55 protein-coding genes and 2 tRNA genes (1 of these 57 running past the window's edge) are annotated in these 57,671 nt (G+C 33.7%); 36 read left to right on the top strand and 21 right to left on the bottom strand.

The window, feature by feature from the left end; translation table 11 throughout:
• The 14 genes from N4A45_07535 to N4A45_07470 all read left to right on the top strand — a co-directional run.
• On the top strand, positions 1–145 hold the end of the coding sequence (locus N4A45_07535; protein ID MCT4665068.1) for a Cj0069 family protein. The gene continues 929 nt to the left of window position 1, outside the view; 145 of the gene's 1,074 nt are visible here — the last part of the coding sequence; its start codon lies beyond the left edge, outside the window; it ends in the stop codon at positions 143–145.
• A gap of 317 nt (positions 146–462) precedes the next feature.
• Entirely contained in the window at positions 463–672 is a 210-nt protein-coding gene (locus tag N4A45_07530) for a ferrous iron transport protein A (GenBank protein ID MCT4665067.1), read from the top strand.
• Positions 672–2,765 (top strand): ferrous iron transport protein B, encoded by a 2,094-nt coding sequence (gene feoB, locus N4A45_07525; protein ID MCT4665066.1) that lies wholly within the window; start codon positions 672–674, stop codon positions 2,763–2,765. The genes N4A45_07530 and feoB overlap by 1 nt, the downstream gene beginning before the upstream one ends.
• A gap of 306 nt (positions 2,766–3,071) precedes the next feature.
• A complete protein-coding gene (locus N4A45_07520; protein ID MCT4665065.1) occupies positions 3,072–4,088 on the top strand; it encodes a hypothetical protein in 1,017 nt (338 codons plus the stop codon).
• Between the two features lie 402 nt (positions 4,089–4,490).
• Positions 4,491–4,790, top strand: a complete 300-nt coding sequence (locus tag N4A45_07515; protein ID MCT4665064.1) for a hypothetical protein — start codon at positions 4,491–4,493, stop codon at positions 4,788–4,790.
• Between the two features lie 431 nt (positions 4,791–5,221).
• Positions 5,222–7,486 (top strand): hypothetical protein, encoded by a 2,265-nt coding sequence (locus N4A45_07510; GenBank protein ID MCT4665063.1) that lies wholly within the window; start codon positions 5,222–5,224, stop codon positions 7,484–7,486.
• 164 nt (positions 7,487–7,650) lie between these two features.
• The gene (locus N4A45_07505) at positions 7,651–8,874 is read left to right on the top strand and encodes a metallophosphoesterase (protein ID MCT4665062.1); all 1,224 of its coding nucleotides are present in this window, start codon (positions 7,651–7,653) and stop codon (positions 8,872–8,874) included.
• A 112-nt stretch (positions 8,875–8,986) separates the two neighbouring features.
• A complete protein-coding gene (locus N4A45_07500) occupies positions 8,987–9,832 on the top strand; it encodes a transketolase (protein MCT4665061.1) in 846 nt (281 codons plus the stop codon).
• 23 nt (positions 9,833–9,855) lie between these two features.
• Complete coding sequence (locus N4A45_07495) at positions 9,856–10,809, top strand: transketolase family protein (GenBank protein ID MCT4665060.1); 954 nt, start codon at positions 9,856–9,858, stop codon at positions 10,807–10,809.
• Positions 10,810–10,887: 78 nt separating this feature from the next.
• A complete protein-coding gene (locus N4A45_07490; GenBank protein ID MCT4665059.1) occupies positions 10,888–11,304 on the top strand; it encodes a nucleoside-diphosphate kinase in 417 nt (138 codons plus the stop codon).
• Positions 11,305–11,570: 266 nt separating this feature from the next.
• Positions 11,571–12,968: a redoxin domain-containing protein gene (locus N4A45_07485; GenBank protein MCT4665058.1), complete on the top strand. Its 1,398-nt coding sequence runs from the start codon at positions 11,571–11,573 to the stop codon at positions 12,966–12,968.
• A gap of 92 nt (positions 12,969–13,060) precedes the next feature.
• Positions 13,061–13,219, top strand: coding sequence for a 50S ribosomal protein L34 (gene rpmH / locus N4A45_07480; protein ID MCT4665057.1), 159 nt, complete (start codon positions 13,061–13,063; stop codon positions 13,217–13,219).
• 118 nt (positions 13,220–13,337) lie between these two features.
• Entirely contained in the window at positions 13,338–16,190 is a 2,853-nt protein-coding gene (carB, locus tag N4A45_07475) for a carbamoyl-phosphate synthase large subunit (protein ID MCT4665056.1), read from the top strand.
• Between the two features lie 226 nt (positions 16,191–16,416).
• On the top strand, positions 16,417–18,738 hold the full coding sequence (locus tag N4A45_07470) for a hypothetical protein (GenBank protein MCT4665055.1): 2,322 nt from the start codon (positions 16,417–16,419) through the stop codon (positions 18,736–18,738).
• 81 nt (positions 18,739–18,819) lie between these two features.
• Here the strand turns inward: N4A45_07470 and dnaN are convergent, their stop codons facing one another.
• The 8 genes from dnaN to N4A45_07430 form a co-directional block, all read right to left on the bottom strand.
• Positions 18,820–19,935, bottom strand: coding sequence for a DNA polymerase III subunit beta (dnaN, locus tag N4A45_07465; protein ID MCT4665054.1), 1,116 nt, complete (start codon positions 19,933–19,935; stop codon positions 18,820–18,822).
• A 97-nt stretch (positions 19,936–20,032) separates the two neighbouring features.
• Positions 20,033–22,006, bottom strand: a complete 1,974-nt coding sequence (locus N4A45_07460) for a M1 family metallopeptidase (protein MCT4665053.1) — start codon at positions 22,004–22,006, stop codon at positions 20,033–20,035.
• A gap of 11 nt (positions 22,007–22,017) precedes the next feature.
• Positions 22,018–22,971: a signal recognition particle-docking protein FtsY gene (gene ftsY, locus N4A45_07455; protein MCT4665052.1), complete on the bottom strand. Its 954-nt coding sequence runs from the start codon at positions 22,969–22,971 to the stop codon at positions 22,018–22,020.
• Between the two features lie 182 nt (positions 22,972–23,153).
• Complete coding sequence (locus tag N4A45_07450) at positions 23,154–23,306, bottom strand: DUF4295 domain-containing protein (protein ID MCT4665051.1); 153 nt, start codon at positions 23,304–23,306, stop codon at positions 23,154–23,156.
• Between the two features lie 9 nt (positions 23,307–23,315).
• Entirely contained in the window at positions 23,316–23,498 is a 183-nt protein-coding gene (rpmG, locus tag N4A45_07445) for a 50S ribosomal protein L33 (GenBank protein ID MCT4665050.1), read from the bottom strand.
• 77 nt (positions 23,499–23,575) lie between these two features.
• The gene (locus tag N4A45_07440; GenBank protein ID MCT4665049.1) at positions 23,576–24,229 is read right to left on the bottom strand and encodes a ribonuclease H family protein; all 654 of its coding nucleotides are present in this window, start codon (positions 24,227–24,229) and stop codon (positions 23,576–23,578) included.
• Positions 24,213–25,307 (bottom strand): AI-2E family transporter, encoded by a 1,095-nt coding sequence (locus N4A45_07435; GenBank protein ID MCT4665048.1) that lies wholly within the window; start codon positions 25,305–25,307, stop codon positions 24,213–24,215. Before N4A45_07435 ends, N4A45_07440 begins: the two co-directional genes overlap by 17 nt.
• 17 nt (positions 25,308–25,324) lie before the next feature.
• Positions 25,325–26,164, bottom strand: a complete 840-nt coding sequence (locus N4A45_07430; GenBank protein MCT4665047.1) for an MBL fold metallo-hydrolase — start codon at positions 26,162–26,164, stop codon at positions 25,325–25,327.
• 109 nt (positions 26,165–26,273) lie between these two features.
• Between N4A45_07430 and N4A45_07425 the strand changes: the two genes are divergently transcribed.
• The 3 genes from N4A45_07425 (at position 26,274) to N4A45_07415 (ending at position 30,842) form a co-directional block, all read left to right on the top strand.
• Positions 26,274–28,517 (top strand): gliding motility-associated C-terminal domain-containing protein, encoded by a 2,244-nt coding sequence (locus tag N4A45_07425; GenBank protein ID MCT4665046.1) that lies wholly within the window; start codon positions 26,274–26,276, stop codon positions 28,515–28,517.
• A 224-nt stretch (positions 28,518–28,741) separates the two neighbouring features.
• Entirely contained in the window at positions 28,742–30,274 is a 1,533-nt protein-coding gene (gene guaA, locus N4A45_07420; protein ID MCT4665045.1) for a glutamine-hydrolyzing GMP synthase, read from the top strand.
• Positions 30,275–30,503: 229 nt separating this feature from the next.
• Positions 30,504–30,842, top strand: coding sequence for a DUF2853 family protein (locus N4A45_07415; protein MCT4665044.1), 339 nt, complete (start codon positions 30,504–30,506; stop codon positions 30,840–30,842).
• A gap of 79 nt (positions 30,843–30,921) precedes the next feature.
• On the opposite strand, the gene nusB is transcribed toward N4A45_07415, so the two are convergent.
• Both nusB and N4A45_07405 read right to left on the bottom strand, forming a co-directional pair.
• Positions 30,922–31,869: a transcription antitermination factor NusB gene (gene nusB / locus N4A45_07410; GenBank protein MCT4665043.1), complete on the bottom strand. Its 948-nt coding sequence runs from the start codon at positions 31,867–31,869 to the stop codon at positions 30,922–30,924.
• Between the two features lie 82 nt (positions 31,870–31,951).
• A complete protein-coding gene (locus N4A45_07405; protein ID MCT4665042.1) occupies positions 31,952–33,016 on the bottom strand; it encodes a leucine dehydrogenase in 1,065 nt (354 codons plus the stop codon).
• Between the two features lie 116 nt (positions 33,017–33,132).
• Between N4A45_07405 and N4A45_07400 the strand changes: the two genes are divergently transcribed.
• Positions 33,133–34,887: an ABC transporter ATP-binding protein/permease gene (locus N4A45_07400; GenBank protein MCT4665041.1), complete on the top strand. Its 1,755-nt coding sequence runs from the start codon at positions 33,133–33,135 to the stop codon at positions 34,885–34,887.
• 37 nt (positions 34,888–34,924) lie between these two features.
• Here the strand turns inward: N4A45_07400 and N4A45_07395 are convergent, their stop codons facing one another.
• Genes N4A45_07395 through N4A45_07385 form a run of 3 tightly spaced genes read right to left on the bottom strand, consistent with a single transcriptional unit; the run spans position 34,925 to position 37,176 of the window.
• A complete protein-coding gene (locus N4A45_07395) occupies positions 34,925–36,328 on the bottom strand; it encodes an alpha/beta fold hydrolase (GenBank protein MCT4665040.1) in 1,404 nt (467 codons plus the stop codon).
• 3 nt (positions 36,329–36,331) lie between these two features.
• The gene (locus N4A45_07390) at positions 36,332–36,907 is read right to left on the bottom strand and encodes a hypothetical protein (GenBank protein ID MCT4665039.1); all 576 of its coding nucleotides are present in this window, start codon (positions 36,905–36,907) and stop codon (positions 36,332–36,334) included.
• Positions 36,904–37,176 carry a DUF2089 domain-containing protein gene (locus tag N4A45_07385; protein ID MCT4665038.1) on the bottom strand — a complete coding sequence of 91 codons (273 nt, stop codon included), beginning with the start codon at positions 37,174–37,176 and terminating at the stop codon, positions 36,904–36,906. Before N4A45_07385 ends, N4A45_07390 begins: the two co-directional genes overlap by 4 nt.
• 309 nt (positions 37,177–37,485) lie before the next feature.
• Between N4A45_07385 and N4A45_07380 the strand changes: the two genes are divergently transcribed.
• The 7 genes from N4A45_07380 to N4A45_07350 all read left to right on the top strand — a co-directional run bounded on the left by N4A45_07380 (position 37,486) and on the right by N4A45_07350 (position 43,366).
• The gene (locus N4A45_07380; GenBank protein MCT4665037.1) at positions 37,486–38,178 is read left to right on the top strand and encodes a zinc metallopeptidase; all 693 of its coding nucleotides are present in this window, start codon (positions 37,486–37,488) and stop codon (positions 38,176–38,178) included.
• Between the two features lie 101 nt (positions 38,179–38,279).
• Entirely contained in the window at positions 38,280–38,798 is a 519-nt protein-coding gene (locus N4A45_07375) for a DUF1573 domain-containing protein (protein MCT4665036.1), read from the top strand.
• 272 nt (positions 38,799–39,070) lie between these two features.
• A complete protein-coding gene (locus N4A45_07370; GenBank protein ID MCT4665035.1) occupies positions 39,071–39,985 on the top strand; it encodes a ribonuclease Z in 915 nt (304 codons plus the stop codon).
• On the top strand, positions 39,985–40,833 hold the full coding sequence (locus N4A45_07365) for a hypothetical protein (protein MCT4665034.1): 849 nt from the start codon (positions 39,985–39,987) through the stop codon (positions 40,831–40,833). The genes N4A45_07370 and N4A45_07365 overlap by 1 nt, the downstream gene beginning before the upstream one ends.
• Before the next feature lies 1 nt (position 40,834).
• Entirely contained in the window at positions 40,835–41,875 is a 1,041-nt protein-coding gene (locus tag N4A45_07360) for a glutaminyl-peptide cyclotransferase (GenBank protein ID MCT4665033.1), read from the top strand.
• Positions 41,876–41,944: 69 nt separating this feature from the next.
• Positions 41,945–42,520, top strand: coding sequence for a YdeI/OmpD-associated family protein (locus N4A45_07355; GenBank protein MCT4665032.1), 576 nt, complete (start codon positions 41,945–41,947; stop codon positions 42,518–42,520).
• 255 nt (positions 42,521–42,775) lie between these two features.
• Entirely contained in the window at positions 42,776–43,366 is a 591-nt protein-coding gene (locus N4A45_07350) for a hypothetical protein (protein ID MCT4665031.1), read from the top strand.
• 245 nt (positions 43,367–43,611) lie between these two features.
• Here the strand turns inward: N4A45_07350 and N4A45_07345 are convergent, their stop codons facing one another.
• Both N4A45_07345 and N4A45_07340 read right to left on the bottom strand, forming a co-directional pair.
• Complete coding sequence (locus N4A45_07345) at positions 43,612–45,072, bottom strand: trypsin-like peptidase domain-containing protein (GenBank protein MCT4665030.1); 1,461 nt, start codon at positions 45,070–45,072, stop codon at positions 43,612–43,614.
• A 101-nt stretch (positions 45,073–45,173) separates the two neighbouring features.
• Complete coding sequence (locus N4A45_07340; GenBank protein MCT4665029.1) at positions 45,174–45,740, bottom strand: helix-turn-helix domain-containing protein; 567 nt, start codon at positions 45,738–45,740, stop codon at positions 45,174–45,176.
• 248 nt (positions 45,741–45,988) lie between these two features.
• On the opposite strand from N4A45_07340, the gene N4A45_07335 reads away from it, so the two are divergent.
• The 7 genes from N4A45_07335 to coaE all read left to right on the top strand — a co-directional run bounded on the left by N4A45_07335 (position 45,989) and on the right by coaE (position 52,194).
• Entirely contained in the window at positions 45,989–46,387 is a 399-nt protein-coding gene (locus N4A45_07335; GenBank protein ID MCT4665028.1) for a group III truncated hemoglobin, read from the top strand.
• 116 nt (positions 46,388–46,503) lie between these two features.
• Positions 46,504–48,939 carry an endopeptidase La gene (lon, locus tag N4A45_07330; protein MCT4665027.1) on the top strand — a complete coding sequence of 812 codons (2,436 nt, stop codon included), beginning with the start codon at positions 46,504–46,506 and terminating at the stop codon, positions 48,937–48,939.
• Between the two features lie 107 nt (positions 48,940–49,046).
• On the top strand, positions 49,047–49,550 hold the full coding sequence (locus N4A45_07325; GenBank protein MCT4665026.1) for a DUF1573 domain-containing protein: 504 nt from the start codon (positions 49,047–49,049) through the stop codon (positions 49,548–49,550).
• Between the two features lie 161 nt (positions 49,551–49,711).
• A complete protein-coding gene (locus tag N4A45_07320; GenBank protein MCT4665025.1) occupies positions 49,712–50,215 on the top strand; it encodes a DUF1573 domain-containing protein in 504 nt (167 codons plus the stop codon).
• A gap of 78 nt (positions 50,216–50,293) precedes the next feature.
• Entirely contained in the window at positions 50,294–50,572 is a 279-nt protein-coding gene (gene yajC / locus N4A45_07315) for a preprotein translocase subunit YajC (GenBank protein ID MCT4665024.1), read from the top strand.
• 49 nt (positions 50,573–50,621) lie between these two features.
• The gene (locus N4A45_07310) at positions 50,622–51,614 is read left to right on the top strand and encodes a hypothetical protein (GenBank protein ID MCT4665023.1); all 993 of its coding nucleotides are present in this window, start codon (positions 50,622–50,624) and stop codon (positions 51,612–51,614) included.
• Complete coding sequence (gene coaE, locus N4A45_07305) at positions 51,604–52,194, top strand: dephospho-CoA kinase (GenBank protein ID MCT4665022.1); 591 nt, start codon at positions 51,604–51,606, stop codon at positions 52,192–52,194. The genes N4A45_07310 and coaE overlap by 11 nt, the downstream gene beginning before the upstream one ends.
• On the opposite strand, the gene N4A45_07300 is transcribed toward coaE, so the two are convergent.
• Both N4A45_07300 and N4A45_07295 read right to left on the bottom strand, forming a co-directional pair.
• Positions 52,154–52,897, bottom strand: coding sequence for a biotin--[acetyl-CoA-carboxylase] ligase (locus tag N4A45_07300; protein ID MCT4665021.1), 744 nt, complete (start codon positions 52,895–52,897; stop codon positions 52,154–52,156). The two genes, coaE and N4A45_07300, sit on opposite strands and share 41 nt — an antisense overlap.
• Positions 52,898–53,593: a nitroreductase family protein gene (locus N4A45_07295; GenBank protein MCT4665020.1), complete on the bottom strand. Its 696-nt coding sequence runs from the start codon at positions 53,591–53,593 to the stop codon at positions 52,898–52,900.
• 242 nt (positions 53,594–53,835) lie between these two features.
• Here N4A45_07295 and rplS point away from each other — a divergent pair, with 242 nt between their 5' ends.
• The 4 genes from rplS (at position 53,836) to N4A45_07275 (ending at position 56,406) form a co-directional block, all read left to right on the top strand.
• On the top strand, positions 53,836–54,180 hold the full coding sequence (gene rplS / locus N4A45_07290) for a 50S ribosomal protein L19 (GenBank protein ID MCT4665019.1): 345 nt from the start codon (positions 53,836–53,838) through the stop codon (positions 54,178–54,180).
• Positions 54,181–54,281: 101 nt separating this feature from the next.
• The gene (locus tag N4A45_07285; GenBank protein ID MCT4665018.1) at positions 54,282–54,749 is read left to right on the top strand and encodes an META domain-containing protein; all 468 of its coding nucleotides are present in this window, start codon (positions 54,282–54,284) and stop codon (positions 54,747–54,749) included.
• 185 nt (positions 54,750–54,934) lie between these two features.
• A complete protein-coding gene (locus tag N4A45_07280; protein MCT4665017.1) occupies positions 54,935–56,179 on the top strand; it encodes a U32 family peptidase in 1,245 nt (414 codons plus the stop codon).
• Positions 56,176–56,406 carry a ferredoxin gene (locus N4A45_07275; GenBank protein MCT4665016.1) on the top strand — a complete coding sequence of 77 codons (231 nt, stop codon included), beginning with the start codon at positions 56,176–56,178 and terminating at the stop codon, positions 56,404–56,406. Before N4A45_07280 ends, N4A45_07275 begins: the two co-directional genes overlap by 4 nt.
• On the opposite strand, the gene N4A45_07270 is transcribed toward N4A45_07275, so the two are convergent.
• The 4 genes from N4A45_07270 to N4A45_07255 form a co-directional block, all read right to left on the bottom strand.
• The gene (locus tag N4A45_07270) at positions 56,401–57,090 is read right to left on the bottom strand and encodes an ABC transporter ATP-binding protein (GenBank protein ID MCT4665015.1); all 690 of its coding nucleotides are present in this window, start codon (positions 57,088–57,090) and stop codon (positions 56,401–56,403) included. The genes N4A45_07275 and N4A45_07270 overlap by 6 nt on opposite strands.
• A gap of 123 nt (positions 57,091–57,213) precedes the next feature.
• Positions 57,214–57,465, bottom strand: a complete 252-nt coding sequence (rpsT, locus tag N4A45_07265) for a 30S ribosomal protein S20 (GenBank protein MCT4665014.1) — start codon at positions 57,463–57,465, stop codon at positions 57,214–57,216.
• A 19-nt stretch (positions 57,466–57,484) separates the two neighbouring features.
• Positions 57,485–57,556 (bottom strand) — tRNA-Glu (locus tag N4A45_07260).
• A gap of 38 nt (positions 57,557–57,594) precedes the next feature.
• Positions 57,595–57,666: transfer RNA gene (locus N4A45_07255), tRNA-Glu, on the bottom strand.
• Positions 57,667–57,671: the final 5 nt, after the last annotated feature.

The following is a 57,671-nucleotide window of genomic DNA, read 5'->3' as shown; positions in this document are numbered from 1 at the left end:
CATTTATGTCTTAGGAGAAATAAATGCATCTTGTGTTGGTTTTACCACCCACTTAGAGCTCAGTGAGAACATTGCTGATGAAATTATTAATTTAATGGATGCAGAAGCTTCAGTAAATACTAGATGGTCAGCTTATAGGAAATAATACCTTTTAAGGAATTACTCACCGTATAATGCCGATACCTTATGAAAACTTGATTATAAATGAAGTAAATATTGAACAAGTAATTAGTATTATGGAGTAAGTATCGGTATCATATATAAAAGGCTTGAGAGGTTTTTACTTCTCAAGCCTTTTTTTTATTGCTTTCAGTTTATACTGATAAATAGAGTGATGAAAGATACTGTAGGGAGATTTCTTCAGCCTAATATCAAGACCTCGAATAGTGACTATTAACATAAATTTAATTTAGACTGGTTAAAGATAGAAAAAGTGAGTAAATTTGCTCAAATTTTTCATCGATGAAAGCATCTGAATTAGATACCAATCAAATCGGGATTATTCATTCCTTTGATGACTTAGAATTAGCCTCAAAATTACTTTCCATGGGAATAACAATTGGGAAAGAAATCCAAATTCTAAGAAGAAACCATAGCAATGCCTATATAAAGGTACAATCTGAATGCTTTGCATTGCGAATTAGCGAACTTGATGAAATTTTGATAAAATAATGAATAGTTATCTAAGCTCAAACCCTACTATTGCTTTAGTAGGAAACCCAAATAGTGGTAAAACTTCTATTTTCAATGCACTTACAGGACTGAACCAACAAGTCGGAAATTTCCCTGGAGTAACCGTTGAAAAAATATCAGGACATTTTTCTCTAGGAAATAAAAAAATTAGACTGATTGATTTACCTGGTAGTTATTCTATTCATCCCACTTCCTTTGATGAAAGAGAAGTAGCCAAAACACTTTGTCAACCCAATGCTGAGATTTATCCTGATGCGATAATTTATGTGGCAGATATCAATAATCTAGAAAGACAGTTGTTGCTTTTTTCTCAAATTATTGATTTAAAAATCCCCACGCTTCTTTGCCTCAATATGATTGACTTAGCTGAGGATACTTTTGCAAAAAACATCAAGAAAAAGGTTGAAGACCACTTTGGTACTACTGTAATACTTTGTTCAACAAGAAATTCAAATGGGCTCACAGAACTAAGAGAAGCATTAAAGAATGAAAAATTCTCTACCGGCTATTCTCATTATGAATTAAACAAAGAACTCGAAAAGGAAATTCTTTCGATTTCTAAAAATTTCCAAAACTTATCAACCTATCAAATTAAACTCCTTCTTCACCACGATTGGATACCAAATGCCATTCCTGAAGAATTAGATCAAATAAAACAAAAAACAGCTTTTTCGGACATCTTAGAACAAGTGGAAGAAACAAAAGCCAGAATTCAAGGATTTCAAAATCTCATCCCTACTAAAAACAATACAAACCAAAGCTCTAAAAGTGAAAATATAGACCGAATCCTTACTCACAAATGGTTTGGACCTCTTATTTTCTTTTTGATTATGGGCTTTGTTTTTCAATCAATTTTTGCGTGGGCAGCTTACCCAATGGACTGGATTGATGGACTTATGGGAAGTTTTGGAAATTGGGCCAGTGAAGCCATTTCTACACCTTGGTTATCAACATTAGTTGCCGATGGTATTATTGCTGGTATTGGCTCTGTAGTTATTTTTATCCCGCAAATTTTTATTCTTTTCGTCCTACTTTCCATTTTAGAAGAAATAGGATATATGTCTCGAGCAGTATATTTATTTGATAGTTGGATGCAAAAATTTGGACTTAATGGTAGAAGTATTATTGCACTTATTTCGGGTTCTGCATGTGCAATTCCTGCCATCATGTCGGCTCGTACCATCAAAAACCCTAAAGAAAGACTGATTACCATTTTTGTAACCCCTTTTATGAGTTGCTCAGCCAGAATCCCTGTGTACGTTCTACTCATCGGAATGATTGTAGAACCTGTATATTATTTTGGATTTATTAATCTGCAAGGTCTGGCATTTTTTGGATTATATCTTCTTGGAATTGTTGCTGCCCTTCTTGTTTCGATCATTTTAAAATGGATTTTAAAAGAAAGTTCTAAAAGTTATCTGGTTCTTGAACTGCCTTCCTACAAAAATCCAAACTGGACGAATGTTTTATTGAGTGCCAAAGAAAAAGTCATGTCTTTTGTGATAGATGCTGGTAAAATTATTATGATTCTGAGTGTTGTGATCTGGTTTTTATCTAGCTATGGACCTCAAGAAAAAATGGATATAGCACAGCAAGAAGCACAACAAGAAGCAATGGAGAAGAACCTAAATGAACAAGATACGGATAATCTAATCGCTTCAAAAAAACTTGAAGTGTCCTATGCTGGAATTGTCGGAAAGACGATAGAACCTGCTATAAAACCCCTCGGTTTTGATTGGAAAATAGGGATTGCACTGGTTACTTCTTTTGCCGCTCGAGAGGTATTTGTTTCTACCATGGCAACCATTAACAGTATCGGTGAAGATGCCGAAGAAAACACTTTAAAAACAAAACTACTCAATAGCAAAAACAGCATTGGAAAACCTATTTTCACCCCTGCTACCACCTGGGCACTACTTGTTTTTTATGTTTTGGCCATGCAGTGTATAGGAACTTTAGCAGTTGTAAAAAGAGAAACACAAAGCTGGAAGTGGCCCCTTCTACAAGTAGCTGTCATGACTGGAATGGCGTATTTTTTAGCTTGGGCAACCTTTGTGATATTGAATAAATAGTTTTTTGTAAAACTTTAAAATTGCGTTAAAATACCCCTCTGAAGAATTAAAAAACGACACGTAATAACGCAATCTTTTTAGCTTTATTTTGATGTTATAACTATAAAAAAATATCGTTTTTTTTTACCTGAGTAAAACATTACAAATACCTGAAATAGAGATTTGTATTTATAAAAAAACATTCATTTAAACTTAGGAAAAATTAGTAAAAAAAATCAAACTCTTTAATGCATAACAAGGTATATCTTTTATCTATATATTTGACCGGATTTTTAGGAATTTTAAAACTAAATAAACTGAAAAAATATGAACAGACTTTTTACCTTTTTCCTAATTTATTTATTCACTTATAGCTTAATAGCACAAGTAGGTATTGGGACTACTTCACCAAAAGGAATTCTTGACATCAACTCGACTACTCAAGGAATACTAACACCAAGAATGACCGTGGCACAAGCAAATGCAATTGCTGATAAAGATGTTGGAGAACTCGTTTTTGTAACCAATACAGACGCTACTTTTACAGATATTGGTTTCTATTTTTGGGACGGGAGTGTGTGGCAACCGTTGGGAGGTTCTTCTGAAAACTTATTCAATACAGATGGTACTCTTACAGGAAATAGAACTGTAAGCCAAGGAAATAATAATCTTATTTTTGATGGAACAGACAACAGTTTAGTTGTTCATGGTCAGAATAGTAATGTAGGTATTGGAACCTCTTCCCCAAATGCTGCTGCTGCTTTGGATATTTCATCATCAAATAAAGGTATTTTAATTCCTAGGGTTTCTTTAAACGGAAATAATGATATAACAACCATTTCGAATCCTCAAATAGGTTTAATGGTTTATAATACGAACAACGTCACAACAGAAGCGACTCAGCTTCCGCAAGGATTTGTTTATTATGATGGTGCTATTTGGAGACAAATTCAACATCCTCAAGAAGGAAAATCTCCAACTAAATCAACAGACTTTGTTGGGCGAGACTTTTTCGTTACTTCGGGTAATACGAAAGGTTTGGCAATAGGAAACTCTAATGCAGCGAATGCCATTACTTATAATAATGCCTACTTCACTTTAAACTCAAATATCATTTGTGACCGAGTCGATTTTAGAGATTTATCAGTTATAGATATCTCTGGCTTAAACAATCCGAGGTTGCTTTTATTTGAAAATAGTTTAAACACACAAGAGTACAAGGGTAAGGTGATTACTGTTATGAATAGAACAAATTTTTCGATTCCTGTCGTTGTGTTCAAGCTTCATATGAAGGCTCTACTGGAGCACCAAGCCTTTTTTCTATTAGACCCCATGGAGTTATGAAAGTGGTTAACCTTGGAACTGGTGGTTGGAAGGAATTAACGAATTCAATTCTACCTTTACAGACCATGACCTTATCATCATGGACACGTTGTAGGTGGTTCTGATAATTTAGTCGTAAATGGTAGTACGCTTGGGTATATCATTCGTGTTCCATTTAATAATGCAACTCCTAACTCATCTTGGCCACAAATTAATGCAACTCCTACCACCACTTGTGGTGCTCCTTGCGCAGGAATAGGTTTACATTTCCCTTCTGGTACAAGTGCAGGTTCTGGGAGTATAAGAGGGTTTGCTGCTGGAATTCCTCAAAATGCAGGTAATGCGACATTTAATGTACAAGTAGCAAACTCAAATACAATAACTGTAACATTAACAATTCACCCAGAAGGAAATGCTGCTGGAATGAGTGCCTCCCCTTCCAATATAAGTGTGACAAGAGATGTAAATGGTGCTGTTAATTCTTCTTTTGAATGGCCTCACACTCCTGCAAGCAGTACAGGGCATATTCCTCAAGCAAAAACATTTAACTCTACTGGTGTTACTGGCTTAACCATGCGTCTAGATGAGTTTGGGCTTTATAATAGTGCCTTTAGAACTAATTTGACATTTACAATCTATGGTACAGCGAGTGGTTCAGGTACTGCTACATTTAATGTTGTATTAGGAGCTACTTCAAGAACGATCAATGTAAATGTAATTTAGTCGTAGAACCTATATTTTAAACTCCTAAATTTAGGATATCGATTTTTTTTAGGTGAAAATTTATTCAAAGGGTAGCTATGATCAATTTATAGTTACCTTTTTTTTGATTCGTGATAATATTATGTAATATCTATTCAAGAATGAATATTCTATATCGTGTCAATTTTTGGTAATTGAATCAATAAAGTATAAAAAAGTAAGCAACAACCATAAAAATCCCTCATATGATTTATCATTTACTTTGTTGAGGTTCTCTCTAAAAACACATTACCTCAAGTCTTTTTCTATAGATGAAACAACGAAATAATAAGGTAAACAAACTAAAAGTATAGATAAAAGTGTATTTTTTTAAAAAATAAATTGTTATAATACAGTTTATTTTTATATTTGTGGTGATTATTAAATCTTTATCATTACAAAAAACTTTAAATATGATACAATTATTAAAACTTGCCTTAATAGCTTTAGTTTCTTTACCTCTAAATGCTCAGGTTGGTATCGGAACAACAGCGCCTCAAGGCTCGTCCATTCTTCAACTAAGTGCTACAAACAGAGGGTTTATGCCACCAAAAGTAGCTTTAACTGGTCTCAACGACAACACAACAGTAAATAACGCTGGGGTTCCTCTGACAGCAACAGATGAAGGACTTATGGTATATAATACGGCAAATACTGGAGTAGATGAAAACAGAATCGTAAAAGGATACTATGTTTGGAATGGTTTAAAATGGATACAACAATCTAATGCTGTACCAGAAAGTTCATCACCAACAAGTCCAATGTTTAACCTTGGAACCAATCAAAAAAATGTACCTTCAGGTATTGATTCCCTTTTCATTGGAGATGCTGATTTAAGCGCTGGAAACGGCGGTGTTCCATTAGGTGCAGCATGTGTCGACATGAGAGAGACCAGTCTTTTAGCTTCATTTAATGGAAATTACGCACCCATTATTAGATTTAAGCCACCGGTTCATTCAATAGCAACTGTCTCTAATATTGGTAAAATTATAATTATTAGGAATGATGCTTCAGCAGAAATTACAATACGTGGAACCATAGCAAAAGGAAACCTTTCTGGATCGGAAGCAGACTATGTATTACCTGGTAGCTCTAGTGCCATATTCGCTTTAATAAATCTTGGAACCAATAGACCAAGTTGGTATCTTATATCAGAAAGTGGTGAAGCAGCCAAATCCGAAAGTATCTATACTGGTGATGGAACAACTCCTGCTGATGTTGATATAACTGTTACCGATAATATAGACATCGATACTGGAACGCTTTTTATTAACGGAAGCATGAATCAAGTAGGTATTGGAACATCTTCTCCCCATGTGTCTTCTTTATTAGACCTAAACACAACAGACAAAGCGTTTCTATTACCAAGACTAACGAAAACTCAAATGTTTGATATCCCTTCACCTACAGGAGGCCAATTAATTTATTGTATTAACTGCTGTATTGATGGAGGTTCTATTTTCCTATACAATGGGCATGAATGGAGAGCAACCCTAAACGCATGTCCAGAAGATAGAGATCTAGATGGCCTTGATGATGCAAAAGAAGTCGATAACAACGCAAATGGAATTCTTGATGCCAACGAAGATAAATCTTTTCAGTTGACAGATGATTTCGGTAGTGATGCAACAGCAAATAGAACGGGTACTCTAGGACCAAGTGGTACTTGTAAAAGAAAACAGTTAACAGCTCCTAACTATGGTGATAATTCTTTTGCAAATACTGCTGTAGGTCTAGCTGATGGAGAGTATGGTGTTGAAGTAAGTATGAGTTGTGCTAGTAATGCTATTTGGGAAGCCTCTCCAGCGGGTGTACCGAATGTCGATCACACTCCTCTTGATAATAATGGTTACATGTTAGTTGTAAATGCAACTGGAGGTACCACCGATGCTTTTTATGGTAGATCGCTTACAGGACTTCCCAAAAATACCAATCTCCAGATAACGCTTTATATTGCCAACATCATCGATAACGCATCATATGCAAAACCTAATGTGAGAATTAAGCTAATTAATAAAAATGTTGTACCAGAACAAACAATATCAGAACAGGTTATTGGAGTAATAAACAGTACAGATTGGTTAAAATATTCTGTTGTTGTAAACACAGGTCCATATGATGCCTTAGATCTTGAAGTTTTAGATAACTCCGCTGTAGCCATAGCGGGTAATGATTTAGCCATAGACGATATTGGTATTCAGGTTACTAATGGAGATACTGATGGAGATATGATTGCAGATAACCTTGATTTGGATAGTGACAATGACGGAGTCCCAAACATCCTTGAAATACAGCCTGGTAATGCGATTATCCCTTCAGGAAAAGACGAATTTGGTCCAGGCTCTTCATTTCCTAATGGACTTGACGATTCATTTGAACCCAATGGTCTAAGTCTTGACAATGCACCTGATACAGATAATATAGGGCTTGCTGACTTCTTAACAACTGATTCTGATGGAGATGGTACATCTGATACTGATGAATACAGCATAACACTTACAGGACAGGATAAAGATGGCGATGGATTAGATGATGCAATTGATATCATTGACGGTTTTGGATACCCAGCGGGGGTATTTACACCTACTTCTATTACGGCAGGAGATACCAATATAAGAACTTATACATACATTAATCCAGACGCTAACGGTAATGGTGTTCTAGATTATAGAGAATAACAATAGTGTAATTACTTAACCTACCTAAAAGAGACTGTCCGAAAGACAGTCTCTTTTGTTTTTAAACCAAATTATACATCTAAAAACAATCACCTTTACCAATATTAACCGAAAATCAAATTCAAAAATAGATCTCACAAGAAAAGCTTTGGTAATTTTGACAAATGCTTAGAACACTACTTATTATAATTGCAACAACAAGTTTGTTATTAGTTGTTGAATGGTACGCCTTTCAATCTATCAAAACGATGGTGTCTGAAAGATGGATACGAAAAGTTTGGATTTATTTTCATACACTCTCCTATATTGGGATTTTAATGGGCTTTTTGAGTCATAATAGACAAGACGGACAAACTTGGTTTTCTCAATTTGTAATGGGCTTTTTTGTTATTTTACTTCTGCCCAAATTATTTATTATCCTCCCCTTATTAATTGAAGATCTTTTTCGTTTTCTCAAATTCTTAGTAAACAAATTCTCATCAGAATCGAACCTTTCCTATCCTTCACGTAGGAAATTTATTTCCCAATTAGGACTTGGTTTAGCTAGTATTCCTTTTGCAGGATTAATTTATGGTGTGGTCAAAGGAAAGTTTAATTATAAAGTAATTCGTTATGAACTCTCTTTTGAAAATTTACCCAAAGATTTTGATGGTTTTCAAATTACTCATATATCTGACATCCATTCAGGAAGTTTTAATAATAAGGAAAAAATCAATTATGGAATTGACCTAATTAATCAACAGAAATCAGATCTTATATTGTTTACTGGGGATATAGTAAATAATAAAGCCTCAGAAATGAATCCTTGGATCGATTCTTTTTCTAAATTAAATGCGAATCATGGAAAATATTCGGTTTTAGGAAACCATGATTATGGCGACTATATTCCATGGGATTCTCAAGAAGAAAAAGCAAAAAATTTCAAAGAGATTCAAGAAATACATTCCAAAATTGGATTTCAACTTCTCATGGACGAAAATACTCCGCTTTCCATCAATGACAGCATTCTGCATTTAGTGGGTGTAGAAAATTGGGGAAAAGGATTTCACCAAAAAGGTGATTTGGAAAAAGCCAGTGCTGGGCTTTCTACCAAGGATTTTAAAATTCTACTCAGTCATGATCCTTCTCACTGGGAACATCAAGTGAAAGACCATCCTTTAAATTATCATCTTACCCTAAGTGGTCATACACATGGTTTCCAGATGGGAATAGAAATACCTGGGTGGATCAAATGGAGTCCTGTTAAGTATGTATATAAATATTGGGCAGGAATGTATAAGAATCATCATCAGTATCTTAATGTTAACAGAGGTTTTGGTTATCATGCCTTTCCTGGAAGAATAGGTATCTGGCCAGAAATATCCGTAATTACACTCAAAAAAGCATAAATTTAAAACATAGCTTTGAGCAACTTTGGCTGGCAATAAAAACTATTTTGACAATAAGCATATTATATCGCATTCGAAAAAAGTATATTTGCAAAAACTAATACCTCAATCCATGGCAACTATTTCAGAGCTAGAAAAAATTGCAAGTCAGGTACGAAGAGATATCGTACGAATGGTGCATCAAAATCAATCGGGACACCCTGGAGGGTCTCTAGGTTGTACAGACTATTTAGTCGCTTTGTACTTTTCAGAAATGAAGCACAATCCACAATTTAACATGAACGGAATAGGAGAAGATTTATTTTTCCTTTCTAACGGACATATTTCTCCTGTTTTCTATAGTGTATTGTCAAGATCTGGTTATTTCCCAACAGAAGAAATGAGCACCTTTAGAAGTATTGATTCAAGACTTCAAGGACATCCAACTACACACGAAGGACTTCCTGGTGTTCGTGTAGCATCTGGCTCATTAGGACAAGGGATGTCTGTGGCCGCAGGTGCTGCATTAACCAAAAAACTTAATGGAGACAACCAACTGGTGTTTTCTCTTCATGGTGATGGTGAAATTCAAGAAGGACAAATATGGGAAGCTGTTCTTTATACTGCTGCAAATAAAGTAGATAATCTTATTTGTGCGATTGATGTAAATGGTCAACAAATAGATGGAAGTACCGACGATGTATTAAGCTTAGGTTCTTTGGAAGCCAAGTTTAAAGCCTTTGATTGGGAAGTAATTATTGTTTCCAAAGGAAATGATATGAATTCGGTTGTTAATGGAATTCAAGAAGCAAAACAAAAAACTGGAAACGGAAAACCTATTGTTATTCTACTACATACAGAAATGGGTGCTGGAATAGATTTTATGGAAGGAACCCACAAATGGCACGGTATCGCTCCTAATGATGAGCAACTTGCAAACGCCCTTTCTCAGTGTGAAGAAACTCTTGGAGATTATTAAGTCACCCAAAAAAAGAAACGAAGATGAAAAAATATATCGCCGAAGATAAAAAAGATACACGTTCTGGTTTTGGAGCAGGATTAGAAGAATTAGGAAAAGAGAATGACCAAGTAGTTGCTTTATGTGCAGATCTTACAGGTTCTCTTAAAATGAATGCCTTTGCAAATAACCACCCAGAGCGTTTTTTCCAAACAGGAATTGCCGAAGCTAATATGATAGGTATGGCAGCAGGAATGACTATTGGAGGAAAAATACCATTTACAGGTACATTTGCCAGCTTTGCTACAGGTAGAGTCTATGATCAAATTAGACAATCGGTAGCCTATTCTGATAAGAATGTAAAAATCTGTGCATCTCACGCAGGTTTAACCCTTGGGGAAGATGGAGCAACTCACCAAATTCTTGAAGACATTGGGCTCATGAAAATGCTTCCAGGAATGGTGGTAATCAACCCTTGTGATTATAATCAAACAAAAGCTGCAACAAAAGCTATTGCCGATTATCACGGACCAGTATATTTGCGTTTTGGAAGACCAAAAGTAGCCAATTTTACACCAGAAAATCAAAACTTTGAGATAGGAAAAGCTTTAGAATTAGAGCATGGAACCGATGTGACCATTTTTGCAACTGGACATCTTGTTTGGGAAGCACTACAGGCTTGGGAAACCTTAAAAGAAAAAGGAATTTCTGCAGAAATCATTAATATTCACACTATAAAACCTTTAGATAGGAAGGCCATTCTAGACTCGGTAGCGAAAACAGGATGTGTTGTTTCTGCTGAAGAACACCAAAGAAATGGTGGATTAGGAGATTCTATTGCTCAAGTATTGATGGAAGAAAAACCTGTTCCTATGGAATACGTAGCGGTAAATGATTCCTTTGGAGAATCGGGAACTCCAGCTCAACTAATGGATAAATACGGATTAAATGCCGACGCCATTGTAAAAGCTGCAGAAAAAGTAATCTCAAGAAAATAATATTAGCTTAAACTACCAAAATATTTTTTTTTGTAGTTTTGCCCTCGAAAATTTGTAAAAAACAAACATACAAAGACTATGTCAAACAAGACTTTAACAATGATTAAACCGGATGCTGTTTCTAAAGGGCATATCGGAGCTATCTTAAACGATATTACTGTTGCAGGATTCAAAATTACTGCAATGAGAATGTACCAAATGTCTCGTCAAGATGCAGAGCGTTTTTACGCAGTACACAGCGAAAGACCTTTCTTTAACGATTTAGTGGAGTTTATGACTTCAGGACCTATCGTAGCAGCAGTTTTGGAAAAAGAAAATGCAGTAGCTGATTTCCGTACCCTTATTGGGGCTACAAATCCAAAAGAAGCGGCAGAAGGAACTATCCGTGCAAAATATGCAGAATCTATTGATGCAAATGCCGTTCATGGTTCTGATTCTGATGAAAATGCAGAAATCGAAGCTTCATTCCATTTTGCTTCAAAAGATCGTTTCTAGAAATAGAAAATGATTTTATAACATCAAAAACTGGCCAAAAAAATTGGTCAGTTTTTTTTTGTTCGAAAATTTAAAGACACCTTTAAACATTCTCGTATTTTTTCAGATATTTGCGTGAAGTCAAAACAAAAGTATTCATTTAGAATAAAAGCACATTTCGATTTTTGACTATTGAATAAACTGTCAGAAAACTATTGCTTTATTGAGTTTTGATAAATAAAAGAAGTGGCACAAAATTTGTGCTTATCTTCCTTTGATAAATAGGTATGAATAGGTTTTTAGTTTTATTTCTTTTAGTTGCACAATTATCTTGGAGTCAAGAATTTGTAGGCGAGTTAAAAAAATTTCAAGGGCAAGAATTAGCCTTTAGACATTCAGCATCTTATGGAAATTTCCCAAACTATCAATGGACTGACCAAAATGGACAAAGCATTGATCTGTATCAAGAACTCAATAAAAACAAAACCATCATATTAAGTTTTTTTTCTGTGTGGAACTCCTCCTGTGTAGATAAAATATTTGTTTTAAATCACCTTCACGAAACTTATGGAGCACTTGATAAGGCAAAAATAATCAGTGTCGAATCAAACACTTTACAGAGTTTATCAAATATGGGACTTAATAATGGTGAAGAAATCCCTGTAAACTGGGGAATCAAACACTCTTTTGTTAACCTAGATGGTCTTGATGCTTTCCTTAGTAATAATGTAACGTCCACACCTTCATATATTGTAATCTCTCCAGATAAATCTTACACAATCATAAGTGGAATCCAGTCCTTTACTTTTACATTAACGGAGCTCAATAAAGCTTTTTTATCTTCTCAAAACCTTCCTGTTTTACACGATTTAGACATCCTACAATTTGTCTATTATAGATGCGGTGATGAATACACATTCGTAGGGTATATCCAAAATACGGGTACAAATTCCATTAATGACTTCACCATAGACATTAATGATGCAAAAGGGGTTTCATTGTACAATCATAGTAGTACAACACCAATAAATCCTAATGATCTCATAGAGTTTACCATTACCTTACCAATTAGTCAATTTGATTCCCTCCCACATTTGTTAGAATTGAGTACAACAGCTCCTTATGAAAATATATTAAACAACAACCGCAGCCTTAATAAAATTGATTATATCGTAAACAAAAAAATTACGATCGAAATTCAAACAGATAAATACCCCGAAGAAACAGCTTGGGCATTATTTGATCAAACGGATGAAAAGTTTTTAGCAATCCACGGAATAGACACCAGTAAAAATAAAATAACTGGAATAGGACAAGGAAATCACTTAAATCAATTCACACTCGACATTAATCATTGCTATAACTTTTTAATACTTGATAAAAACAAAGACGGCATTTGCTGTACTAATGGAAATGGGTACGTAAAAATAACAGAAACAGAAACGGGAACAGTTATCCGTAGATTCGGAATATTTGATGAAGCTTACAGAGTTAATTTCCAAGCATCCGACGGATATTTATCTCACGAAGAAATTGAACTAAACAAAGCAAAAACAGTATTATATACGAATTACAAAAACTTATTAGGACAAGATATTTCCTACCCCACAAAGAATAGTTTCTATTTTGAGATAAAAACTTATGAAGATAATTCTCAATCAATCTCAAAAAAATGGATGAAATAATTCGTTCAAATAAAAAAATATACTTATATTTGCCCCTCGAAATAAGGATTAGAAAAGAGGCGTCAAAAACGCTTTGTCAAAAATAAGAAACGATGAAAAGAACTTATCAACCATCTAGACGTAAAAGAAGAAATAAGCACGGTTTCATGGACAGAATGTCATCTGCCAATGGACGTAAAGTATTGGCTAAAAGAAGAGCAAAAGGTAGAAAGAAACTAACTGTTTCGTCTGAGCCAAGACATAAAAAATAAACATACTTTAAAGTATTTAAAGGTCTTATCGTTTTTTCGATTAAGACCTTTTTTTTAACTATACCTAAGTGTATTAAGAATTTATTATCTTTAGACTTTACAAACAACTCATCTAAAAATGCCAAAAGACAATTCCATCAAATCAGTTCTTATTATTGGAAGTGGACCTATCGTAATCGGACAAGCCTGTGAATTTGACTATTCAGGATCACAAGCTTCTCGTTCATTAAGAGAAGAAGGTATTGAAGTGACACTAATAAACTCCAATCCTGCAACTATAATGACAGACCCCGTGACAGCAGACAATGTGTATCTAAAACCATTGACTATTGAATCACTTGAGGAAATTTTGACAGAAAATCCACAAATCGATGCCGTTCTTCCAACCATGGGAGGGCAAACTGCCTTAAACCTGTGTATAGACGCAGATAAGGACGGACTTTGGGAAAACCACAATGTAAAAATCATTGGAGTTGATATCGATGCCATCAATATTACGGAAGATAGAGAACAATTCCGCCAATTGATGAATCAAATAGAAATTCCTGTTGCACCCGCAAAAATTGCTCGTTCATTTTTGGGTGGTAAAAAGATTGCACAAGAACTTGGATTTCCGTTGGTAATAAGACCTTCATTTACACTAGGAGGTTCAGGAGCCTCATTTGTTTACGAAAAAGAAGAGTTTGAGCAATCTCTTAAGAATGGACTTCACGCCTCTCCTATCCACGAAGTTTTAATAGATAAAGCGCTATTTGGATGGAAAGAATATGAATTAGAACTTCTTAGAGATAAAAATGATAATGTAATCATTATCTGTTCTATTGAAAACATGGATGCTATGGGAATCCATACAGGAGATTCTATTACTGTAGCACCCGCCATGACTCTTTCTGATACTACTTTTCAGAAACTAAGAGATATGGCTATTAAAATGATGCGCTCAATCGGAGATTTTGCTGGAGGATGTAATGTTCAGTTTGCAGTAAGCCCTGATAATAATGAAGACATTGTAGCTATTGAAATCAACCCTCGTGTATCAAGATCATCAGCATTAGCTTCTAAAGCAACAGGATATCCTATTGCTAAAATTGCAGCAAAACTTGCCCTTGGTTATACCCTTGATGAGTTGGATAATCAAATAACAAAAACTACTTCTGCATTCTTTGAGCCTACTTTGGATTATGTAATTGTAAAAATTCCAAGATGGAATTTCGATAAATTTAAAGGATCTGATAGAACACTAGGACTTCAAATGAAATCTGTAGGTGAAGTAATGGGAATAGGACGTAGTTTCCAAGAAGCACTCCAAAAAGCCTGTCAGTCACTAGAAGTAAAAAGAAATGGTCTTGGAGCCGATGGAAAATATTGGACAAACCAAGATGACGTTATTGATGCACTAAAAGTAGCAAGCTGGGATCGAGTATTCCGTATTTACGATGCTTTTAGATTAGGAATTCCGTTAAAAAGAATTCAAGAATATACCAAAATCGATAAATGGTTCTTGAGAGAAATTGAGAAAACAATCGCTTTTGAGTACGAACTTGAAAAACACAGCATAGAAACCCTAAGTCCAGAAATGCTTCTTGAAGCAAAAATGATAGGACTAGCCGATAGACAAATCGCCAATTTAGTTGGATGTCTTGAGTCTAAAGTTTATAATAAGCGTCAAGAATATGATATTCAGCGTGTATTTAAACTTGTTGACACTTGTGCAGCCGAGTTTGAAGCATCTACACCATATTACTATTCTACTTTTGAGCCAAAATCATCATTAAAAACTAATGAACTTGTTGCTCACAATGAAAGTAAAGTATCCGACAAGAAAAAAATTATTGTTTTAGGTTCAGGACCAAACCGAATTGGACAAGGTATTGAATTTGATTACTGTTGTGTACATGGAGTATTGGCCGCCAAGGAGTGTGGGTATGAAACGATCATGATCAACTGTAATCCAGAGACTGTTTCAACAGACTTTGATACGGCTGATAAACTTTATTTCGAACCTGTTTTCTGGGAACATATCTACGATATCATTCAGCATGAAAAACCAGAAGGAGTTATTGTACAACTCGGAGGTCAAACAGCCCTAAAACTAGCCGAAAAGCTCGATAAATATGGAATCAAAATTATCGGAACTTCATTTGATGCTTTAGACTTAGCAGAAGACCGTGGTAGATTTTCTAATTTATTAGATGAAAACAAAATTCCTTTCCCACAATATGGGGTAATAGAAACAGCTGAAGAAGCTATTGAATTGTCAAAAAAACTTGACTTCCCTATCCTAGTAAGACCTTCTTACGTTTTGGGTGGACAAGGAATGAAAATAGTGATCAACGAAGAAGAACTTGAAAGACATGTGATCGATTTACTTAAATCTATCCCAGGAAACCGAGTATTGCTAGATCATTATCTTGAAGGAGCTATTGAGGCAGAAGCCGATGCTATTTGTGATGGTGAAAATGTACACATTATCGGAATAATGGAACATGTGGAGCCTTGTGGAATTCACTCAGGAGATTCTAACGCCGTACTTCCTCCTTTTAATTTAGGACCATTAGTAATGGAACAAATTGAAAGCCATACCAAGAAGATTGCCTTGGCACTAAAAACGGTAGGATTAATCAATATCCAATTTGCTATCAAAGATGATCAGGTTTATATCATTGAGGCAAATCCAAGAGCTTCTCGTACCGTACCATTTATCGCAAAAGCTTACCAAGAACCTTATGTAAACTACGCTACTAAAGTTATGCTAGGTGAGAAAAAAGTAACTGATTTTGACTTTAATCCTACACAAGAAGGATACGCGATAAAAGTACCTGTTTTCTCTTTCGAGAAATTCCCGAATGTAAACAAGGAATTAGGTCCTGAAATGAAATCGACTGGAGAAAAAATCTATTTTATAGATAGTTTAAAAGATCCTTTCTTTAAGAAAATTCACTCGGAAAGAAGAATGTTCTTGAGTAGATAAGAAAAAGAAAATATCTTTATTCAATACAAACACCCAACAAAAAGCGTTTCTGTTGGGTGTTCTTTTTATGAGCTTTTAGATAGAAAAAAAATAATTAAGCCTAATCTTGATTTCAAATAGAAAGGGATAAAATTAAACCGAGAATTCAGCATCAGTAATAAATTTGACAAAAAATCGGTATAATATTCTATATTTACCATCACTATCTATTATTTTGAAGTAATCAATGAGATTTTTTAAAAATAAACTTCCAAATGTAATCCTTATCGGATTAGGGCTTCTATTTATCCATATTCTTTATGGAAAAATATTATGGAACCCAAATGAATACATTTTCAGTCATGAAGGAGATGGAATAAAAAACTATTTCACCTATGCTTATCACATCAAACATGGTCAAAGTAGTACCAATTTTGAGGGAATGAATTATCCTTATGGTGAGAATTACCTTTTTACAGATTGTCATCCTTTTCTTGCAAGATCCTTCAAAAACTTGGCAGAATATTTCCCATTTTTTCAGACTTATTCTGTAGGAATTCTAAACGTTATTTTAATCCTTTCTATTTTTTTTACACTATTAGTCGTCTATAAAATTTTAAGGGAATTAAAACAAGACCCTTGGCTTAGTATTATTTTTTCTTTGGCAATCACCTTATTAGCTCCTCAAATACTTAGAATAACTGGGCATTTTGCCCTTTCTTATAGTTTTGCTTTTCCGCTCACATGGTTACTTATTCTAAAATCCTATAAAAACCCTAGGAAGAGTATTTATTTACTCTTATTAATCAGTAATCTGTTTTGGATGTTTATTCATGCATATTTAGGAATGATTTTACTCTCTTTTATTTTAGCATATTTATGTGCTAAAATAATTATTGAAAAAAAACTCTTTCAAAAAGGCAATAAAGATTTATGGCTTCTATCGTCGGTCATTCTACCTATTATCTTATTTTATTTGCATCTTGGATTTTCTGACACACATATCGGGCGAACCGATAATCCATCGGGTTTCTTTTTGTATAATGCAGAATTAGATGATATTTTGCTCCCGTCTCATGCTCCTTTTAGACCTTACTTAGATCAACTTACAGGTGGAAAAATTAGACTTCAATGGGAGGCAAGAGGTTATTTAGGAATGATGAATACATTACTCTTTTTAAGCTTCTTAATAATGGGTATTCTGAGTATTTTTAAAAAGAAATTAAGAATTAAATTAGCCACTATCTTTAGCAGCAAATTTTTTAATATTTCTTTACTTGCGTCTGTATTTGTACTTCTTTTTGCGATGGGAATTCCGTTTAAACAATTCCCTGATCTCTTAGATATTTTCCCAGCAATTAAACAATTTCGAGCCACAGGAAGGTTCGTTTGGCCATTTTATTTTGTCTTTACAATTTTTTCGGCAGTGTATTTTATGACATGGCAAAAAAAATCAGGTAAAAAAAGTCTTAAATTAATTTTTGTAATTATCATCGGATTTATTAGCTGTTTTGAAGGATACAACTACCACAAGATAACCTCTAAAAGCATTTCTAAATCGAAAAATATTTTTGCAAAAAAACATCTTAGCGATACCTTCCATCAATCTTTACAAAGAATTTCACCAGAAAAATATCAAGGGATTATTGCTTTGCCTTTTTATCACAGTGGCTCAGAAAATTTTTCAAGACCCCGACAAGCAAAACCAATGTTACAATCTATGGTTGTATCTTATCACACAGGTATTCCATTGGTTAATTCAAATTTAGCGAGAACTTCAATAGAAGAGAGCAAAAGAATTATTCAGATTATTTCTCCCAATTATTATCCGAAACCTATTCAAAAAGAGTTAAAAGATTCCAAGCCTTTCCTAATTCTCAAGTCTAAAGGTTTATACACAAAATATGAAAATATCCTTATAGAAAAAGCGCAATTACTCCAAAGCAACCAGGATTTTGACCTACTGGAAATTAGCCCTGATATTTTATTTAAAGATGACAAATCAACTGTTGTTAATACTTTTAATAAAAATTTGTCATCACTAAAAAATCAAGGTCAATTTTTATTATCCGATTCAAATTCATTTTTGTTTTATAACAGTTTTGAAAACTTAAAATCAGATACAACCTTTAGAGGAAATGGTGCTTTTGCATCTTGTAAAAAAGGAAAAAATACATTTGCTGAATTCCTTCCAAATACATTTAAAAAGCATCAAAAATACAATTTAAGCCTTTGGATGTATCATGGAGAACCTGATGCCTTAAATAAATGGTTCCGATTAATTATAGAGGAATATGATGAAAAAAATAATCAATGGTATTCTAGCACTTTTTTTCCAGTGGAGGCCGAAGTATTCCACAAAAACTGGTCTTTAATGGAAGTAGATTTTGAAGTTAGAAATCCTCAAAATAGAATTTATATTGTATCAAAAGGAAAAGAAAACTCAAAAGCAAGTTTACATATCGATGATCTCTTGGTTAAAGAAAAGGGAGTTGATGTTTACCAAATGAATGCATCTAGTCTTTTCTACAACAATCACATAATATCTACAAAGGATCATATTGACTAATTTTTATTGAACAAAAAAAAGCAATTCTCGAATTTCCGAAAATTGCTTTTACTATTTTGTAATATTTGACAAAACAAAAGTTTACACCATAATCGGCATAATAAGCATCAAGACATCTTCATTAGTGTCTTCTTGTTCTCCTGCAGGTCGTATAATTCCTGCTCTACTTGGCTGACTCATTTCAATTACAATTTCATCACTAGTAATGTTTTGAAGAAGTTCCAACAAGAATTTTGAATCAAAGGCAATATTAAAATCTCCATCAAATTGACATTGGATTTTTTCATCTGCTTTATTAGAGAAGTCTAAATCTTCTGCTTTTAGTTCCAACATATTATTGGTGAGTGCAAACTCTACTTGATTCGTAGTTTTGTTTGAGAACACAGCTACACGCTTAACAGAATTCACTAGAGTAGCACGATCTATATAGAGTTTATTTGGATTATCCTGTGGTATTACCGCATTATAATTTGGGAATTTCCCTTCAATAAAACGACAAGTTAATCGGATATTTTCTAATTCAAAAAAGGCATTATTCGCGTTATAAGTAAGCGTTAACTCCTCTTCTTTGCTACTCAAAATACTTTTTAGAACATTTATTGGCTTTTTAGGCAAAGTAAAAGCGGCTTCTTCTGTGGAATTTATATCTTCTCTTTTGTATCTAACGAGTTTGTGGGCATTGGTGGCAACAAAAGTAGTTCCATTGGGTGAAAATTCAGAATACACTCCTGTCATTATAGGACGTAGATCATCATTTCCTGTTGCAAAAAGTGTATGATTGTAAGCCGAAAGAAGAGGTTGAGCTGGGATTTTAATCGTATCCTCTGATTCTACTTTTGGTATTTCTGGAAAGTCTCTTCCATCTAGGAATGCTAGCTCATACTGCCCTTGCATAGAGCTAATTTCCACTAAATTTCTTTCTTTGTTAACAAAAAATGTGAGTGGTTGCTCTGGGAAATTCTTGAGCGTATCTAGAAGCATTTTCGCAGGCACTGCGATAATTCCTTCCGACTTTGCTTGTACTTCGAGAGATATTTCAATTGAAGTTTCCAAATCAGTTGCCGAAATAATCAGCTCATCTTCTTTTATTGTAAACAGAAAATTCTCAAGAATAGGCATCGAGCTAGAATTACTGATTACCGTACTTGCAATGCTAATCTGCTTTAGCAAACTGGTACTTGAAACTAAAAATTGCATATTTTTTATTTTGTTTTTGTCATAGCAAATATAGAAAAAGCTCAAGAGATTTTAAAAACTTTTGGCAGCTATTTAAGCCTTAACTTTATTCGTTTTATTAATCCCTTCTATAGTGAATATAATCGGTAGTTTCCCACTTTTTTCGTTTTTTCCCTTTACTATCTCGGTATTTTACTTTCTTCTTTTCTTGCTTTATTTCCAAAGTATAATGAGCGTTTTTGTTTACTCTCAAATCTTTAAAATCAAACTCGTTGTCTAACAGAAATATATCTGGTACAAATGAATTTGGGAATAATTTGAGACGCTCAATTTCTTCTGCCTTAAAGTCTAATTCTAGGTTAACCACTGGAGACACCCATGGCACTGCTTGGAGCTGTATAACCTCTTCAAAAAGAGGGAAATCTTGTTTTCTTCCATACATCTGCAATAGCGGAATATAATAAAGAAATTTACGTCCGTCTTTTAGGCTTACTTCAAGCTCTAAAGGCATGGGCATTTGTCCTTTTCGTATCAATGTAACACGAGTTGTATTTTCTTCCCAAGATACCTGATAAATTCCGTAGTCTATTTTCTTGGTAGTTTGTGTCCAATTTTTAAAGAAATGATCCAAATTTACACCCGAAATCTCTTCGGCAATTCTTATAAAATCTAAAGGTTTTGGGTGTTTAAAAGCCCATTTCTTATAATAAGCTCTCAGAGTCTTTCTTGTTTGCTCTTTCCCGATGATATATGAGAGATTTTCTAAAAACAACGCTCCCTTTGAGTAGGCTGCAACACCATATCCCATATTGGTATGGTACATATCTGCATGAGTTCCTAGAGGTTCTTCTAGATTATATTCATTGATTCTTTTGTAGGATCTTACAGAACCACTGTGATCTGCATAGGTTGTATTGCTATTTTGCCATCCAAAATAATGCTCTAGTTCTGTTGAAGACCAAGTAGTAAAACCTTCATCCATCCATTCATACCACAACTCATTAGTAGCGAGCATTCCTTGGTACCAAGAGTGCATTAGTTCATGTATTGCTGTTCCACGGCTAGATCCTTTTACCATAGTACACATAGGATATTCCATTCCGCCGTCACCTCCTTGAATAAAGGAATATTGAGGATAAGGATAATCTCCAAACCATACTTTTGCCTGTTGTAGAACCTTTGGCATATCTTTTTGGAGGGTTTTCCACCCTTCATCAGCATCTTCATAAAGGAAATGAAGCTTTTGCTTTGTATTTGGAATTTCTACAATATCGTGTTTAAAATCTGGATCGGCAGCCCATGCAAAATCATGAACATTTTCTGCATAAAAATGCCAAGTGTTTTTAGACATATCCTTGCTATATCTTTTCTGGTTATAATGTGATTTTGGATTCAAGTCATAAGAATGAATATCGGTATTCACAAAACTACCAGCATTTTGAACTTCTCCAGTTCCGCCCAGAATATAATCTTTATCTATAGTGATACATACATCAAATGAACCCCATTCTCCATAAAATTCTCTTCCAATATATTGATCAATATGCCAACCATCTACATCGTATACAGCCATTTTAGGATACCACTGCGTCATGGTATAGCGAATTCCTTCTTTGTTATCTCTTCCTGATCTTCGAATTTGTTTTGGCACTTGTGCTAAAACATCCATTTCAAAATATACGGTATCACCTGGGTTTATAGGATTTGTTTTTACTTTTAAAAGTGTTCCTATCGTTTCTGTAGAAAGAATTTTTCCGTTTTGAGACAGAGTAGGAATTTGGATAAATCCTATTTCATCGGCTTTTAAACCAGCTATTCTATTCCCTACTCGCTTATCAGGATCCAGTACTGTTCTTGATCGAATATCCATCATACTATTTGGCTGAAAAGCATTAAAATAGAGATGAAAATATACTTCATTGAGTACATCGGGTGACTGATTGATATACTGTACTTTTTGTTTTCCTGTATATTGGTTGGATTCGGCATCAAGGTCAAAATCCATTGTATAGTGAACTTTTTGTTGCCAATATTGAGATTGTGCAATTCCTAAAAAAGGAACAAAAAAGAGAAAAAGAGCTATTTTTTTCATTGAGAAAAGTACTAATTTTTAAAAAGGGAATCGACAAATTCTACACGGTTAAATTCTTGCAAGTCTTCCAAGCCTTCACCTACTCCAATGTATTTTACAGGCACTTTAAACTCATCAGAAACTCCGATAACGACACCACCTTTAGCAGTTCCATCAAGTTTTGTAAGAGCAAGTGAGGTAATATCGGTTGCTTTAGTGAATTGTCTAGCTTGTTCTACGGCATTTTGACCTGTAGAAGCATCCAAAACTAAAAGAACCTCGTGTGGTGTATCCAGCTTGAGCTTTTGCATCACTCTTTTTATTTTAGAAAGTTCTCCCATTAGGTTTACCTTATTGTGAAGTCTTCCTGCGGTATCTATAATGATAACATCGGCATCTTGAGCCAGTCCTTTTTGGAGGGTATCAAAGGCTACAGATGCAGGATCGGATCCCATTTTTTGCTTTACAATATCTACGCCTACACGATCTGCCCATACTTGAAGCTGATCAATTGCTGCTGCACGGAAGGTATCTCCTGCACCCAGCAATACTTTTCTACCCATCTTTTTGTGTTGGTAAGCCAGTTTTCCGATTGTGGTAGTTTTCCCCACACCGTTCACACCAATAACCATAATGACATAAGGTTTTTTCCCTTCTGGGAGATCAAAACCTACGGTATTAAGCGTGTCTGTTTCCTCAAGTAGAGCGGCAATTTCTTCTTTCAAAATTTGGCTCAACTCGTCAGATCCAAAGTATTTATCGTTGGAAACTCGTTCTTCTATTCTTTCGATAATTTTTAGGGTAGTATTCACCCCAACATCAGATGTGATGAGTACTTCTTCTAGTTCGTCTAGCGTTTCATCATCAACTTTGGACTTCCCTGCCACAGCTTTGGCAAGTTTAGAGAAAAAACTCGTTTTTGTTTTTTCTAGTCCTTTGTCTAAATTTTCTTTTTTTTCTTTAGAAAAAAATCCGAATAATCCCATATTTTAGACGTTTATAATTCTCAATAAATTTATCAATTTTGATTTACATATTTCTCAAAATTCAACACAATTTAACACAAAGAAAATGATTGAACTAGAGAAACCTACAATTTCAACAAAAAAAATAGCTCCCGAAAATACGGAAGCCATTATTTATTATCGATTGCGCGAGTGAATCAATTTTATTTATTAAGGAAGTCCTTTACTCGGTCCTTCAATAATACTTCTTCTTTGAATACGTAAGCTCCGGTTTTTTCAGAACGAACCATTTTTACCGCTTTCGTATAATCTTTAGCTCCTTTTTTCTGAAGCGTTGCTACTGTTTTCTTTGCCATGACTTACGATTATTTTAACTCTTTATGAATAGTGTACTTTCTCATGATCGGGTTGTATTTTTTAAGCTCAATACGATCAGGAGTGTTTTTCTTATTCTTAGTAGTGATGTATCTTGAAGTTCCTGGAAGTCCAGAATCCTTATGTTCAGTACATTCTAGTATTACCTGTACTCTGTTTCCTTTCTTTGCCATCTCTATTTAATTTTTTCGAGTGGCAAATATATGATTTAATAATCAAAGTACATTGGTTTGTAGACTTTTTTTTCAATTTATTTTCTTCCAAAATCTGCAGGGATTTCCCCCCAATACTTTGTTTCCCATTTTTTAATCTTTACACCTGCTGGCCAATCGTGGGTTCTCAGATATTTTTCTGCTCGGTAAATAAGATCCCAAAGCTTTTGATTTTTAGAGGTTTTAGAAAGTTTTGTCCTGCAAACTTTATCCAGCACCCACCTCATTGCTATTTTAGAATCTGAATAAATAATTCCATAATGTTCTTTTGTTTTCTCGATATGTGCCAAAGCATGAACGATTGCTAAAAACTCTCCAACATTGTTGGTTCCTTCGTCCAATGGACCTACACGAAAGATTTCTTTCTGTCTTTCCATATTCACAGCTCGATATTCCATTTTACCAGGATTTCCACTACAAGCAGCATCCACAGTAAGTGCTTTTCCATCAGGCAAACCCACTAAATCTATCCAGTCTTTATTTTCTTGTTGATAACTTGGTTTTGTATCCTTTCCCCAATAGTCTTGCCATCTACCCTCAAAAGCCGTCTGAGCTTCCGCTTGAGATTTAAATGATTTATATCTGGCTTCTGCAAAACCTTCTATTTGTTTTTTGCAAGTATTCCAGTTTTCATAAATTCCTGGGGTATGACCTTCCCATACCACATAAAACTTTTTACTTTTCTTTGCCATTATTTTCGTTTAAACCGTGAATAAAAGATTTATAATAAGAAATAATTAGACTTGTAATAGGAATAGCGATAATCATTCCGATGACTCCTAAAAGGGAACCCCAAACAGAAAGTGACAATAAAATAATTGCTGGATTCATACTGGTAATATTTCCCATTATTTTAGGTACAATTACAGCATCTTGAATAATTTGTACAATTGCATAGACTACAAGAACCAATATGGCACAATACACAAAGGATTGATCTCCATCTACACTTTGCAGCAAAGCCAAAAACAGGGCTGGCGGAATAGAAGCCAGTTGCATATATGGAATCATATTGAGCGCACCAACGAATAAGCCGAAAAGTATTGCCATGGGCAAACCAATAATTGAAAAACCAATAGCAAATAAAATCCCCACTGAAAGAGCTACCAAAGCTTGTCCTTTAAAGTAACCATCCATTGCCTCTTGAAAATCCTTTACAAATCTGATAAGCGTTATTCTATATTTTGGTGGAATTAGTTTCCCCCAATCATTTGCAAAACTTGGGTAATCTACCAAGATAAACACCCAGTAAAGCAAAACAATAAAAATGGTAAATAACCCCATTACAAATCGTAATGAAAATCCTAAAACATCAGTAACACTATTCGTGACTTCCATCAAAATTGATTGAAAATCAATTGAAGATAAAAATTTCTTTATTTGCGGCTCATCTTTATATTCCACGATAAAATCCTCGATAATATTAGGAACTCCCTCCAATCCTTTTATAGAATCTTTGGCTAGAAATTTATTCATCATCGGTTCTAAACTCGCTATTTCCCCAGAAATAAGAGGAATCAACAACATTAAAACTAAAGTGGAAACGATGGTTGTAGAAAGAAAGCTAAGTAAAATAGAAAGTCCTCTCTTTTTTGTTTTTCTCTGAAAAAACAACACCAAAGGATTCATATAATAAGCCAAGAAAATGGCAATAAAAAAGGGAATGAGTACTCCTGAAAGTCGATCGAGCAGAAGATATAAACCAGTAATCACTAATAGAGTGATAATTATTCTTACAACCCGATCAAAGGTGTATTTATTCGTTTCCATCTAATGAAATTTTAATTTTAAAGTATCGATGATAAATCAAAGGTTTCTTTTAATCTAACACCTTTTTCTGTATGGTGAACTCTACAACATTCACTATAATAATCATGCTCCAAATATAAAACATAATTATGATCAGCTGCTTCATTGAGGAATTTCTTCTTTTCTGCCAAAGTTAATAATGGTCTAGTATCATAACCCATCACATACGGTAAAGGAATATGCCCTGTACTGGGTAATAAATCTGCCGTAAATACGATGGTTTCATTTTTATAACTAATAAATGGGATCATTTGCTTATCAGTATGTCCGTCATAAAAACGAATAGAAAAACCTGGAAATAGCTCCCCTTCCTTTTCCACAAACTTCAACTGCCCAGACTGTTCCATGGGTAAAATGTTTTCTTTTAAAAAAGAAGCCTTTTCTCTGTCATTTGGTTCGGTTGCCCATTTCCAATGATCTTTATTGGACCAGTAAGTTGCGTTTTTAAAATAAGGAACAAAATCTCCCTTGTCGTTCTCAATAATTCCACCACCACAATGATCAAAGTGTAAATGTGTCAAGAACATATCCGTAATATCATCAGGATGATACCCATTTTCTTTTAGAGACTTTTCTAAAGAATAATCTCCATGTAAATAATAATATGAAAAGAATTTTTCCGATTGTTTCTCCCCTATTCCATTGTCAATTAAAATAACTCTTTCTCCTGTGTCTATAAGTAAACATCTCATAGCCCAAGAACACATATTATGTTCATCTGCAGGATTCGTACGAGACCAAAGGTTTTTAGGAACTACACCAAACATCGCACCTCCATCCAGCTTAAATAGCCCTGTCATTATGGGTATTAACTTCATATTCTTATCTTGTTTTGTGATTTATCATTCATTTAACGAATGATTTAAAAAATTGAACAAATTTAATTATCTTTGTTAGATACAAACACAACCAATTTTTTAGAAATATATGAAAAATCTATTTCGTTTACTTATTTTGATCCCATTTTTTGGGTTTTCGCAGTTTAGCTTTAATATGGATTCTGTAAAGGTTTGTTACTCGGGGCAATATTTCCAAATTTCCTCTTTACCTCCTTATCTAGACCATGTAGATTTTAGCATAAACAATCTTGATACGGTATTCAATGTAACAGATGACGTGCATTCTGGTGCTATTAATATGGGATTCAATTTCAAGTTTTATGGCACAAATTACAATCAAGCCGTAATTAGTACAAATGGATATGTTACATTCAATACAGTTCATGCTAACACTGGTTCACAATGGGCAATAGGATCTCCTATTCCTAATGGGGTTAATTCTGATGCTTATAATTCTGTAATGTGTCCTTATACAGATTCATACCCTGCCGCAAATTCCACAATGATTTATGGAACAGCTGGAGTTGCTCCAAATAGAGCTTTCATTGTAATCTGGAATGATTTCATCATGTATAATGCTAATAATTGTCCTGGATTTTGTTATTCAAGCTCGGTAATTTTCCTAGAAGGTTCGAATAAAATTATCAATTCTATTTATAGCTATGATTTTTGTAATAATTGGAATGGAGGAACAGCAGTTCAAGGTCTTTATAAAGACGCTAATTCAGCCCTTATCATAAACGACCCAGTTACAGGACAACCTAGAAACCAAGGGAATAACTGGACTGCAAATGTAGAAACATGGATTTATAGCCCTTCAGGAAACACTTATACTTATCAACTAGCACCGCAATTTACTAACCTTGTTGTACCTACATGGCATGACGCACAAGGAAATCAATTAGGTTACGATTATGTTTTGGGTTATACCGCTCCAAATATCAACTCACTACCAACAGTTCTTACAGCACAATCAATTCAATGTAATGATACTGTTGAAGTAAATATTCCTGTAGTATTAGATTGTCCTCCACCAATAATTCAACCAGTAGGTGAAAGTTGTCCAGGATTAAATGATGGAGAAATTATTTTCCAATTAGATCCACAATGTAATATAGTAGGAACAGAATGGGAAGTAACACTTTTAGATAAAAACAACAATCCTTTAGGACAAAGTTTCAAGGATTCTATTTTCCCTATGACATTTACAAATTTAGCTATGGGACTTTATCATATTTCTTATGAATCACCTCAACAACAAAATTGTTTTGACACAGTTCCTGTAATTGTTCCACGAAAATTTTATGAATCTCAATACCATGCAACGGTTACGCCAGTTGCCTGTAAAGGTGAAAGTACAGGAATCATTGAAATTGTATATCATGGTGGAACCAATAAAGATTGGACTTTAAAAATAGAAGACAACGCTGGACAATTAATTGAAAGTACGCAAACCGACTTTACAAAGTACAGTTTTAAAAACCTTAAAAAAGGAGAATATACAATTACTATAAATTCAGGAACCACTTGTGAAACAATCGCAAAATATACGGTTACAGAACCTGATGAATTACGATTCACCAAAACAGATTATAACCACAATCAGTGTAGTGAATTAACATCATTTATGGACTTCACCATTGCTGGAGGAAACCCACCGTATGAATATTTCTTGGATAGTGCAAAAATCATCGCACCAAATTTCCAAAAACTAAATACGGGTGAACATCACCTAGAAGTTGTAGATGCACGAGGATGTATTATCACACACAGCTTCCCTATTAGAGACCTATGGAGTCCTAAAGTAGATTATGACTTTATTGACAAAGAATATAGCGTAGATGAAGCAACCGTTAAATTCACCAATAAAACAGAAATAAATCCTTGGGTAAAAATAGACTCTTACTGGTGGGAGTTTGGAGATGGAGTAACCAGCTCTGAAGAAAATCCGACTCATACATTTACTCAATCTGGAAATTATATTGTAGATCTAATTGTCTCTGATGACAATGGATGTGTTGCAAACAAACAATACACGGTAAGAGTAGTAGCTCCAGATCTTATTTTTCCAAATGCTTTTACACCAAATGGAGATGGACAAAACGAATTCTTTAAACCAGTACCAAATAAAGTTTCCAATGATGACTATAAATTTCATATCTTTGATAGATGGGGAAAAGAAGTTTTCTCAACACAAAATCTTGATGAAGGTTGGTCTGGATTAAACAAAGACGGTGAAATTGAATCAGGAACTTATATTTACAAAGTATATTTCACAGATGTTTACGGAGTAAAGAAAGAAAAACAAGGATATATTCAGTTAATTAAATAACACTACACACTACACAAACTAAAGTCGGAAAGCAATTTCCGACTTTTTTTATATCCTTAGCTTAGAAAAATTTACCTAAATAAAGTATTTTTGCACTTCGATTCCATTTCAAAAAAAAGTATTACAAAGAGTAAAAATCGCTATTTGTTTTAAAAAGCATTTTAATTACTCTAAGTAACCAATTTTGAAAAAATAATATTTTGTTTCACAACGAACCAAACAGTATGCAAGAAAAACTAATTATTCTGGATTTTGGCTCTCAATACACACAATTGATTGCCCGTAGAGTTAGAGAACTCAATATCTATTGTGAAATTCACCCTTACAACAAAGTTGCAGACATAGATTCTGACACAAAAGGGGTCATTCTTTCAGGAAGTCCATCATCTGTAAATGATGAAAACCACCCAATTCCAGATTTAAGTAAAATTCGTAATAAAGTTCCTTTACTAGGAGTTTGTTATGGAGCACAGTTTCTTGCACATAGTTCTGGAGGAACTGTTAGTCCATCTAAACACAGAGAATATGGAAGAGCACATCTAAATACTGTAGATAACTCTTGTGTTCTTATGAATACTATCCCAACAAATTCCCAAGTATGGATGTCTCATGGAGATACAATTACAGATCTACCTGAGAACTTCAAAGTAGTAGGAAGCACAAACGATGTACACGTTGCTGCCTACCAAATTGAAGGGGAAAAAACATATGGAATTCAATTTCACCCAGAAGTTTACCATTCTACAGACGGACTTACTTTACTTAAAAACTTTTTGGTAGATATCTGTGGATATAGCCAAGACTGGACTCCAGATTCTTTTATTGAAGAAACGGTGAAAGACTTGATGACCAAACTAGGTAATGATAAAGTCGTTCTTGGTTTATCTGGTGGTGTAGATAGTACCGTAACAGCAGTATTACTTAACAAAGCCATTGGGAAAAACCTCTACTGTGTGTTTGTAAATAACGGATTACTTCGTAAAAACGAATTTGAATCTGTTCTTGATAATTATGAACACCTTGGTTTGAATGTAATAGGCGTAGATGCTTCACAAAAATTTTATGATGCACTTCAAGACCTTTCAGATCCAGAAAAGAAAAGAAAAGCCATCGGAAAAGTTTTCATTGATGTTTTTGATGAAGAATCTGCAAAAATTGAAGAAGTAAAATGGCTTGCACAAGGAACCATTTACCCTGATGTAATTGAATCTGTATCAGCAACTGGTGGACCTTCAGCTACAATAAAGTCTCACCACAATGTAGGTGGGTTACCAGATTATATGAAATTACAAATAGTAGAACCGATGAGACTACTATTTAAAGATGAAGTAAGACGTGTAGGAAAAGCACTTGGTTTATCTCATACACTTCTTGGTCGTCATCCATTCCCAGGACCAGGTTTAGCCATTAGAATTCTTGGAGATATTACTCCAGAAAAAGTGTCTATTCTTCAAGAAGTTGATCATATTTTCATTGAAGGACTTAAAGAACACGGACTGTATGACCAAGTTTGGCAAGCAGGTGCTATTTTACTCCCTGTACAATCTGTAGGAGTCATGGGAGACGAAAGAACTTATGAACAAGCTGTTGCTTTAAGAGCCGTGGAATCTACAGATGGAATGACGGCAGATTGGGTTCATTTGCCTTATACTTTCCTTGCCGAGATTTCTAACAAAATCATCAATAGAGTAAAAGGAGTAAATAGAGTAGTGTATGACATAAGCTCTAAACCACCTGCAACAATTGAATGGGAATAATCCCGCAATAAAGTTTTATGGGCTTTAAAGTTTCTTAACTAAACCCAACAACACACAAGGAAGTCATCTATTTTTTCATAGATGACTTTTTTTATAACTAAAGAGTGATTCCGTTTATCTTCAAAAAAGATTGATTTATCTAAAACTTAATATCAGATTCCTAATAGAAGAAAAAAAAATCCTATCTTTATAAACGTAAAACAAATTAACTAGAAAAAAAAATTTAATTATGAGCAAATTTGACGAAGCAGTAGCATTATACCAAGGAGAATTTGATAAACTAGGAGTGAAATTCGATGCAGATCTTCTTACAAAAGTAGCAAAAGGTCTTGGACCATCAATTTATAATGATGATGCTTCTAAAGTATCTTCTTCGGATCAATCTGAGCTTGATAGAGTAAAAGAAAAATTCCTTATGGGGAAATTAGGACTTGCTGATAGCACTGAGCTTGATGGAGCAATTTCTGATGTTGTAGAAACTCTTGGGAAGTCAAATAGAAACAAGTACAGAGCAATGTTCTACTACCTTTTAGTTGAAAAATTTGATAAAGCTGATATCTACAACTAGTAGATACTTTTATTAGAACACAAAAAAGGTGAAATTCAATTGAATTTCACCTTTTTTTTATCTCATTTACCTTGTAGTACTACTGAATTTTACCCAAAGGCAGTTCTTTAGATTCTACCAAGTATTTTTGAGTTTTATCTAGTACCCCATTGATGAAAACTGCACTTTTGGGTCCCGAATAATCTTTAGCAAGCTCAATATATTCGTTCATAGACACCCTTAAAGGAATATCCTCAAACTCATAATACTCTGTAATTGCCATTTTCATAATCATGAGATCCATAAAAGCCAATCGATCTAATTCCCAGTTTTTTAAATGCTTCTCTATCAAGCCATTTAAAGAACTCCAACGGTTAACACTTTTAATAAATAGTTGTCTCCCAAAATGGATTGTATCTTTATCTGATACCGATTTTGGCAATTGTTTATATTCATCATCCTTTTCTTTAAAGGATTTTAGAAATTTATAAGACATCGTATTTGCCAATGGCATATCATCTACCCAGTTTAAATTACTCACCAAATAAGCTTGGTGCATTTCTTCATTCTCGGCAATATGATTATTGAAAAATTCTAAAACTTCCATTTTATCCTTTTCAAATAGATTTTCTTCTCCTTTAAAATCAAGTTTTTGATCAAAGAATTTTTTAGCCAAAGATTCTATCAATTGAACATTTTCTTGATCTACAGAAAAAGATAATTTACCTATTTTATCAAGCAAAATAATATTACCTGAAAGTTTTTGTAAAATTTGGTTGTTGATAATCTTGTTCCAACGATAGAGGTCATTTCGATCTGGTGAGTATTTATTCTTCTCGATTTCCAATTTTTCTTCTGCCTCATTCTTTATTCGCATCAAAACATTGATTTGAACGAGAAATAGAGAATAAAAATCGTCGAAACTTTTTACCAGTTTTTTATCAAAACTTACGATTTGATCTTGATGGTTGGACTCTGCAGAACCTTGTTGGTGGAAGGCGTACAGCTGGTGCATCACTTTGCGTCTTACTTGTCTTCGGTTTAGCATCTTCTTAGTTTTGATAAAAAAAATAGACAAGTTTTTATGGTTGTAAAATAAAAACTTGTCTGTAATTTACTTAAAAAATATATTATAATCCGTTTTGGATTCTATCTACAGCTATTACTTGAGCAGCTTTATGTGTTGTGATATTCTCTTTTTCTGCTTTTTCAAAGATTTCTAAAGTTGTATTGAAAATTTCCTTTGTTTTCTCCATTACATCTTCTTTCGTCATATCATGTAGCTCAGAATATACATTGATCAATCCTCCTGCATTAATTAAAAAATCTGGAGCATAAACAATTCCCAGTTCTTTAAGTTTTTCTCCATGAATCACTTCATCAGCTAGTTGATTATTCGCAGCACCTGCAATAATCTCACATTTCAATTTAGGAATGGTTGTATCATTAACCGTAGCACCCAATGCACATGGAGCATAAATATCCATTTCTACTTCATAGATGGCATCTCCTTCAACAATAGTTGCTCCATATTTCTCAGAAATTTCTTGCATTCTGTCCATAAAGATATCATTGATCATTACTTCGGCACCTTCTTCTGTTAGATGCTTCACTAGGTTTTCACCTACATGACCTATTCCTTGAACAGCTACTTTTTTTCCTTTCAAGCTATCTGATCCCCACTTATACTGTGCCGAAGCTTTCATACCCATATACACCCCATAAGCAGTGAAAGGAGAAGGATCTCCTGCTCCACCCATTTCAATAGGAATTCCTGTAACGTGCTTAGTGCTTTCGTGAACCATTTTCATATCATGTGTAGTCATTCCTACATCTTCTGCTGTGATATAAGAACCTCCTAAACGATCTACATATTCACCAAATTTTTTCATCAAATCATCAGTTTTTTGCGTTTTTGCATCACCAATGATTACTGCTTTTCCTCCTCCAAGTTTCAACCCAGAAATAGCAGCTTTGTAAGACATTCCTCTAGATAATCTTAAAACATCTATAATTGCTTCCTCATCTGAAGCGTAATCCCACATTCGGGTTCCACCCAAGGCAGGTCCTAAATTGGTATTATGAACCGCTATTATTGATTTCAAACCAGTTTCCTTATCATAAGAGAAAACCACTTGTTCATGATCCATAGTTTCCATTAGGCTCATGATGCTTTTTGTATCTTTTGTACTCATCCTACAGTTTTACTATATAATTTCGTTACTTTGAAAAGCCAAAAAAATAATCTTTTATCAAGCTATTATTTTAGCTTCGCAAAAGTACATTATTTTTAGCAATTTTCTACCAAAATATGAAGGAGCTACTCTATCTAAAAAAATATTTCATTAAATATAAACTCCCCCTACTGTTAGGTGTGGTATTTATATTGATTTCCAATATATTTTCTGTTATTATTCCAGAATTTATCGGTAAAAGCTTTGATGAAATCACAAACTACTTAAACTTGTCAAATCAAGATAACCTCGATATGAAAGGTTTTAAATCTTTATTAATTACCTATAGCGGAGTAATTCTGGGAGCGGCAATTTTAAAAGGGTTTTTTACTTTTTTGATGCGTCAAACAGTAAATGTGACTTCTAGAAAAATTGAATTTGATATCAAAAATGAAATTTATACCCATTACCAAAAATTAGAAAGCAATTTCTATATCAAAAATAAAACGGGGGATATTATCAATAGAATCTCAGAGGATGTTTCTAAGGTAAGAATGTTTCTAGGACCAGCAGTTATGTATTCCATCAACTTGGTCATTATGATTGCCTTGGTGGTGTGGAGAATGTATTCGGTAAGTCCGTTACTTACTCTTTATACAGTAATTCCTATGCCCATTTTAGCTTTTACCATTTATTATGTGAGTAATAAAATCAATAAAAAAAGCTTGCTCGTTCAGGAATCATTAGCAAAAATCTCCAATATAAGCCAAGAATCATTTGCTGGAATTCGTTTTATTAAATCTTATGGACTAGAAGATACTTTGTTTTCCGCCAGTAAAAAAAGATATGAAAACTATAAGGATGATAAAGTAAGTCTTATTAAAACACAGTCTCTTTTCTTTCCTTTAATGATTCTTTTAATCGGAATTTCTAACCTGACAGTTATTTACTTTGGTGGACAAGAAGCTATTTTGGGCAATATTACTCTGGGTAGTATTCCTACTTTTTTAGTTTATGTAAATATGCTTACTTGGCCTGTGGCTTCTATTGGGTGGGTGAGTTCTATTACCTATACTGCGGCAGCATCTCAAAAAAGAATCAATGAATTCTTAAAAACCAAACCGAGCATCATAAATACCGCCAAGGAAAAAACAAGCATTTTAGGTGATGTAGAGTTTAAAAATGTACATTTTACCTACCCTCATTCTGGAGTGAAAGCACTTCAAGGGGTTTCCTTTAAAATTAAAAAAGGTGAAACACTAGGAATTATCGGTAAAACTGGATCTGGAAAAACCACCATAGCTCAATTGATATGTAGAGTTTTTGATATTCAAAACGGTGAAATTAACCTCAACAATAAGGAAGTTAAAGATCATCATCTTTATGGGCTAAGAAATCATATAGCTTATGTTCCTCAAGATGTTTTCCTTTTTTCAGATTCGGTAAAAAACAATATTGCATTTGGTGTAGAAAATGCTCAGGAAAATGACATTATCGAAGCTGCAAAAATGGCTGTGGTACACGAAAATATTGAGAATTTTAAAGAACAATATGATACCAAAATAGGAGAAAGAGGTATCAGTCTTTCGGGAGGACAAAAACAAAGAATATCGCTTGCAAGGGCAATGATGAAACAACCCGATTTATTAATTTTGGATGATTCATTATCTGCTGTAGACATGGAAACAGAGCATCAAATTATTGCGAATCTTCAAAAATGGATTAAAGATAAAACTTCTATTATTATTTCCCATAGAATATCTTCTGTACAACATGCAGATCAAATAATTGTTCTTGACCAAGGTAAAATTATAGAAAAAGGAACCCACCAAGAACTTTTAAAACTTGATGGGCACTATAAAGAGGTTTACCAATCTCAGCAGGAAACTTAGAACGTTCTCCAATAAGACTTTATTGGCTTAAAAATCTCTACTTTGTTAATCTTTCAAACTTTGTATTGGAAATCCATTCTGACATCACCTCTAGAACCTCAGGTGAAATCGTCTGTTCGATCTGTATATATTCTTCTACAGATCCCGTTTCACAATGTTGAAATAGATGGTTTAAACTTTCAAAGACTTGTATTTTATGAGGAACACTAGATTTTTTCAGAGCATTTTTTATGATCGGAATATTTAGTTCTTCACTCACCTGCAAATCTTTACTTCCTTGAAGAACCAAAGTAGGAACTTGAAGCATCTCCAGTACGGGCCCTGGATTATAGAAAAGCATTTCTCTAAACCAATTACTTAAATATTGTTTTGTAGTAGATTCTGCCATCATTTCAGCTGTTGCTCCCATGGGAACCATTACTGTTTTATGTGCTTCATACATTTCTCTGATGTATTCCTTTAGATTTTTTTCAATATTCTTAGAATCTTTATTTTTCTTAAAGTATTCAAAAATCCTACGCCCTACTTGCTCCATTGTTTTTATATCCTGATCTGAATGTTTTCCTTGAGCCTTTAAAATTCTAGATTGTTGATCCAAAATCACTTCATAACCTTCTGCTCCAGTTCCTGCCATTAACACGATATATTTTATATTCTTATTTTTATTTGAAACATAAGGTGCAATCATTCCACCTTCGCTATGACCTATAAGACCAATAGAGGCATTTTGAAATCTTTTATCTTTTGAAAAATGATCAACAATAGCCAAAACATCAGCTCCAAAATCAAAAGAAGTAGCCGTTGAAAAATCTCCTGAAGACTCCCCTACTCCACGCTCATCATAACGAAAAACAGCTGTTCCATTTTTCGTCAGATAATCGGCAATAACCATAAATGGCTTGTGATACATCAACTCTTCATCTCTGTTTTGCGGACCGCTTCCTGTGATAAGAATTGCAAGATTTTTATACGTCTCAGCTTTAGGTAAAGTAAGCGTACCTGCGAGTGTGATTTCCTTTTCGGCACCGGGTATTTTTAATTCCTCTACTTGGTATTCAAAAGGTGCTTTAGGAGTCTGTGGTCTTGGGTAAACTTCATCCATTGTTGTGGAAACTAGCTCCATTGGAAAAGTCATTCCGCCTTGAAAAATTTCTCCTTCAATAATTCCTTGCTCCACAAATCCTTCAAATTTAGAACCCAAAGATTTCACTTCAATTGAAATGGCTCCATCATCCAAGGTGAATTTTGTAATTTCATACTTTTCTGTTGTTTGCGTAGGACTTTCTACATAGCCTTTTTCATCACCTTCTGGAAAAGTGAATAGCAAAGGGATTTCCTGATCTCCATAAACTAAATCTCCTTTCCAAAGACCTCGTAATTCTTGAGCATTTAATGATAAAAAAGCGAGTAAAGAACACGCTAGTGTGAATATTTTTTTCATGATTTATAGTAGGTTTATAATAGTTTTAGACAATATTTCTGCCAAAATAATAGACAAAGCAAAAAATAAGATAAATCGGTTTCCTTTCCCATTAACAGAAACTTTATAGGAACGAAAAAGAATAATGAGATAAACAACCAAAAGCAAAATCGCAAAAAGCGAAAACAAGCCGAGAAAAATATAGGCATTTGAATCCAGATGTTCCAAAGCACCTTTTGGGTTTTTAGCCAAAGGCTCCGTTAAATTATAGAGAAGATTATTGAGATTAAAAAGCATCAAAAAATAATAAGGAATTCGAGCGATTAATACCGTGTTTAAAATATCTATCGCTCTGGTGGCAGGATTATACCATTTACCAAAAGCAAACAAAAAGATGAATAAACTGAGTACATTAATTATCGCGTCTGAAAATCCTTCTTCCATACTGACTTCTGAAACAACATGAAGATCCAAAACACCATCCATTCTTACCGAAAAAACAGTTGCCAAATATGTAGATACCACAAGAGACAAAAGCCCCAGTACAAATAATGAATTAGATGGATATACTCCAATAGGATTTAGTAATTTTTTGATCATTTTTGTTGATTTTCAAGTTTTTCAATAATGTCATCTAGAACATTTCTAACAGTAGGGTAACTTTTGTTCATTTTGGCTGCCATTTTTTTTAAAGAACCGCCAGACATTACAAAATCAAGAACAAAATCTTGCTCCTCTCCATTAAGTTTTAAAATAGCAGGAAGTGGAAAGGCTCCTGAAATCTTGGTCTCACAATGGTGACAACTCAATTCACTAACCGCCAATCCATCTTGACAACTTGGACAAATAATTGGTAATTTCTTTTGCATTTTACTAATAATTATTTGACAAATATAATAATATTTTAAATTATATTAATAATTAATTCAATTTTATTAAACTAATATTAAATAATACCAATAAAAAATACATTTTAATAAATATACTTTCATGAACTCATTACAAACTCATCATAAATTTTCCTATTATACATTCAAAACTGCACATTTGACAGATTTTAACGAGGAATTCTAGTTGGGTTCTTTCATTCTGACATATTTTTTTTAGAAATTTGAATGGTTTGATATTTGAGTATTCTCAAACATCGCTATTAACTTTAAAAACAAAATTTAAACAATATGTTATTATACATTATTTTAGGTTTTTTCGCCTTACTTGGTTCTGTAGTGAGCGGACAACTCAGGAGAAAATTTGCAAAATACAGTCAAGAACCCTTGAGTTCCGGTTATTCGGGTAAAGAAATTGCAGAAAAAATGCTTATGGACAAAGGCATTTCTGACGTTCAAATAACGTGTACCCCAGGAACTCTTACAGATCACTACAATCCTGCTAACAGAACTGTGAATCTCAGTGAAGAAGTTTATCACGGAAGAAATATAGCCGCTGCTGCTGTTTCTGCTCACGAATGCGGCCATGCTATTCAGCATGCTACAGGTTATCAATGGTTACAAATGCGTTCAAAACTGGTTCCTTTTGTAAGCATCTCTTCAAAGATCATGAATATTGTGATGATTGTTGGTTTTATTGGGGCATTTGCATTAGGATTCAATTTACAAATCGTTTTAGGAATTATTATTATCGCTCAGGCAATGATTGCTTTGTTTGCATTGGTTACACTTCCTGTAGAATACGATGCGAGTAACAGAGCTTTGGCTTGGCTACAAATGAGCGGATTAGCAGGTCATTCTGAAATGGAAAAAGCAAAAGATGCTCTAAAATGGGCCGCAAGAACTTACCTTGTTTCAGCTATAGCAGCGGTGGTAACACTTCTCTACTATGTGGCACGATTTATGGGTGGAAATAGAAACTAAAGAGTGATTTTTTTGATTGATTTTTGATTAAAATTCTCAACAAAAGAATCCTTAGTATTTAAAATAAAGCAATTATATTTGTGAAGATAAATCTATCTAAGATGAAAAAAACATTACTCTCATTATTTTTTCTTGCTTTTGCAGGAATGAGCATGGCACAAGTTATTAGTTTTGAAAAAACTGTGCATGATTTCGGTACAATAGATTATGCTGGTAACGGTACCACATACTTTGTTTATAAAAACACTGGAAAAAAACCATTAATTATCACAAAAGCCAAAGGTTCTTGTGGATGTACGGTTCCTGTGGTAAACAAAGACCCATTGATGCCAGGAATGTCTGATTCTGTAATGGTAAAGTATGACACAAAACGTCCTGGAAACTTTCAAAAATCCGTGACGATTACTAGTAACAGTACAGTAGGAGCAAAAGGAAATACCGCTGGGCAATCTAGATCTTTCTTAAAAATAAAAGGTAAAGTGGGTGCAAAGCCAAGCCAAAATTCTGTAAATCTTCTAAACAAGAATAAAACTAAAAGCATGATGGCACCTTCTAGTAATGGAGCAAAAGCCCCTGCTACAAGACCTGCACCTGTAAGAGTAAGCAGTAAAAAAGGCTAAACTTTTTTATGTAAAAATAAAAACATTCGCTTTTGCGGATGTTTTTTTTTACCCAACAAGTTATTGCCCTTTATGGTGTTAATTTACTCTCTGTATCATTCCGATACTTTGCTAAATATCAACCATAAATACAGTTATAAATGAGTAGTAATAGACATCAAACTACTCATTCTATCATCAGAAGATTAAGAATAAAAATTGTATTATCTATTTGATTGCATTAATTCTGATTGATTTTCCTCTTTTTCTTAGATTAAAACCAACCCTATCCTATGAAATCTTTTGAACTCAATATATTAGGAAGCAGCTCTGCCACACCCACTTCTAATAGAAACCCATCAGGACAGATTTTAAAATTCCGAAACAAAACATTCTTAATAGATTGTGGCGAAGGCTCTCAATCCCAAATGAGGCGATATAAGCTCAGTTTTCAAAAAATTGACAAAATTTTCATTTCCCATCTTCATGGAGATCATTATTTAGGTTTATTTGGACTCCTCAGTACCATGAGTCTCAACAATAGAACCAAAGCGGTAGAACTATATGCACCCAAAGACTTAGAAGCTTTATTGGATTTACAAAAAAAAGTATCGAGAGTTCAATGGTCTTTTCCTCTGCATTTTTTCCCTACCGACCCAAAAACACCACAAACACTGTTTGAAGATGAATCTATTAGTATCCAAAGCTTTCCTTTAGAACATAGAATAGAAACAACAGGCTTTATTTTTCGAGAAAAAATAGGCGAAAGAAAACTTAATCCCAAAGCTTTGAGAGATTTTGAGATTCCCATTTATGCCAGAAGAGCCATAAAAAAAGGAGCCGATTTTGAAATGGAAAACGGGGAAATCATCACCAACAAAGAACTTACATTAGATCCCGACAAACCTTCATCTTACGCCTACTGCTCAGACACAGTATATAAACCTGAGATTGTACCTCTAATTCAGGATGTAGTTATGCTTTATCATGAAGCTACGTTTTTACATGATCTAGAAAAGAGGGCTTTCGAAACCAAGCATTCTACTGCAAAACAAGCTGGTGAAATAGCAAAAATGTCGAGTGCTCAAAAACTTCTAATTGGACATTTTTCTTCAAGATATTATGACCTAGAACCGCATAAAGCAGAAGCTCAAACGGTTTTTGAAAATACTGAACTAGCAACAGAAGGTTCAAAATTTATTTTTTAATGATGAGTAGAAAAATTCTAATTGCAGATATTGGTTCCACAAAAGGACATTGGCGTTCTATTTCAGAAGAATCTATAGATTTTTTTACTGAAGGATTTAATCCCAATTATCACACGCAAGACCAAATCCTTCCAATTTTAGATCAAGTAAAAAACGAATTAGAAATTGATACGCTTCAAGCGATTTATTTTTATGGATCAGGAATCAATGATCAGACTAAAGAAATAATGATTACAAGTCTGAAAAAAACTTTTGGTCACACAGATATTTTGGTAGAAAACGATTTAATTGCTGCTGCGTATGCACTCTATCCTTCAAACAAAAATGGATGGATAGGAATTCTGGGTACAGGAATGAATCTTCGCTATTATTCAAATCATTCTTTTAAAGGAAAAGAATACTCACTAGGATATATATTGGGCGACGAAGGAAGTGGTGCTTTTATAGGAAAACAATTAATAAATGATTTTGTATATGAAAATATGCCACAAGAAAATATCGATTTTTTAAGCCACGAACTTTCTCTCAACAGAGCAATTATTCTTAAAAAAGTGTACCAAGAAAAAAATCCTCAAATATTTCTGGCTTCTTTTTGTGAAATATTAAAAAAACTTCCAAATCAAGATTATACAAATCGCTTATTGCATACTTGTTTTACTACCTTTGTAAAACTTCATATCCTTCCTAATATAAAGGAAAATGAAGAAGTGCGTATAATGGGTTCTGTGGCTTTTCATTTTCAAAATGAACTAAAAAATGTAGCCCAAAAATATGACCTTAAAATAAACAAGATAATCAAAAGTCCTATGGATGGACTAGCAGCTTACCATGATAAAAAAGAACATTAAAATGAAGAAAAATACTTTTTTCACAGCTCTATTAGCCATACTTACACTTACAATTTCTTGTGATGATCAAGGAGCAAAAAAGAAAAAATTTGGTTGGAAAACTGTTGTAAAAAAACAATATCTAAAGCAAGGCGAATCCCCTGAAATAAAACTCATAAATATCGGTGAACCTTTTGATTCTCTGCAAGTTTTCTATATAGGAAAAAGAGTAGAAATCACCAAAAATGGCGAATTCTATACCCTTCAAAACAACAACAATAAAGTAGGAAATAGGGTTTTTGATATTAAAATATTTGCAAACGGAAGAAAATTTAGCAAAAAACAAAATTTCTTTATTTACTCAAAAACAGCGCCCAAAAAACGCAACTACAAAGTAGTAAACCGCTATCCTCACAATGCCACTTCTTTCACACAAGGACTAGAATTCTATGGTGACAAATTGATAGAAGGAACAGGACAGTATGGCGAAAGTAAACTCATGGAAATCGACCTAAAAACAGGGAAAGCAACACAAAGTATTGATCTTGCTAAATCAAAATTTGGAGAAGGGATTACCATTTTGAATGATAAAATCTACCAACTTACCTGGAAAGCTGGGCATGGTTTTGTGTATGACACTTCTTTTAAACTCTTGAATACATTTCCTTATGGAAAAAGTAAAGAAGGATGGGGACTGTGTAATGATGGTAAGTTTTTATACAAAAGTGATGGAAGTAGCACTATCTACAAAATAGACCCAAAAAACTTTAGAGAAATTGAAGAAATTCCTGTGGCAACTCACCAAGCATTTCCGAATATGATAAACGAATTAGAGTGGATTAATGGGAGAATTTATGCCAATATTTATCTTCAAAATTATATTGTAGTGATCAATCCAAAAACAGGTGAAGTAGAACAATTTATAGATTTTACAGATCTTGCAAAAGAGAATATATCAGAAAGAGAACAAGCCTTAAATGGGATTGCTTTCCATAAGGAAAAAAATGAACTCTACATCACAGGGAAAAATTGGAAATATCTCTATCATATTGAGATTGAATAATGATTTCTGTACTGCATTTCAAACGATTTAAATCAATTCTGTTATCAATCAATTAATCAACCGTGGAATATGAAAGATGCTGAGGACTACTGCCCAAGTTGTAAAGAAGATTGGAGAACGTGGTTAGCATTAAATCATCTAGAAAAAGAGGCAATTTGGCTTATTTTTCATAAGAAAAAATCACCAAATTATAATCTAAGCTGGAGTGATTCAGTTGATGAAGCGCTTTGTTTTGGTTGGATTGATAGTACAAAAAAGAGAATAGATGACTACAAGTACAAACAATATTTCTGTAAACGAAAAGCAAAAAGTAATTGGTCTAAAGTAAATAAAGACAAAGTCAAATCTTTAATTGACCAAGGACTTATGACAGAAGAAGGCTATAAAAGCATTGAAATAGCGAAAGAGAATGGCTCATGGACAATTTTGGATAAAGTTGAAGCCCTTATATTACCGGAAGACTTAAAAGAAGAATTTGCAAATCACGAAGGTTCAATTACTTATTTTGACAGTTTAAGTAAGTCTGCTAAAAAGGGTTTATTGTATTGGGTATTTTCGGCTAAACGAAAAGAGACAAGACAAAAAAGAATTGTAGAAATTGTAGAAAACGCAAGTCAAAACCAAAAACCAAAGCAATTTAGATAGTATAGAAATGAATCTAAACATAAAATCATTTGTCATCAGGTTCTCTATTGGATTTTGTCTTTTAGGGATTTTACAGTTTTTACTAATTTTATTTGGCTTTGAAGAGCTTAATAGTCCAAATGAAAATATTGAAAAAATAAAATGGTGGTACGCCTCCAGATCGCTACTCGTATTTCTAATTGGATCTATACCTATAGCTCTATTTTCATGGTTTATTCTCTACATCGGAGACATTGTTTACAAATTTTTCAAAAAATGAGAACGCTTTTTTTTGCAGGCATATCAATTGCTTTAAGTATTTTTTCTTCATGTAGAAATGAAAAGAAAGAATTTGTTGAACTAAAACCTGATTTGGTTGAAAAGAATAATCTAAAACAAAAATCAGCCAATTTTATTGTAAATGAAATTGACTCACTTTTTGAAAACGGAATCCTACTTAAAAAATCATATCCAAGTATGTCGACCTGTGGCGGCGGTGTTACTGGATATTATTACAATAATGAATTAAAACTAATTGACTCAAAATATAATGCAGAATTAGGATTCTCAAGTAAAAAAGTATATTGGAGTGGAAACAAAATACTTAAAATAAAGTACAGACAGTATTTTGCACAATGGAGAAAATACGACAAAAAATATCCTCATGAAAAATTTGAATTTGATCCAAATAAAATGACCTATTCTGATACGATCTATAAAATTACTTTTGGAGACAAAAACGTATTCCAAAAAATAGCTAGTAACAAAATAATTTCAACAAAAACAGACCCTAAAATGATTGAAGAATTAACTAATTGTGGAAAACGCATGAAAGCAGAATTAGAAACTTTAAATGAGAGCAGGTAATACTACTTAAATTAGTTTCTGAAGATGATATTTCTGAAGATGATTATATAAATTTTCACATAGAAATTGAGAAGAGTATTACAGGATGCACCGTTATTGACATTGAAAAATATAATTATTTCAAATCTTGCGATTGATATAAAAATTTAGAGAGAATACCCATTAAAAAAGTCCCGTTCTAATAAAACGAGACTTTTCTAGAGTAATAAAACTTATTTTAATTTGAGCTTTTGCCCTTTAGGAAACTAATTCAAACCTAAACCATAATAATATTTACTAGCATATCCAGGATAATAACCTTCTATAAGTATTCCGCCTTTTCTTCCTTTTAAAACCCGATCAATATCTTCTGGTTTCACCATCTTTTTCCCTTCAATTTTGGTAATCACAAAACCTTCCTGAATCTCTGTTTTCTTAGCAACTAAACCTTCGAGAATTTTATTGATTTTCACTCCTTTTTCTACTTGCTCTAATTCTACTCCTAAAAGCTCTTGGATACTTCTATCAGATTTTTTTACTACCTTAGTTTCTCCATTTTTATTTCTTAAAGTCATCTGGATTATCTGGTTTTTCCCTGCTCTTTCAATTGCCAAAGAAATTTGATCTCCAGGTCTTTTTGCACCTATAACCTCAAGAAGTTGGGCTGTAGTTTTCACCTTTTGATTATCAACAGATTTAATCACATCCCCAGTTTTCATTCCTGCTTCATCTGCAGCACCGTTTTCAACCACATTGTTGATAAAAACTCCCGTAGCATCATTCAAATTATTTTCTTTTGCCAGTGTAGCATTCACATTTTGAATAGACACCCCAATATAGGCACGCTGCACAATCCCAAAATCCTTTAAATCTCTCACCACTTTGGATACAATATTGGCAGGGATTGCAAAAGAATATCCCGTATAAGAACCCGTATTTGAAGCAATGGCTGTATTTATACCGATAAGTTCTCCAAAGGTATTTACCAAAGCGCCTCCACTATTTCCTGGATTCACGGCAGCATCAGTTTGTATAAAGCTTTCTATGGCATTTTTATTTTTAAGGATATTGATGTTTCTTGCCTTGGCACTCACAATTCCCGAAGTAACCGTGGAATTCAATCTAAATGGATTTCCAACAGCCAAAACCCACTCTCCCACTTGCACCTCATCAGAATTTGCAAAAGAAAGGTGTTTTAGTTTTTTTTGATTGATTTTCAGCAAAGCTAAATCTGTACTGGGATCTGTTCCAACAATTTCTGCAATAAAAGACTCATTATTGTTTAAAGTAATCTCTAGCTCATCTGCATCTTGAATCACATGGTTATTGGTAACAATGTATCCATCACTAGAGATAATCACCCCAGAACCCGAACCAATGGGCATAAGTTCATCTGAATTTGAAGGTGCCTGGCGGTGCGGAATTCCAAAAAAATCACGAAAAGGATCTGGGATATTTCTATAGCCAAAAGAACTCTTTGTTCCTTTTTTCTTTGATTTTATATGAACTACCGCATCCATCGTTTTCTTAGACGCTTCTACAAAGCTCCCTTTTTGAATATTTGGGTGATAATTTACCCTTTTTATAATAGGATTAATGGGCGTGTCAATTATTTCCTTTTGAACAATTTCTTTGGTGCTATTAGTAGATTGATAATAGTTGTTTGCTCCCACTGCAAAAACAGCTCCTACTCCTGCTGCCAATACGATTCTTAGTGTATCTTTCATCTAAATATTTTTTTTAATTGATGAATATAAAAAAGCAAATTGCATGCAGATTTTTATGAATGAACGTTAAATGACCGTTAAGGTAGGTTAATGATAAAACGCTAAGAAAAAACACCTAAAACCTTAGGATAAAACTGTGTGTTTTTTGAGTTTTTTATACGTAATGCACTTATTATTGACAATAGAATATTCAAGAAATAAAGGATCATAAAAGCCGTTAAAAAACTACTAGAATATGGCAAGTGTAAAATTTTCAATAGAAGAGAAGAAACAAAAAGTATAAAAGCAATAATAGACCAAAGCAACTGAAAGTTTAACAAGTTTACGCCTGTTTCATATAGTCCAATGATTTTGTCTCTCTTATAAATCCATAAAATCAGGGGTGAAATAATATTTCCCAAAGGTATAATCATGAAAACTAAGACAGATAAATGAAAAATAATTAGAAAATTTTTATCCACTATTTTACCTTCCTTCATAAACTCCTCTATGTTCACATCAAGAGCCTCACATAATAACTGAAGTGTCTTACCATGAGGTTTCGTTTCATTCTTTTCGATTCTTTGAATTGTACGTAAATTCAATCCTGATAAGCTGGCTAAACGATCTTGAGATATGCCTTTTTTTTCTCTAATTTCCTTAATATCGTTTCCTATTTCTTTCATCATAATTTTATCAAAATTTATTTCACAAAATTATGAAATAGCTCCGATAGAATACTGCGACTTTTTCATGACACCTTTATGACATCTTCTATTGGTTCACAACATTATCAGGCATTCATAATGACAATTAACTCATTATCGAAATACAGTTATACCATTTATGATGTAATTTCCAAAAAGACCAATGATAAAAAAAGATATACATATCTTTTACTAAATTATTACCTTTACCTTGTATAAAAAAAAGAACTATGAAAGATATTCAAACAAGAGAAGATATTGCCTTATTGGTCAGCACTTTTTATAAACATATTCGTCAAGATGAAAAAATTGGTTTTTACTTCAACAAAATGATTGTGGGAGAAAAAGCTTGGGTACATCATGAAGAAAAACTGACCAATTTTTGGGAATCACATTTATTACAGAAAAACACTTTTAGAGGAAATCCACTTGAAGCACACAGAAAAGTAGATAAGCATTTTGAAAACCGCATAAGTACAGAAGATTTTGGACACTGGATGAACAATTGGTTTCTGATAGTAGATGCTCTTTTTGAGGGAGAAATTGCCACTTTAGCAAAAAATAAAGCTCGTAATATGTCCACTTTCTTGTTTATGGATATTTACAATCATCGTAACACAGAAGCTTAATGAAAAAACTCTGTCAAAAGGGCAGAAATAGACAATGGCATAAGGATTGAATCTTGGTAGCAGTATTTCTTTGAAAACATCCAATTTCAAAGAAAAAATAACTTGAATTCAATTAGATGAAGAAAAAACGAGATATACCTGCTTTTTTTACGGAAGACGAAATGGGAGATATGCCTGCCATGATTTCAGTTTCGGATATGCCCGAAATGACAGAAAGAATCACGATCCCTGAAAAAGTACCGATTCTTACTTTAAAAAATACTGTGCTTTTTCCTGGAGTTACGCTTCCTATTTCTGTTTCTACAGCAAGGTCAAAAGTATTATTGGAAGATGCCGAAAGAGGCGATAAAATAATCGCCGTAGTTTCTCAAAAAGATGCCGAAGTTAGCGAACCGAAGAAGGATGATATATACACACGTGGTGTTCTTGCTAAAGTAATACGTGTTTTTGAATTACCTAACGGTAGCACCATGGCCGTAATTCAGGCAAATCATAAGGTGGATGTATTGGTAGCAGAAGAAGAACCCTATTTATCTGGTGAAGCTTTTTATTGTAATGCAGAAACTATTTCTGATGAAGCAAACTTTGAAAATCTCGTAAACGGTATTCGAGAAATGTCTATGAATATCATCTCGGAAGCACAATTACCACAAGAAGCTAGTTTTGCCCTAAAGAATATCAAACAATCTGAGCAATTACTCAATTTTGTGTGTACAAATCTTAATATCACGGTTGAAGGAAAGCAAGAATTACTTGAAATGCAAGACCTCACCGAGCGTGCAGACGAAGCTTTGATTATCCTTTCTGAAGAATACCAAAGTGTTATTGTAAGAAGAGAAATTCAAGACAAGGTTAAAGAAGGTATAGACGAACAACAACGAGAGTATTTCTTAAATCAACAACTAAAAACTATTCAGGATGAACTTGGAGGAAATCCAAACCAAGCCGAAATAGAGAATATGAAAGCAAGAGCCAAAGGCAAAAAATGGTCTAAGGAGATTGCAGAAGTTTTTAATAAAGAAATCAATCGACTTTCGAGAACAAACCCTCAAATGGCAGAATACCATGTGCAAAGAAACTATCTTGAAACACTACTGGATCTACCATTTGGAGAATACACAAAAGATAATTACAATCTTAAAAAAGCTTCCAGAACTTTAGATTCAGACCATTTTGGACTCGAAAAAGTAAAAGAAAGAATCTTAGAACATTTGGCCGTTCTCAAGCTAAAAGGGAATATGAAATCTCCTATTATCTGTCTATACGGACCTCCAGGTGTAGGAAAAACCTCTCTTGGACGTTCTATTGCTAAATCCCTAAACAGACAATATATCAGAATGTCTTTAGGAGGAATGCGAGACGAAGCAGAAGTAAAAGGGCATAGAAAAACCTATATTGGAGCCATGCCTGGGCGAATTATCCAAAGTATTAAAAGAGTAAAAAGCAGTAATCCTGTATTTATCTTAGATGAAATTGACAAAATTTCACGAGATTCTCACGGAGACCCTTCTTCTACAATGCTTGAAGTATTAGATCCTGAGCAAAATTTTGAATTTACTGACAATTACCTTGATGTTCCTTATGATTTATCAAAGGTCATGTTTATTGCTACAGCCAATAGTCTTTCCACTATTCAACCAGCACTAAGGGACCGAATGGAGATCATAGAGCTCACAGGATATACTGTTGAAGAAAAAATCGAAATTGCGAAAAGGCATATCCTACCAAAACAACTGGAAGAACACGGTCTTAAAAAGAATCATATAAAACTCTCCAAAAAACAATGGCAGTTTATTATTGAATCCTACACAGCAGAATCTGGAGTGCGTGGATTAGAGAAAAAAACAGCCAAGCTGGTAAGACAATTGGTAAAAAGAATTGCGATAGATAATAAAAAGGTTGAAAAACTTGACCAAAATCTTATCGTTGAATACCTTGGACATCCAATCTTTGAAAAAGATGAAAGCGAATCCAACGAAGTTGCAGGAGTAGTTACCGGTCTTGCTTGGACGCAAATTGGGGGAGATATTTTAATGATAGAATCTTCATTCTCTAAAGGAAATGGAAAAATTTCTATGACAGGAAATTTAGGAGACATTATGAAAGAAAGTGTACAAATAGCTTTCAATTATATAAAATCCAACGCCCAAAAACTTGGAGTAAAGGAAGAACTCTTGAGTAAAAATGATTTCTATATTCACGTACCACAAGGTGCAATTCCAAAAGATGGTCCTAGTGCAGGAATTACCATGCTTACATCCTTAATCTCTTTACTGAGACAAAAAAGAGTGAAAAAAGATCTCGCCATGACCGGGGAAATTACCTTAAGAGGAAAAGTATTACCCGTGGGAGGAATCAAAGAAAAAATATTGGCAGCCAAACGATCTGGAATCAAAGAGATAATTCTTTGTAAGAAAAACAGAAAAGACATCGAAGAAATAGAAGACCGTTATCTAAAAGGTTTAAAATTTCATTTTGTTGATAAAATGTCTGAGGTTTTGGAAATAGCAATAACCAACCAAGATGTTGAGGATAAAAAAGATTTAGGATAAATCTACTTTTAATATATCCTGAGATTAAGACCTCCAAAATAACTAACAATTTATTTTGGAGGTCTTTTTTTTTTAACTTTACCTATCATATTCATAGAAACAAAAAAATGTTTTACCAGAAAATAACATGCCTTCTTTCTTTCTTAATAATCATAAGCTTTTCCTCTTGTGAGGACAAAAAGCCTAGAAAAAGAATCAAGAAAAAAATCCAACCTAAGACAGAAATACAAAAAACTCCTGAACAAATTCAAGTTGAAAAACAAAGAAATCAAATGAAAGCTTTGCTCTTTGGTACGGGAGCAAAGTTTGAGTTTAAAGAAACCATTTGGGATTTTGGAACCATCACCGAAGGAAAAAAAATCAGCAAAATATTTACCTTTAAAAATACAGGTAAAAAACCCTTAATCATAAGAGATGCCAGAGGAAGCTGTGGCTGCACCACAGCTCAATATGATCATAAGCCTATCGCCCCAGGATCCGAAGGCAGGATTACTGTATTTTTTGATTCGAGCGGGAGATCAAATAATCAAAACAAACAAGTAACAATCACAGCTAATACCCAACCTGGGAAAACAATTTTAAGACTAAAAGGTTTTGTAAACAATAAATAAACAAGGCTTTGAGCTTGAAAAAATCACATAAAATATGATGGATATAAAGTTTTTCACCCTTTTTAAACTGAAAAACAAAGCATAAGATTGTTAAAAACACGAATAGTGTTTATATTTGTGAGACTATTATCAAAACAAAAAATTACAAACCGAAAAATAAGATGATAAAAAAGTATTTATCGACATCGATTATTGCCGGGTTGGCATTGTTCACAGTTTCATGTGGATCTGAAAAAGCCGCTGATGCAACAAAGAAAGATGCTACAAAAGCAGCAACAGAAGTAAAGAAGCAAACACCGCAAGTAAAGCCAAAAGCTGTAGAAGCAACAGGTAATGCTAAATTTGAATTTGAAAATACAGTTTGGAATTTTGGAGACATCACACAAGGTGAATCTGTATCTCATGTATTCAAGTTCAAAAATACGGGTACTGAACCATTAATTATCTCAAACGCAAAAGGATCTTGCGGATGTACAGTTCCTACTTATACAAGAACGCCAATTGCACCAGGTGAATCTGGAGAATTGAACGTTACATTTAACTCAAGAGGAAAGCTTAACAAGCAAATGAAAACGGTAACTATTACAGCCAACACTACTCCTAATATCACAAGATTGAGAGTAGAAGGAAATATTGCAGCGGCAAAACCAGCAGCAAAGAAATAAGCTACCTTATTCAAAATCAATAAAGAAATCCGATGAAGTACTTATTTCATCGGATTTTTTTCTAAAAACACACAAACAATGGGAGGAGGAACGACTCAGTTATTGATGTTTGCTGCAATTTTTGCAGTATTTTATTTCTTTATGATTCGCCCACAAGCGAGAAAACAAAAAGAAGAAAAGAAATTTAGAGACAATATTAAATCTGGCGATAAAGTAATTACTATCGGTGGAATTCATGGTAAAATTGTTTCTGTAAACGACACCAATGTTATTTTGGAAGTAGAAAGCGGACAAAAAATTAAGGTAGAAAAAAGTGCCTTAATGGGAATGCCTGCAAGACCAGACGAAAAAAAATAATATTTAATTCAAAACCATTTGACAGCACATAAGTCAAATGGTTTTTCTTTTGAAAAAAGTCAAGAGAGAAAACATGCAAGAATCCCGTTTAAATCACTATTTCAACTCACTCAAAAAACTTTTTAATAAAGCTTATGTGAGTAGCTTAGTCATTGCATTTATTCTCTGGGGACTCATTAAATTCTCTGAAACCTACCAAGAAAACTTCCTCTTCAAACTCGAAATAGGCAATATTCCTAATACGCATTTGATAGAGGGAAATCAAGCTCCAAAAGACCTTGTTTTAACAGTAAAAGCATCGGGTTTTAGGATTCTTTTATTGAAGTTTTTCACCTTTAAAAAACAAGAATTTGAATTTGATCAACTCGAATGTCATGATGGCGTTTGTAATTGGTCTGTTAGAAAGAATGTATTAAAGCTTTTTCCAAAAATCCTCAACAATATTGCTATCGTAGGGTATTCTAAAGAGCAAATACGGTTTGATATAACCGAAAAAGTTGCTCACAAAATTCCTATTGAAGTAAAATTTTCGGAAGAGTTCACAAAAAAAGGTTATAAAGTAGATAGCTTAACCATCACCCCTAAATATCTTATTGTTCTAGAACATCCAGACTCCGTATTAAAACATCAAAAGATATTCACAAAAGAAGTTTCCCTTACCGATTTTCAAGAAAATATTAAGCTCGAAATTCCATTGGATATTCAAAATAAAGGTTTTGTTCTTAACACAGTAAACCCTGTGGTAAAACTAAATATTTTCTTAGACCGCTATGTAGAAAAAGACCTCTTGGTAACAATTCATAATCCATCAGAACAAAAACTTCAATTGTTTCCTACCCAGACTACCTTAAAAATCTCTGTTCCTTCAAAGATGTTTAAGCAAGTAAATTCTAGTGATTTTCGAGTAAATTTACTATTACCTTCTTCCAAAAAATGGGGAGAATCCCTTCCTTTGGAAATCAGCTCTGCTCCATTAGAAACCACCGTTTTACATATAGAACCCAAAGACGTAGAATATTTAATTATAGAAGATGAAAACTAAAATGGTATTAGGTATCACAGGAGGTATTGGATCTGGAAAATCAACCATTTGCCGTGTATTTCAAGAAATGGGTTTTCCTGTTTATTATGCAGATGATCGTGCAAAATTAATCTTGAATTCAAAAATTGTTTTACAAGAAATTCAAGACGTTTTTGGTTCTAATGTTTTCACAAATGCACAAATAAATCGAAAAAAATTAGCTCAAATTGTTTTTAACAACCCTAAGAAACTCAAAGAACTCAATGCGATTATACACCCAAGAGTAAGACGAGATTTTCAGGAATGGCTCACGAAGCAAGATCATAAAATATGCATAAAAGAAGCCGCTATAATGATAGAAATTGGAGATACTTCGGTAGATAAAATATGCTCTGTTTTAGTCCCAAAAGACATTAGGATAAAAAGAGTAATAAAAAGAGACCTCACAAGTAATGAGGAAGTCATTGCTCGTATCAACAACCAAATAGAAGATCAAGAACGGATAGAAAAATCTGACTTTATCATCCACAATAACCAAGAACTAATCATTCCTCAAGTTCTTAAGATTCTTCATACTCTGGAAGCAACTTCACCTCTTTAAGATTATAAATTCTTTCTAATCCATTTTTAGACTTTATAACTAATTGCCCCCAACTGTTTACGCCCTTAATTTTTCCAAAAAAAGTTCCTCTTTTATCTTCAAAAGTTGCAGGAATATCTTTTAAATACAAATGTCTATGATAGATATTATTTAGGTTTTGATGATGATGCACCATTCCCATTTGAACCGCCTCATTAATATTTGTAACACACTCGGTAAGCACATTTAATATAGTGTATTCTTTCCCAGTTTCCAACTTAAAACTTGTGACTTCCCGATCAAGAAACTCAAAATTTGTTTGATTAATATTAATTCCAAATCCAATAATAGAATCAGAAAGCTCTTCTCCGAAATTGCTATTTTCAATCAGAATTCCACCTATTTTTTTATCATCTACATATAAATCGTTTGGCCATTTAATAGTCAAATGAGACTGAGGCATGAATCGTTTACAAGCAGACATCAATGCAATAGAAACAAGCTGAGACACTGAAAAGGGATTTTTAACCCTTTGAGATTTCCAAGACAAATAAATGCTTGCCGTTATATTTTTTCCTCCATCGGATTGCCAAGTATTCCCTCTCTGCCCCTTACCACCTGTTTGTTTAATAGCATAAACACAATCTCCAGATTGAAACTGCGTTTTATGCGTCTTTATATAATCGTTGGTAGAAACTACTTCTTTGAGTTCTTGTATCTTCATTTATTCATAAGATATCATTATTTCTTCTATCGGTTTTTTGCTGATACTAGGCACAAAAGTCTTTTCGGCAGCAAAACCCACAGGCAAAAGTAAGAAAGGTGATTCGTTTTTGGGTCTTTTAAGAATTTTTGCTAAAAACTTCATGGGACTTGGCGTGTGAGTAAGCGTTACTAAACCCGCTTGGTGAATTGCCGAAATCAAAAAACCTGCCGCCAAACCTACAGATTCATTTACATAGTAATTTTGCGTTTTATTCCCCGCTTCATCCAATCCATAATTTTCCTTGAAAACAATAATTAAATACGGAGCAATCTCCAAAAATGGCTTTTGCCAATCAGTACCCAAAGGAGCCAAATCCTTTAGCCAACGATCACTCATTCTACTCTCATAACTCAGTTTCTCCTCTTTCTCAGCAGCTATTCTTATTTCCTTTTTGAGCTCAGGATTTGATACTACACAAAACTTCCAAGGTTGTTTATTTGCACCACTAGGAGCAGTACCTGCCGTCTTGATAAGATTTTCAATAATCTGTATATCCACAGCTTCATCTGAAAAAAAACGAATACTCTTTCGTTGTTTCATTTCTTCATAAAACTCCTGACTTTTTGTAAGCATTTCTTCCTTAGAAAAAGATCTTGGCGTAAAACGGTTATGACGAAAACCACCTTCTATAATATAATCTTCCTGTTCTTTCATCTATCTTTCTATTTTTGTCTAATATAGAAAAAAATACGTTCATAAAATAAATACTTATGTGCATCAAATAGAATTTTAACTTGAGCTCTGTAATTTATTTTACCTAATTGTTCTTACAAATTCATTTTTAAAAAAACACTTTAATCAACAATAAATATGTACTTTTGCAGTCCGAACTTAATTATTAACCTCTCAACCGCTGACACCAAAACGTGAATGTTGGGAATCGAAAACAAAACGCTATGGATTTAATTCGTTACGTTCAAGACACTTACACAAACAAAGCAGAATTACCAGAATTTGGAGCTGGAGACACTGTAACAGTTGATTACAAAATTACTGAAGGTTCTAAAACAAGAATCCAGTCTTTTAAAGGAACTGTTATTCAAAGAAGAGGTACTGGAAGTACTGAAACTTTTACTGTTCGTAAAATTTCAAATGGAATTTCTGTTGAAAGAATTATCCCTGTATTCTCTCCAAACATTGAGAAAATCACCGTGAACCAAAGAGGTAAAGTTCGTAGAGCTCGTATTTTCTACCTTAGAGGACTTCAAGGTAAAAAAGCTAGAATTAAGCAAAAGAGATAATTTATTATCACTACTTATAATAGACTCAAAAAAAGCACTTCTTATCGAATTAAGAAGTGCTTTTTTGTATATAATACTATCTTTATCAAAAAAATATAAACATGAAAAAAATCCTTATCCTTTTAGTTATAGCAAGCCTAACGCTTTTTTCTTGTAAAACAAATGAAGAAAAAGTATCACAAACAAATAGCATCAATAAAACAGAAAAAAACACAGAGAGCAGTTCTAAAAATCAATTGGAAAACAAGCAATGGATGTTGACGCATTTTAATGAGAAAAAACTAGAACTTTCGCTTACCGATACTCCACAAATGTCTTTTGATGCAAACAGTAAAAAAATTGAAGGAAAAGGCATTTGTAATAATTTCTTTGGAACCTATGCGATAAATACAAATGAAATTGAGTTTAAAGGTGTAGGCGTTACCAGAATGATGTGCCCACCAAGTGGATTAGAAGAACATAAATTCTTTCAAATTTTTGACAATAAAATCAAATTTGAGATAAAAGGTAATGAATTATACTTCAAAAACTCAGACAGAAAAGAAATTGCTCGATTCTCAAAAAAATAAATAATACCACACAATTTTTACAACAAGTGGTAAATCATATTTCACCATTTTTTGAAGATTATCCGGAACTAGATAAGCCCTTAAAAACTATTTTAAGGGCTTTTTAATTTATTATCTTTACAATCTCCATCAATTGGGTTAAATTTGCAGGTTCGTAAAGACAATCAACCAAAAGAAAGATAATTATGACAGTTAATGGTTCCATTGAGCTTATGGCTCCTGCAGGGAATTTTGAGTCCATGCAAGCTGCATTAGATAACGGTGCCGATTCAATATATTTCGGTGTAGATCAATTAAATATGCGTGCTCGTGCGAGTATCAATTTTACCATGGATGATCTTCCTGAAATCGTTAGACGATGTGAAGAAAAGCAAGTAAGATCTTATCTCACCCTCAATACCATTATCTATGATCATGATTTATCTTTGATCAGAATCTTAATAGAAAAAGCAAAAGAAGCTGGAATTACTGCTGTTATTGCCGCTGATCAAGCAGTGATATCTCTTGCCAGAGAACTAGAAATGGAGGTTCATATTTCTACACAATTGAATATCACCAATATTCAAACCATTAAATTTTATTCGCATTTTGCAGATACGATGGTTTTAAGTAGAGAACTCTCACTCAGACAAGTTCAAAAAATCACAGAAGCAATCGAAAAAGAACAAATCAAAGGTCCAAATGGGAACTTGGTAGAAGTTGAAATTTTCGGGCACGGAGCTTTATGTATGGCAGTATCTGGAAAGTGTTATCTAAGCTTACATTCTCATAATTCTTCTGCAAACAGAGGTGCTTGCAAGCAAAACTGTCGTAAAAAGTATACGGTTATTGATCAAGAATCTGGTTTTGAGATCGAATTAGATAACGAATATATGATGTCTCCAAAGGATTTATGTACCATAGATATTTTGGATCAGATTATTGAATCTGGAGTTAAGGTTCTAAAAATAGAAGGTAGAGGAAGAGCCCCAGAATATGTTGCCAATGTAATTAAAACCTACCGAGAAGCAATCACAGCTTACGAAAACGGAAGCTACGATCCTGAAAAAACCCAAGACTGGATGATCGAGCTTGGAAAAGTGTATAATCGTGGTTTTTGGAATGGTTATTATCTGGGTCAGAAACTTGGAGAATGGTCTGATTCTTCTGGTTCACATGCCACACAGAAAAAAGTCTATATTGGAAAAGGAGTTCACTATTTCCCAAAAGCAAAAATTGGTGAGTTTAAACTCGATGCTTTTGATATGAAAATAGGAGACAAATTACTCATCACGGGTCCTACAACTGGTGCTCAAGAATTTGAATTGACAGAAATGTTGGTGAACGACCAAAAACAAGAATCTGCAAAAAAAGGGGATTCGGTAACCATTCCTTTAGATTTTAGAATCCGTATGTCTGACAAACTATACAAAATAGTTCCCAACGAATGATTGTAGTCTCTTTACAAAGAAAAAAATGTATTGGGTGTAATTATTGTGTAGAAATGGCACCCAAACAGTTTCAGATGTCCAAAAAGGATGGTAAAACAGTCTTGCTAAAATCTCAGGATAAAAAAGGTTTTCACACCATAAAGTCTCATGATATTTCTATCTTAGATCCTTGTGAAAAGGCTGCTGAAGCTTGCCCCGTAAATATCATTACGGTAAAGCATTTATAACATTTTCATTTTTCCACCTGACTGAAAATCAAAATGGTCATTTGCAAAAAATAGATTCAGTAAATGACCTGTTTCTAATTCTTTTGAATCTACAAATTCGCTTTTTCCTTTTCCGTCTAGCAACAAAGTTCGGTGAGAAAATTTCCAAGCCAAATCAATATCATGGCTTGTCATAATGACTATTTTACCCTTTTGTTTACAAATGTTTTGCAGATTTTTAAAAAACTCAATTTTAGATGGGAAATCCAAGAAAGAAGTAGGTTCATCTAAGATGATAATAGGCGTTTCTTGGTTTAAACAGCGGCAAATTTGCACTTTTTGAAACTCCCCACTACTCAAGGTCAAAATCGATTTTTCTTGGTAAGATCCCAGGGCTAATAATTTGATATACTCTTCTAGGTTTTTATTAAAGACTTCTGCTTTTTGATAAGGCAATCTTCCTAATGCTAAATAGTCTTTAACTGTCATATCAAAAACAGGAACACTATTGGGAATTAAATAGGCAACAGTCTTGGAGAGATCTTGAATAGAGTATCGATCTAAATTTCTTTTTTTATACAAAAAGTGTTTCTGGTATTTCTTTGAATAAATACTTTTCAATAAAGAGGTTTTCCCTACCCCATTTTTCCCCAAGATCGTAAGTATTTCTCCAGACTTTAAAGAAAAACTCAAATCTTGAATCAAGACTCGATTTGTATATTGAATAGTTAAATGATCTACCTGAAACATAAAAACAATAATAAACAGAAAAAGCCGAAATATCAAAGATATTTCAGCTTATATACTTTCTCAAACTTTAGCTATAGCTTATAGTGCTGCTACGCGAGTCATCAATTTAGACTTCAAATTAGAAGCTTTATTATCATGAATAATATTACGCTTAGCTAATTTATCAATCATAGAAACTACCTTAGGTAACATTTCTGAAGCTACAGTTTTGTCTTCAGTTGCTCTCAAGTCTCTGATCGCATTTCTTGTAGTCTTGTGATAATATCTGTTTCTAAGATATTTAGTTCTATCTGATCTTACTCTCTTTTTAGCTGATTGATGATTTGCCATTTTGTTTAATCAATTTTAGCAGTCCGTAGGGGATTCGAACCCCTGTTGCATGGATGAAAACCATGAGTCCTAACCCCTAGACGAACGGACCGTTTTTAGTTTAGTTTGTTGTTCTTTTGTAAAATATAGCAGTCCGTAGGGGATTCGAACCCCTGTTGCATGGATGAAAACCATGAGTCCTAACCCCTAGACGAACGGACCGTTTT

This window comes from Flavobacteriales bacterium, from assembly GCA_025210805.1.
In the GTDB taxonomy this organism is placed as follows: domain Bacteria; phylum Bacteroidota; class Bacteroidia; order Flavobacteriales; family CAJXXR01; genus JAOAQX01.
Note: the sequence above shows the minus strand (reverse complement) of the source record. Positions and strands in the feature narration are given on the sequence as shown.

Excerpts from the sequence above, each read along its gene's own strand:
- N4A45_07355 (MCT4665032.1), top strand. The coding sequence starts at position 41,945 with ATGAAAGATGCTGAGGACTACTGCCCAAGTTGTAAAGAAGATTGGAGA.
- N4A45_07515 (MCT4665064.1), top strand. The coding sequence starts at position 4,491 with ATGAGTGCCTCCCCTTCCAATATAAGTGTGACAAGAGATGTAAATGGT.
- N4A45_07460 (MCT4665053.1), bottom strand. The coding sequence starts at position 22,006 with ATGAAAAAAATAGCTCTTTTTCTCTTTTTTGTTCCTTTTTTAGGAATT.
- rpmG (MCT4665050.1), bottom strand. The coding sequence starts at position 23,498 with ATGGCAAAGAAAGGAAACAGAGTACAGGTAATACTAGAATGTACTGAA.
- dnaN (MCT4665054.1), bottom strand. The coding sequence starts at position 19,935 with ATGCAATTTTTAGTTTCAAGTACCAGTTTGCTAAAGCAGATTAGCATT.
- N4A45_07295 (MCT4665020.1), bottom strand. The coding sequence starts at position 53,593 with ATGAAAGAACAGGAAGATTATATTATAGAAGGTGGTTTTCGTCATAAC.
- N4A45_07360 (MCT4665033.1), top strand. The coding sequence starts at position 40,835 with ATGAAGAAAAATACTTTTTTCACAGCTCTATTAGCCATACTTACACTT.
- N4A45_07415 (MCT4665044.1), top strand. The coding sequence starts at position 30,504 with ATGAGCAAATTTGACGAAGCAGTAGCATTATACCAAGGAGAATTTGAT.
- N4A45_07380 (MCT4665037.1), top strand. The coding sequence starts at position 37,486 with ATGTTATTATACATTATTTTAGGTTTTTTCGCCTTACTTGGTTCTGTA.
- N4A45_07495 (MCT4665060.1), top strand. The coding sequence starts at position 9,856 with ATGAAAAAATATATCGCCGAAGATAAAAAAGATACACGTTCTGGTTTT.
- carB (MCT4665056.1), top strand. The coding sequence starts at position 13,338 with ATGCCAAAAGACAATTCCATCAAATCAGTTCTTATTATTGGAAGTGGA.
- lon (MCT4665027.1), top strand. The coding sequence starts at position 46,504 with ATGAAGAAAAAACGAGATATACCTGCTTTTTTTACGGAAGACGAAATG.
- N4A45_07300 (MCT4665021.1), bottom strand. The coding sequence starts at position 52,897 with ATGAAGATACAAGAACTCAAAGAAGTAGTTTCTACCAACGATTATATA.
- rpmH (MCT4665057.1), top strand. The coding sequence starts at position 13,061 with ATGAAAAGAACTTATCAACCATCTAGACGTAAAAGAAGAAATAAGCAC.
- N4A45_07275 (MCT4665016.1), top strand. The coding sequence starts at position 56,176 with ATGATTGTAGTCTCTTTACAAAGAAAAAAATGTATTGGGTGTAATTAT.
- N4A45_07470 (MCT4665055.1), top strand. The coding sequence starts at position 16,417 with ATGAGATTTTTTAAAAATAAACTTCCAAATGTAATCCTTATCGGATTA.
- N4A45_07405 (MCT4665042.1), bottom strand. The coding sequence starts at position 33,016 with ATGAGTACAAAAGATACAAAAAGCATCATGAGCCTAATGGAAACTATG.
- feoB (MCT4665066.1), top strand. The coding sequence starts at position 672 with ATGAATAGTTATCTAAGCTCAAACCCTACTATTGCTTTAGTAGGAAAC.
- N4A45_07340 (MCT4665029.1), bottom strand. The coding sequence starts at position 45,740 with ATGATGAAAGAAATAGGAAACGATATTAAGGAAATTAGAGAAAAAAAA.
- N4A45_07390 (MCT4665039.1), bottom strand. The coding sequence starts at position 36,907 with ATGATCAAAAAATTACTAAATCCTATTGGAGTATATCCATCTAATTCA.
- guaA (MCT4665045.1), top strand. The coding sequence starts at position 28,742 with ATGCAAGAAAAACTAATTATTCTGGATTTTGGCTCTCAATACACACAA.
- N4A45_07440 (MCT4665049.1), bottom strand. The coding sequence starts at position 24,229 with ATGGCAAAGAAAAGTAAAAAGTTTTATGTGGTATGGGAAGGTCATACC.
- N4A45_07345 (MCT4665030.1), bottom strand. The coding sequence starts at position 45,072 with ATGAAAGATACACTAAGAATCGTATTGGCAGCAGGAGTAGGAGCTGTT.
- N4A45_07375 (MCT4665036.1), top strand. The coding sequence starts at position 38,280 with ATGAAAAAAACATTACTCTCATTATTTTTTCTTGCTTTTGCAGGAATG.
- yajC (MCT4665024.1), top strand. The coding sequence starts at position 50,294 with ATGGGAGGAGGAACGACTCAGTTATTGATGTTTGCTGCAATTTTTGCA.
- N4A45_07280 (MCT4665017.1), top strand. The coding sequence starts at position 54,935 with ATGACAGTTAATGGTTCCATTGAGCTTATGGCTCCTGCAGGGAATTTT.
- N4A45_07335 (MCT4665028.1), top strand. The coding sequence starts at position 45,989 with ATGAAAGATATTCAAACAAGAGAAGATATTGCCTTATTGGTCAGCACT.
- rplS (MCT4665019.1), top strand. The coding sequence starts at position 53,836 with ATGGATTTAATTCGTTACGTTCAAGACACTTACACAAACAAAGCAGAA.
- N4A45_07520 (MCT4665065.1), top strand. The coding sequence starts at position 3,072 with ATGAACAGACTTTTTACCTTTTTCCTAATTTATTTATTCACTTATAGC.
- N4A45_07425 (MCT4665046.1), top strand. The coding sequence starts at position 26,274 with ATGAAAAATCTATTTCGTTTACTTATTTTGATCCCATTTTTTGGGTTT.
- N4A45_07500 (MCT4665061.1), top strand. The coding sequence starts at position 8,987 with ATGGCAACTATTTCAGAGCTAGAAAAAATTGCAAGTCAGGTACGAAGA.
- N4A45_07490 (MCT4665059.1), top strand. The coding sequence starts at position 10,888 with ATGTCAAACAAGACTTTAACAATGATTAAACCGGATGCTGTTTCTAAA.
- N4A45_07370 (MCT4665035.1), top strand. The coding sequence starts at position 39,071 with ATGAAATCTTTTGAACTCAATATATTAGGAAGCAGCTCTGCCACACCC.
- N4A45_07505 (MCT4665062.1), top strand. The coding sequence starts at position 7,651 with ATGCTTAGAACACTACTTATTATAATTGCAACAACAAGTTTGTTATTA.
- N4A45_07530 (MCT4665067.1), top strand. The coding sequence starts at position 463 with ATGAAAGCATCTGAATTAGATACCAATCAAATCGGGATTATTCATTCC.
- N4A45_07285 (MCT4665018.1), top strand. The coding sequence starts at position 54,282 with ATGAAAAAAATCCTTATCCTTTTAGTTATAGCAAGCCTAACGCTTTTT.
- N4A45_07510 (MCT4665063.1), top strand. The coding sequence starts at position 5,222 with ATGATACAATTATTAAAACTTGCCTTAATAGCTTTAGTTTCTTTACCT.
- N4A45_07485 (MCT4665058.1), top strand. The coding sequence starts at position 11,571 with ATGAATAGGTTTTTAGTTTTATTTCTTTTAGTTGCACAATTATCTTGG.
- N4A45_07325 (MCT4665026.1), top strand. The coding sequence starts at position 49,047 with ATGTTTTACCAGAAAATAACATGCCTTCTTTCTTTCTTAATAATCATA.
- N4A45_07320 (MCT4665025.1), top strand. The coding sequence starts at position 49,712 with ATGATAAAAAAGTATTTATCGACATCGATTATTGCCGGGTTGGCATTG.
- N4A45_07450 (MCT4665051.1), bottom strand. The coding sequence starts at position 23,306 with ATGGCAAAGAAAACAGTAGCAACGCTTCAGAAAAAAGGAGCTAAAGAT.
- N4A45_07395 (MCT4665040.1), bottom strand. The coding sequence starts at position 36,328 with ATGAAAAAAATATTCACACTAGCGTGTTCTTTACTCGCTTTTTTATCA.
- N4A45_07365 (MCT4665034.1), top strand. The coding sequence starts at position 39,985 with ATGATGAGTAGAAAAATTCTAATTGCAGATATTGGTTCCACAAAAGGA.
- ftsY (MCT4665052.1), bottom strand. The coding sequence starts at position 22,971 with ATGGGATTATTCGGATTTTTTTCTAAAGAAAAAAAAGAAAATTTAGAC.
- N4A45_07385 (MCT4665038.1), bottom strand. The coding sequence starts at position 37,176 with ATGCAAAAGAAATTACCAATTATTTGTCCAAGTTGTCAAGATGGATTG.
- N4A45_07435 (MCT4665048.1), bottom strand. The coding sequence starts at position 25,307 with ATGGAAACGAATAAATACACCTTTGATCGGGTTGTAAGAATAATTATC.
- rpsT (MCT4665014.1), bottom strand. The coding sequence starts at position 57,465 with ATGGCAAATCATCAATCAGCTAAAAAGAGAGTAAGATCAGATAGAACT.
- N4A45_07350 (MCT4665031.1), top strand. The coding sequence starts at position 42,776 with ATGAGAACGCTTTTTTTTGCAGGCATATCAATTGCTTTAAGTATTTTT.
- nusB (MCT4665043.1), bottom strand. The coding sequence starts at position 31,869 with ATGCTAAACCGAAGACAAGTAAGACGCAAAGTGATGCACCAGCTGTAC.
- N4A45_07400 (MCT4665041.1), top strand. The coding sequence starts at position 33,133 with ATGAAGGAGCTACTCTATCTAAAAAAATATTTCATTAAATATAAACTC.
- N4A45_07430 (MCT4665047.1), bottom strand. The coding sequence starts at position 26,164 with ATGAAGTTAATACCCATAATGACAGGGCTATTTAAGCTGGATGGAGGT.
- coaE (MCT4665022.1), top strand. The coding sequence starts at position 51,604 with ATGAAAACTAAAATGGTATTAGGTATCACAGGAGGTATTGGATCTGGA.